The following is a 43,966-nucleotide window of genomic DNA, read 5'->3' as shown; positions in this document are numbered from 1 at the left end:
GAAGTGACTATCTTTGCGAGTGTTGCGTAAGGAGCGGGCAAGACAGCCGTCAAGAGGGTGTGGCAGGGGGGTGCGCCTCCCTGCGCCGACTACGGACAGGGAAAATGAAATGAAGAAGTCGACCAAGGGTTCGATCGCTGCGGCCGCCGCTGCGGTGCTCCTGATGGGTGGGGCCGGTTCGCTGGCCTACTGGAGTGACAGTGCCGACGTCGACGGTGGCAGCGTCACCGCCGGCAGCCTGGACCTCAGCAACATGACGTGTGCCCCCACATGGACCGAGGGTGCTGATACCGACGTCCAGCTCATCGTCCCCGGGGACACCATCACCAAGCAGTGCACCGGCACCATCACCATGACCGGTGACCACATCTCGGCAGATGTGACGCTCGACGACGCTTCGGTGGCCACAGCCGAGGCCGCCTTCAACCTCCCGGCCACGGCCGGTGACGCTGTCGACATCACGGCAGGGCTCACGGGCGGTGGCACGGTCTCGAGCAGCGGCCCGATCTCGGTCACCATCACCGTCGACTGGCCCTACGGGTCGGTCGCGGACAATGACGCGCAGGGTGTCTCCACCAGCGCGCTCGACGACCTCGTCATCAACGCCGTGCAGGCTGACCCGCACCCGTGACCTGAGTTGCATCGAGCCTGATGTCGGTCCGTGGAGTCCTCGGCTGGCTGGGTCAGCTTCTGGCCTGGCTGGCGATCCTGGGCGTCGTGGCGATCCTGCTGGTCGCAGTGCTCGTCCCGAGGCTCGGCGGCGCGACGCCGTACACGATCCTGACGGGTTCGATGAAGCCGGACTACCCACCCGGAACGCTGGTGGTGGTCAAGCCGGTCGACGGAGACGAGATCAAGGTCGGGACGGTGATCACCTACCAACGGGAGTCGGGCAAGTCGACAGTCGTCACGCACCGGGTGGTCGCCACGGGCTTCAACGCCAAGGGCGAAGTCCAGTTGCAGACGCAGGGCGACGCGAACGACACCCCGGACCAGGAGTGGGTCAGACCGGTTCAGGTCAGGGGTGAGACGTGGTACTCGGTGAAGTACCTCGGTTACCTGAACAACGTGCTGAACGGGAGGGAGAGGCAGATGGCGGTCTACGTCGTTGCTGCACTCCTTCTCGGGTACGCCGCATTCATGCTGACCGGATCACTCCGGGAGCGGCGCAAGGAACGGTCGGCATCGTGATCAGGGTGATGCTCGTGGTCTCGGTGTGCCTGCTCTGCCTTGGGCCCTCGTCTGCTCATGCGGCCGACGAGCTCGGGATCAGCCGGGACGGCCGCACGTGGTCGAACCAGCTCGAAAGGTCGTTGTTCGACTCCGGGCTGCGATGGGTGCCGGGCGACGTACGAACCAGCGAGTTCTACGTGCGCAACCAGGCAGCAGTGCTCGGCACGCTGACGATCAGCGTCGAGAGCCGGGACCCGGACCTGCTCCTGCGCAACGGCGAGATGCTGATCGAGACACGCGTGGGGTCACGGAACTGGGTCGCGCTCGAGCACACAGCGAACGCGTACCGCATGAACCAGAGCTCACTCGCCGCGGGCGGCACGCAGAAGTTGCGGGTGAGGGCCAGCTTCGACCGCGACTCCACCAACAGCACGCAACGAGACCACGCGGAGTTCCGGTTCACTGTGACGCTGGCGGACGCAGGCGTGGGGTCCGGTGGCGACGACCCGAACGGCTCCGGCGATCACGGTCTGCCGGACACCGGAGCACCTGCCTGGATCGGCTGGCTGCTCGTGGTGGCCGGTGTCGCCATCGGCTCGGGACTGGCACTGTTGAAACGCGGCAAGCGAGAGGACTCAGGTCATGGCGCGGCACGCTGAGAGCACGGCTCGACGGATATGGTCGGGTGCCAGATCGGACAGGACGCGAGCGCTGCTGAGCCTGGGGCTGCTGGTCGGCTTCGGCTCCATCGGCACCTACGCCTACTGGAGCGACACCGCCGTGGTCACCGGCGGCCCGATCACGTCGGGCGCGATGGACCTGCAGTTCGACACCAACGGTGCGGTCGGCAACGGCGCCGGCTACGCCAAGACCACGATCACCTGGACCGGGCTGGCGCCCGACGAGCGCAAGGCGTTCAACCTCACCGTCAAGAACGTCGGCAACCCGCCGTTCACCTATCTCGCCACCGCGACCCGCGGCGTCTCGCCCACCTGGACCTTCACAGGCTCGCCCATCACCGTGCAGCTGTACGCCGGCACGGCCGTGGCGGACACGACGTACCCCCAGCAGGACAGCTGCACCGGATCCCCATTGGGCACCGCACAGGCCGTCGACACGACCAACAAGCCACTGATCAGCACTGCTCAGGAGATCGCCGCCGGCGGCACCCAGTCGATCTGCATCATCGTCGGCCTCGACCCTGCTGCCGACAACGCCAACCAGTCCAAGACCGGTTCCGTGTCCCTGACCTTCACTGCGAACCAGAAGCCATGACCTCGCGCGCCGCGGTCGTCGGACGACTCAGGGAGGCAGCGCTCTGGCTCGGCGCCTGCCTGGGAGTGCTCTGTCTTCTGCTGGGTGCCCTGGCGCTGGTCTTCGACGTACGCCCGCTGGTCTTCAGGTCAGGGTCGATGTCACCCGAGATCGAGGCCGGGGCGTTGGCGCTGGCCCGCGAGACTCCCGCGAAGGAGATCAACAAGGGCGACATCGTCAGCGTCGTCGACCCCACGGGCACCCGCGTCACGCACCGGGTGGTCTCGGTCGAGCAGACCGATGGCGGTGCGGTGCTGCAGCTCAAGGGAGACGCCAACTCGACTCCGGACAGCGAGACCTACACGGTCGACAAGGCCTACCGAGTCTTCGTCGACGTGCCGTGGGCCGGCCACGTGGTCAACGCGGCCAGCACACCGTGGGGGCTGTTGATCTGCGGTGGGTTCGTCACCCTGCTGCTGGTCTCGGCCTTCGGCGGCCGGCGCAAGGAGGACGACGAACCGGGTCCACCGGCGGATCGCAAGGGCGGCCGGCAGGCGACCCGGGTCATCGCTGGAGCGGCGACGGCAGGCCTTCTCGTGACCACGGCCACCGGGGTGGCTCCGATCAACACGATGGCGATGTTCTCCGACACCTCGCTTGTCACCGGGGGCACCCTGACCGCGCTGACAGTCCCGCCGCCGGTGGTCTCATGTGGAACCTTGAGCGTCGGAACAACTCGGCTCAACTGGACGGCCGTGCCCGGTGCCACCGGCTACACGCTTCACTACGGAACCGGGGGCTCGGTGACCGAGAACGTCGGTCCCGGGGTGACCGACAAGACATTCACGGGCCTGGTCACCAGCGGGACGTTCAGCGTCGAGGCCAAAATCAACTACGGCTCGACGACATGGACATCTGTGGCGTCGAACAAGAAGAGATACACGGTCCTTTTGGTCCTGGTCGGGATCTGTTCAGACGTCTGACTTCCGCCGCGACCCCGTCACATCATCGCGAGTCTCGCAACGACCTCGGGTGCCGTGAGCCGTCCGGGTGCGGCATGTCCGGAGCCGGCCCACAGCGCCATGCCCTGTGGGTCGCCGGCGGCTGCGGCCGCCGTACGGATCGGCCTGGTCAGGTGGTGCACGTTCGGGTACGCCGACGGCGCGCGGCCGTCGTGAGCGCGCACGAAGTCGTTGACCAGTGCCCGGGCGTAGCGGCCGCTGAAGGCGCGGGTCACGGCCGCCGAGGTGAACGAGCCCGAGGTCAACGCGGCCTTGTGAGCGGCCGGCGCCTTGCTCTCGTCACACGCCAGGAACAAGGTGCCGACCGCGGCCGCCGAGGCACCGGCATCCAGCAGAGCGTGCACGTCGGCGGCCGAACCGACGCCGCCCGCGGCGATCACCGGAAGCCCGATACCGGCAATGGCCGCCACCACCTCGCGAGCCGACAGCGTGTTCGGCTGGTCGGAGACGTGCCAGGTGCCGCGATGTCCGCCGGCCTCGCAGCCCTGTGCGACCAGGAAGTCCGCTCCCAGACCGACCGCTTGCAGCGCCTCGTGCTCCGAGGTGACGGTGAAGCCGACGGTCGTGCCGACCTCCTGGAGCCGGAACACCGCCGCCGGTGGCACCGGACCGAAGGTGAAGGAGACGACATCGACGGGGTTCTCCACCAGCCAGTCCACCTTGCCGTCGAACGTGTCGTCGTCGAAGGAGGGGTCACCGGGGGAGACGCCGTACTTCGCGGCGGTCAACGCGACCTCGGTCTGATAGTCGTCGAGCCGCGGGCCGAGCTCGAGCGACCGATCCGTCTGCGGGGTGAACAGGTTGATCGCGACGGTGGCGTCGGTCAGCGCCCTGTACGCCGTCACTTCGTCGGCCATCGAGTCGACCGAGAGATAGCCGGCGGCGAGGAAGCCCAGGCCGCCGGCATTCGAGACCGCCGCGGCGAGCGCCGGTGTGGTGGCACCGGCCATCGGCGCGGCGATGATCGGGTTCGGACGCTCGAGGAAGCTCACTCGGACGAGGCTATCCCGGGGCTCAACCAGGCTGGGACACCTGCGACGTGTCAAGAAGTACGGCAGTTGGGGAACACCGGTGCGCACGCCGGGCTCGACGCGGGGCCGTAACAGGGCGAACTGCCGTACTTCTCGACGCGTGAGCTCGGGGTGACGGGTCCCGATGCTCGTGGGCCGAGCCGCAAGCATGCGGAACTCACCAGGGCAGCTCACCCTGCTGACCGCTGAAGCTTCCCGTCGGCCCGTCCGCGCCGATCGTGGCCATCCGCACCACGGGAGCGGCTCCGACCTCCACCGACTGGACACCGTTGTGCCCGTTGAGATCGGTGGCCGTGTAACCGGGGTCGACGGCGTTGATCTTCAACCAGGGCAGGTCTTTGGCATACATGCTGGTGATCATGTTCAACGCACTCTTGGATGACGGATAGACCAGCCCGTAGAGCGCCGACTCGAGTCGCGACGGGTCGGTGGTGATGCCGAACGAGCCCATGCCGCTCGAGACGTTGACGATGCGTGGGTGAGTCGACTCCCGCAGCAGGGGCAGGAACGCGTGGATCATGCGGACCGGGCCGAGCACGTTCACGCCGTACACCGGAAGGAAGTCCATCGGAACCGTCTCGTCGGGCGAACTGAACGAGCCGGCGATGCCGGCGTTGTTGATCAGCACGTCGACACCGCCTGCCTCGGTGATGGTCGCGACCGCTGCAGCGACCGACTCGTCCGAGGTGACGTCGACGACCAGCAGCCGTACGTCGCCCAGTGCCGCGAGCTCGGCGACGGCCTTCGCGCCGCGTTCTTCGTCTCGGGCGCCGAGCCAGACCTGCCAGCCCAGGCCGAGCAGCTGGCGCGCCGTCTCGAAACCGATTCCCTTGTTGGCGCCGGTGACCAGCGCCCCTGTCGTGTGCCGTGTCATGTGCTGTGTCGTGTTGCGTTCGGTAGTCATGACACCAACCGTGGCCGCGCGAGCGCCAGGCCTCCAGTGCCTGTCGAGCATGGGATCGGCAGTCCTAGGTTGACGGGATGCGGTCCGCGCGACCGTGCGGAAGACTGGTGGCATGAACCGACCCGAGATCGCCCGACTGCTCAAGCAGGCGCGTTCCCGGATCTGTCCCGAGGACGTGGGCATGCCGTCCGGGGAGCGGCGCCGCGTGCCGGGGCTGCGCCGCGAGGAGGTGGCCGCGCTGGCCGGCGTCAGTGTCGACTACGTCGTACGGCTCGAGCAGGCCCGCGGTCCGCACCCGTCACCCGCGGTGCTCTCCGCGCTGGCACGAGCCCTGCGCCTGGGCGACGACGCACGCGCCGAGTTGTTCGAGCTGGCCGACGTGCGGCAACCACGCACCGACACCATCGACCTTCACGTGCGCCCCAGCATCCAGCGGCTGCTCGATCGGCTCAACGACCTGCCGGTGCTGGTGATGAGCGCCAAGGGCGACTTCCTGGCGTGGAACGCCATGGCCTCGGCGCTGCTCGGGGACTGGACCCGGCTCCCGGTGCGGCAGCGCAACATCGTGTGGCAACGGTTCCTGGGGGAGCAGGGGCGGGTGGCGAACACTCCCGAGGAGGCGGCGAAGAGTGCCGCCCAGTCGGTGGGCAGCCTGCGCGCTGCCGCCGCGAAGTATCCCCACGACGCTCCCTTGCAGGAGCTGATCGAGGCGTTGCGGGCCGCCAGCCCCGAGTTCCGGCGACTGTGGACCGAGACCGACGTTGCGCCGTGGCGCAGTCACACCAAGACGATCCGGCACCCCGAGATCGGCGACCTCACCCTCGAGTGCGACTCGATGGTGCTCCCCGACACCGACCAGTCGGTGATCGTCTACTCGGCCGAGCCCGGCTCCGACGCCGCCCAGAAGCTGGACCTCCTGCGGGTGATCGGGATGCAGTTCGCGGACCACTCGCACGGATGAGCCGGCCGGCTCCTACGATGCGGCCATGCCCTCCTCGTTGACCGGCCCCACCATCGGCGTCTTCGCCCTGCAGGGTGACGTGCGCGAGCACCTGCGCATCCTCACCGATCTCGGCGCCACCGCGTTCGGCGTACGCCGTCCCGAGGAGCTGGCACGCTGCGACGGCCTCATCATCCCCGGTGGCGAGTCGACCACGATGTACAAGCTGGCGCGGACCTTCGAGCTCTTCGAGCCGCTGCAGCAGCGCATCGAGCAGGGCATGCCCACCTTCGGCACCTGCGCCGGCATGATCATGCTGGCGGACCGGGTCGAGGGCGGCACCGCCGACCAGGAGACGCTGGGTGGTCTCGACGTCACGGTGCGACGCAACGCGTTCGGCCGCCAGGTCGACTCCTTCGAGGGTGAGCTGGCGTTCGACGGCTTCGAGGAGCCCGTGCACGCGGTGTTCATCCGGGCACCGTGGGTCGAGGAGCTGGGTGAGGGCGTCGACGTGCTCGCGCGGGTGGAGGGCGGACCGGCCGACGGGCGAGTGGTCGGGGTGCGCCAGGGGAGCCTGATGGCGACCTCATTCCACCCCGAGGTCGACTCGGACACCCGGATCCACCGCTACTTCCTCGACCTGGTGGCGCAGGCCTGACCGGACGCGTCGGTGCCGGGCCTACCGCCGGCCGGCCGGGTGGGTGCAGCCGAGCCTGCCCTCCACCGGTCGCCCGCGGCGGGCGGTAGGCTTTCGGCGCACAGTACGTCGAGGGCTGAGCTCGACTTCTCAGTCAGCGGAGCCGCATTCAGAAGAGGGAGCGCATGTCCGGCCACTCCAAATGGGCGACCACGAAGCACAAGAAGGCCGCGATCGATGCCAAGCGCGGCAAGCTCTTCGCCAAGCTGATCAAGAACATCGAGATCGCGGCGAAGATGGGCGGCCCCGACTCCAGCGGCAACCCGACGCTGTTCGACGCCATCCAGAAGGCGAAGAAGCAGTCGGTCCCCAACAAGAACATCGACTCCGCGGTCAAGCGCGGCGGTGGGCTCGAGGGTGGAGCCGTCGACTACGAGACGATCATGTACGAGGTCTACGGGCCCCAGGGCGTGGCGATCCTGGTCGAGTGCCTGACCGACAACCGCAACCGCGCCGCGATGGAGGTCCGCACGGCGGTCACCCGCAACGGCGGCACGCTCGCGGACCCGGGCTCGGTCTCGCGTCTGTTCGACCGCAAGGGTGTGGTCGTGGTGCCCAAGGCCCAGGAGACCCGCGAGATCGGTGAGGACGACGTCCTCGAGGCGACCCTCGACGCCGGCGCGGACGACGTCAACGACCTGGGTGAGTCGCTCCAGATCCTCTCCGAGGCCGGCGACGTGGTCGAGGTACGGACGGCGCTGCAGGGTGCCGCCATCGACTACGACTCGGCCGACGTCGAGTTCGTGGCGAGCATGGACATCCCGGTCGACAAGGACGCCGCGATCAAGGTCTTCAAGCTGGTCGACGCACTCGAGGACCTCGACGACGTGCAGAACGTCTTCTCCAACGTCGACGTGCCCGAGAGCGTGCTCGCCGAGCTCGACGCCGACGAGGAGTGATCACGGTCGGCGAACGACGACACGGCGTGCCGTACGACGAACCGTCGGCGGATCTTGTTAGCGTGAGTCCGAACAGGTGTTCGGACGACGTGAAGGGTTCCAGATGCGCGTGCTCGGGATCGACCCCGGCCTGACCCGCTGCGGCATGGGCGTGGTCGACGGCGAGGTCGGTCGACCACTGACCATGCTCGACGTCAACGTGCTGCGCACCTCGTCGTCCGAGCCGGTGCCGATCCGGCTGGTCACGATCGAGAAGGGCATCGACGCCTGGATCGAGGAGTTCCAGCCCGATGCGGTCGCCGTCGAGCGGGTCTTCGCCCGCTCCGACGTCAGCACCGTGATGGGCACTGCCCAGGCCAGCGGCATCGCGATGGTCTGCGCCGCCCGTCGGGGCATCCCGGTCGCGCTGCACACCCCCAGTGAGGTCAAGGCGGCGGTCTCCGGCAGCGGCCGTGCCGACAAGGCCCAGGTCACCGCGATGGTGACCCGCATCCTCCGGCTGACCGCACCCCCCAAGCCGGCTGACGCTGCCGACGCACTGGCCCTGGCCATCACCCACATCTGGCGCGGCGGAGCCCAGTCGCGCATCGAGGCCGCTCTGCTCAAGGCGCGGCGATGAACCAGCACCCGCTCACGAAAGAGGACCGGCAGTGATCGCATTCGTCCGTGGCACCGTCGCCGGTGTCACCCTCAACAGTGCCGTCGTCGAGGTCGGGGGAGTCGGCCTCGAGCTGATGTGCACGCCCGGAACCCTGGCCACGTTGCGCGACGGCGAGGAGGCGATCCTGCCGACCAGCATGGTCGTCAGGGAGGACTCCCTGACCCTCTTCGGGTTCCTCGACGACGACGAGAAGGCCTGCTTCGAGCTGCTCCAGACCGCCAGTGGGGTCGGTCCGAAGCTGGCCCAGGCGGCGCTCGCGGTGCTGGCCCCCGACGACCTGCGCCAGGCCGTCTCGAGCGAGGACGTCAAGACACTGACCAAGGTGCCCGGCATCGGTCAGAAGGGCGCGCAGCGCATCATCCTCGAGCTCAAGGACCGCATCGGCGCCCCGACCGGCGCGACCCGGAGCACCCGCACCGGCGTGCCCGCGAGCGCTGCCGGGTGGCGCGACCAGGTGCACCAGGGCCTGGTCGGCCTGGGGTGGTCGGCCAAGGAGGCCGACAAGGCCCTCGACGTGATCGAGCCCGACACCGGCGAGACGCCCGACGTCGGCGCCATGCTCCGCGCCGCCCTCCAGACCTTGCGGAAGGCCTGAGCATGGACCAGTTCAGCGACCAGTTCAGCGTCGCCGAGGAAGCCGAGATCGCCCGCCTCACCTCGGCCGACGCCACCGGTGACGAACGCGCGATCGAGGCCGCGCTGCGACCCAAGTCCCTCGACGAGGTCATCGGCCAGCAGCGGGTGCGTGAGCAGCTCGGTCTGGTCCTCGACGCGGCCAAGGCACGCGGCCGGGCACCCGACCACGTGCTGCTCTCCGGGCCGCCCGGGCTCGGCAAGACCACCCTGGCCATGATCATCGCCGCGGAGATGTCGGTGCCCCTGCGGCTGACCAGTGGGCCGGCGATCACCCATGCCGGCGACCTGGCCGCGGTCATCTCCGGTCTCAACGAGGGCGACGTGCTCTTCGTCGACGAGATCCACCGCATGTCCCGCGCCGCCGAAGAGATGCTCTACATGGCGATGGAGGACTTCCGCGTCGACGTGATCATCGGCAAGGGTCCGGGCGCGACCGCGATCCCGCTCGAGATCCCGCCGTTCACGCTGGTCGGAGCCACCACCCGGGCCGGGCTCCTGCCCGGGCCGCTGCGCGACCGGTTCGGCTTCACCGCCCACCTCGAGTTCTACGAGCCCGAGGACCTCGACCTGATCGTGCACCGCAGTGCCGGGCTGCTCGACGTGCACCTCATCGACGAGGGCTCCGCCGAGATCGCCGGCCGATCCCGGGGGACGCCGCGGATCGCCAACCGGCTGCTGCGCCGGGTGCGCGACTACGCCCAGGTCCGCGCCGACGGCACCGTGACGCTCGAGGTCGCGCGGGCGGCCCTCGAGCTCTACGAGGTCGACGAGTCGGGTCTGGACCGGCTCGACCGTGGTGTCCTCGACGTGCTCTGTCGCCGCTTCGGCGGAGGGCCCGTGGGGCTCTCGACACTGGCCGTCGCGGTGGGCGAGGAGCGCGAGACCGTCGAAGAGGTGGCCGAGCCGTTCCTGGTGCGCAACGGTCTCCTGGCCCGCACGCCGCGAGGTCGCATCGCCACACCGGCGGCCTGGCGTCACCTCGGCCTGACGCCTCCCGGCCCCGACGTGACGGACGCGACTCTCTTCGAGGAGTGATCGGCAGTTAGACTGCCGGACGGTCGAGCCACACTGGCACGCCCGAATCGTCGAACGCCTCGAGAGGTCGGATCCCCTTGAAGGACCTGCTGTCCTTGCTGCCCATCATCGCCATCTTCCTGATCTTCTGGTTGCTGGTGATCCGCCCCGCCTCGCGTCGGCAGAAGGACCTTCGTGCCGTCCAGCGCTCACTCGAGGTCGGTGACGAGGTGATCACCAGCAGCGGCATGTTCGGCACCATCCGCTCGATCGTCGACGACAAGGTCGGCCTCGAGATCGCCGAAGGCGTCGTGGTCCAGGTGGCCCGTGCCGCCATCGTCGGCCTCCCGCCCGAGCCCGCGGGATTCGCCGAGGCCGACGAGCTCGAGGGTGAGCCTGAGAGCCGGTCCGAGCTGGACGACCCGACCGAGGCCGAGCCTGTCGAGGAGCACCGCCCCGAGCAGGAGAAGTAGGCCTTGGCGCAACCCACGCCCGACCTGGCCGAGACGCTTCAACGCCTGGTCCGTGACGTCCCCGACTACCCGGAGCCCGGAGTCCTGTTCAAGGACATCACTCCGCTGCTGGCCGATCACGCCGCCTTCACCGCGGTGGTGCAGGCCCTGGCCGATGCGGGTCGTGACGCCGACGGCAACGTCGTGGTCGACAAGGTGGTCGGCATGGAGGCACGGGGATTCATCCTCGCCGCCCCGGTCGCGCTGGCGCTGGGCGTCGGCTTCGTCCCGGTCCGCAAGGCGGGCAAGCTGCCACGTGAGCGGCACGCGATCTCCTACGCCCTGGAGTACGGCGAGGCGACGCTGGAGCTGCACACCGATGCGATCGCGCCCGGCGAGCGGGTCCTGCTGATCGACGACGTGCTCGCCACCGGCGGCACGGTTGCCGCCACCCGCCAGCTGGTCGAGAAGTGCGGGGGCGTGTCGCACGCCGTCGCCGTCCTCCTGGAACTGACTTTCCTGCCCGGACGCGAGACCATCGGTGACCTGCCGCTGGTCGCGCTGGGGCAGGTCTGAACCGCACACCCGAGAAACCGAGGAACCGAGCCGTGACGTCTGACCACTTCGCCACCTGGAAGAGCCGTGAGGCCCTCGCCGAAGCGATGATCCCGATGATCGGGCATCTCTACCGCGAGCGTGACGTGACCGTGCTGGTGCACAGCCGCTCGCTCGTCAACAAGTCGGTGATCAGCATCCTCAAGACGCACCGCTACGTGCGTCAGATCGAGGGTCGCGAGCTCGCGATCGAGGACACCTTCCCGATCCTCCAGGCGCTGGCCGAGCTCGACCTGGGCCCCGCCCGCGTCGACATCGGGCGCCTGGCCGTCTCCTACGCCGAGGACTCCCAAGGTCTCTCCGTCGAGGAGTACACCGCCAAGGCCGTCGAGGGCGCCACCGGGGAGAACAAGATCGTCCAGGAGGGCCCGCGCGACGTGGTGCTCTACGGCTTCGGTCGCATCGGTCGGCTCCTGGCCCGTCTCCTCGTGGAGAAGTCCGGCTCCGGAAACGGTCTGCGGTTGCGTGCGGTCGTCGTACGCAAGGGCGGCGAGGACGACCTGAAGAAGCGCGCCTCGCTCCTGCGCCGTGACTCGATCCACGGCCAGTTCAACGGCTCGATCCACATCGACGCCGACAACAACACGATCTGCGCCAACGGCAACACCATCAAGGTGATCTACGCCAACGACCCCACCGAGATCGACTACACCGACTACGGCATCGACAACGCCGTCCTGATCGACAACACCGGCAAGTGGCGCGACCGTGAGGGTCTCTCCAAGCACCTGCGCCCCGGCGTCTCGAAGGTCGTGCTGACCGCGCCCGGCAAGGGCGACGTGAAGAACATCGTCCACGGCGTCAACCACGAGACCCTGCGCGACGACGACAACATCCTCTCGTGTGCCTCCTGCACCACCAACGCCATCGTGCCGGCCCTCAAGGCGATCAACGACGAGTACGGCGTCGAGCACGGCCACGTCGAGACGGTGCACTCGTTCACCAACGACCAGAACCTGCTCGACAACTACCACAAGGGCAACCGTCGTGGCCGTTCCGCGCCGCTGAACATGGTGCTCACCGAGACCGGTGCCGCCTCCGCCGTCGCGAAGGCACTGCCCGAGCTGACCGGCCACATCTCCGGCTCCTCGATCCGCGTGCCCACCCCGGACGTGTCGATGGCCATCCTCAACCTGACGATGGGCAAGGAGACCACCCGCGAGGAGATGCTCGACTACCTGCGGCACACCTCGCTGCACTCCACGATGAAGCGCCAGATCGACTTCGTCGCCTCGCCCGACTCGGTCTCGACCGACTTCGTGGGTTCTCGTGCAGCGTGCATCATCGACGCCAACGCGCTGATCGTGAACGGCAAGCACGTGGTGCTCTACGCGTGGTACGACAACGAGTTCGGCTACAGCTGCCAGGTGGTGCGCGTCGTCCAGCACATCACCGGCGTCGAGTACCCGCTGTTCCCGCAGGGCTGACCAGTCATCCTCGACCCAGCCCCTAGACTGGACGAATGACTGAGGAGACGCCCGTCGACCCCACCGGGACGACGCGCGCCACGGAGCCGATCGGGTCCCAGACCGGGCGTCGCATGCGCGCTCGGCTGGCCCGGATCGGCTCCCGTCCGCCCGTGGGAAACCCGGTCCTCGAACCGCTGTTCCGCTCGGTGAAGGCGAATCACCCCAAGGCCGACCTGGCCTTGCTCGAGCGCGCCTACCTGGTCGCCGAGAAGCTGCACTCCACGCAGATGCGCAAGAGCGGCGACCCCTACATCACGCACCCGCTCGCGGTCACCACCATCCTGGCCGACATCGGGATGACCGAGCCGACGTTGGTCGCTGCGCTGCTGCACGACACGGTCGAGGACACGCCGTACAGCCTCGATGAGCTGCGCGCCGACTTCGGTGACGAGGTCGCCGTGCTCGTCGACGGGGTGACCAAGCTCGACAAGGTGCAGTACGGCGACTCGGCGCAGGCCGAGACGATCCGCAAGATGATCGTGGCGATGTCACGCGACATCCGGGTGCTGGTGATCAAGCTCGCCGATCGGCTGCACAACATGCGCACGCTGCGCTACGTCAAGCAGGAGACGCAGGAGCGCAAGGCCCGCGAGACCCTCGACATCTATGCCCCCCTGGCCCACCGCCTGGGCATGAACACCATCAAGTGGGAGCTCGAGGACCTCGCCTTCGCCACCCTGCACCCCAAGATCTACGACGAGATCGTGCGCATGGTCGCCGAGCGCGCCCCGTCCCGCGACCAGTTCCTGGCCGAGGTCATCGAGGGCGTCGAGGCCGATCTCAAGGAGTCGAGGCTCTCCGCACGGGTGACCGGGCGACCGAAGCACTACTACTCGATCTACCAGAAGATGATCGTCGGCGGCCGCGACTTCTCCGACATCTACGACCTGGTCGGCATCCGGGTGCTGGTCGACGACGACCGCGACTGCTACACCGCCCTCGGGGTCATCCACTCCCGGTGGAACCCGGTGCTGGGCAGGTTCAAGGACTACGTCGCCATGCCGAAGTTCAACATGTACCAATCGCTGCACACCACGGTGATCGGTCCTCAGGGCAAACCGGTCGAGATCCAGATCCGCACCTTCGCGATGCACCGTCGCGCCGAGTACGGCGTCGCGGCGCACTGGAAGTACAAGGAGGACGGGCGCAACGGGGTCGACACCGACCGGCGTGGTGATGCCGACGACATGACCTGGGTGCGCCAGTTGCTCGACTGGCAGCACGACGTCGAAGACCCGGGCGAGTTCCTGGAGTCCCTGCGCTTCGAGATCAACCGCACCGAGGTCTACGTCTTCACCCCGCGTGGCGACGTGATCGCGTTGCCGGCGGGGGCAACACCGATCGACTTCGCCTACGCGGTCCACACCGAGGTCGGCCACCACACCATCGGTGCCCGTGTGAACGGCCGGCTGGTGCCGCTGGAGTCCACGCTCGACAACGGCGACGTGATCGAGGTGTTCACCTCCAAGGCCCCGAACGCCGGGCCGTCGCGCGACTGGCTCAACTTCGTCCGGTCGCCCCGCGCCCGTTCGAAGATCCGCCACTGGTTCACCAAGGAGCGGCGCGAGGAGGCGATCGAGCACGGCAAGGAGCAGATCGCCAAGCTGATGCGCAAGGAGGGACTGCCGCTCAAGAGGCTGCTCTCCCACGAGTCACTCAGTCTCGTTGCCGGGCAGTTGAAGCTCGCCGACGTCACCGCGCTCTATGCCGCCGTCGGCGAGGGCAACCTGGGCGCACAGACTGTCGTACGCCGCGTCATCGACCTGCACGGTGGTGACCAGGGAGCCGCCGAAGACCTGGCCGAGGGCATCACCATCACCGGCCGACGCGGGCGCAGCCGGCTCACACACGGCACGGACGCGGGCGTCGTGGTCAAGGGTGCCGACGGCCTGTGGGTCAAGCTGGCCAAGTGCTGCACGCCCGTGCCGCCCGACGAGATCCTCGGGTTCGTGACCAAGGGCGGGGGAGTGTCGGTGCACCGCTCCGACTGCACCAACGCCGCCAGCCTCAAGGCTCAGCCCGAGCGGCTCGTCGACGTGGTGTGGGAGCCGACCACGAAGTCGACGTTCCTGGTCAACATCCAGGTGGAGGCACTCGACCGGTCCCGGTTGCTCTCCGACATCACCATGGCGCTCTCCGACGTGCACGTGAACATCCTCAGTGCCTCGCTGACCACCACGCGCGACCGGGTGGCCAAGAGCAGGTTCTCCTTCGAGATGGCCGACGCGATGCACCTCGACTCGGTGCTGAACGCGGTCCGTTCGGTGCCCGGGGTCTTCGACGCCTATCGCATCACGCAGTGACCGCACCGGAGGCGTCGGCGCTGTTGAGCCGACGCTGGGCACTGGCCTGCCTGGTGGGCTTCGTCTTGTTCTGGGCCTTCGACGGGCTCGCAGTCCTGTTCGCCGCCGATGACTACTCGGTGCGCGCCGACATGGTCTCCTCCCTGGCCGGGCGTGGCTCCTCCGTGGGCTGGCTGGGGCAGGCCGCCATCGCCTCGTACGTCGTGGGGCACGTGGCCGCCAGCGTGGTGTTGCTGCGCGAGTGGCGCACGAAGCTCGCCGGAGCCTTCATGGCCCAGGGCTCGCTGATGATGGCCGGCATCCTGTTCTTCCGCGGGCACTGTCCTGCGGGCGAGGCCGGGTGTGGTCGAGGCGCGAACCATGTCGTCGACGTCGGCACGACCATGCACTCGGTGTGCGGCAACGTCTATCTGTGGACGATGCTGCTCGGGCTGGTGGTCGCGGCGTTCTCCGCGATCTGGGAGCGAGGGGCCAACCGGGTCGCGGCGGTCCTTGCCGCGCCGGCCTGGCTCGCCTCGACCTGGTCGGCCAGCATCTGGCTCGACGGGGGAGCCGACGCCGGAGCCTGGGAACGCGTCTGGCTCGGCTCGCACGCCGCGTGGTTCCTGGTGATCGCGGTCGTCGTACTCACTCGTCGGCGTTCGACGCCCGGAGTGTGATCAGCCGGAGAAGTCCTGGGCGGCCTTGCGGGCCATGTCGAGGAACGCCCGGCGCGAGGCGAGGTTCTCCTCGAGCTCCTTGACCTTCTTCTCGCTGCCGGCGGTCTTCGCCTTCTCGAGGTCGGCGGTGATCTCGTCGATCGCCGACTCGAGCTTGCCGATCATGTCGTCGGCCCGTGCAGACTTCTCAGGGTCGGACTTCTTCCACTGCTCGTCCTCGACGCCGCGGATCGCGTTCTCGACCTTGCGGATCCGGGCCTCGAGCGGCTTGATCTTGTCGCGCGGCACCTTGCCGGCCGCGTCCCACTTGTCAGCGATGTCGCGGAACGCGCGCTTGGCGGCCTCGACGTCGGTCACCGGGAGCAGTGCCTCGGCCTCGACGAGCAGGGCCTCCTTGACCTCGGCGTTGGCAGCGAACTCCTGGTCGAGCTCGGCGTTGGCTGCGTCGCGGGCACCGAAGAAGGCGTCCTGGGCACCACGGAACCGCTTCCACAGGGCCTCGTCGGCGTCACGGGGCGCCGGACCGGCCGCCTTCCAGTCACGCATCAGGTCGCGGAACCTGCCTGCGGTCGGACCCCACTCGGTCGAGTCGGCCAGCGACTCGGCCTCGGTGGCGAGCTTCTCCTTGATCACCCGGGCCCCGTCGCGCTTCTCGTGCTGCTCGGAGAAGTGCGCCTTGCGGCGTCGGGTGTACGACGTGCGTGCGGAGGAGAAGCGACGCCAGAGGGCGTCGTCGGTGGACCGGTCGAGGCGGGGGAGTCCCTTCCACTCCTCGAGGAGGTCCCGCAGTCGGTTGGCGCCGTTGCGCCAGTCGTTGGACTCGGCGAGCTTCTCGGCCTCGGTGACGATGCCTTCCTTGCGTTCCTTGGACTCGGCCACCTTCGCGGCACGTTCGACCTTGCGGGCCTCACGTTGCGACGCGATCACCGGGCCGAGGCTGTCCAGACGGGCGGCGAGACCGTCGAGGTCGCCCACCGCGTGCGCGTCCACGACCTGGGCCCGGACGGTCTTCACCGACTCGGCGGCCTCCTCGGGACCGAGCGCCCCACCGCGCACCCGCTTCTCGAGCAGCTCGACCTCGAAGCTCAGCGCATCGAACCGGTCGGTGAAGAACTTGAGGGCCTCCTCCGGTGTGCCCTCGGGGTACTGCCCCACGGACCTTTCACCCTCGGACGTACGGACGAAGACGGTGCCGTCATCGGCTACCCGACCCCATGGGGACTCCTGCTGCGCGCTCATGGTCGCCCATCGTAGTCAAAGCCTGCGCGGACATCGGTAGGCTGACACCCGTATTGCCGCCGGATCGTGATCCGCGAGGCGGCATCCCGTCCCAGCAACGAAGGAATCACCTGTGTTCATTGCCGGCTTTCCCGCTGGCCAGCTGGCTGCGAACTGCTATTTCGTCGGTGCCGAAGCCGGCGGCGAGTGCGTCATCATCGACCCCGGCCAGGACTCGGCCGAAGGCGTCGACCGCCTCGTCGCGGAGCATGCACTCAAGCCGGCGGCCATCCTGGTCACCCACGGTCACTTCGACCACATGTGGCAGGCCCAGGTCGTCGCCGACACGTTCGACGCCCCGTTGTGGATCGGCGCCGCAGACCGGCACCTGCTCAAGGACCCGATGGCCGCGATCTCGAACCAGTCGGCCTCGATGCTGCGCGCTCAGTTCGGGATGAACGACCTGCCCGACTTCCGTGAGCCCGGCAGGGTCAACGAGGCAGTCGAGGGGTCGGTGATCGAGATCGAGGGACTCACCGTCGTCGTCGACCACGCGCCCGGCCACACCCCGGGCACGGTGCTCTACCGCATGGAGTACGCCGGCGACGAGGACGTCTCCCAGCTGATGTTCTCCGGTGACTTCCTCTTCCAGGGGGCGATCGGCCGCACCGACCTGGTCGGCGGGGACCACTCCGAGATGCTCGAGAGCCTGCGCAGCAAGGTGCTGCCGCTGGCCGACGACATCGTGGTCTTCCCCGGTCACGGCGAGCAGACCTCGATCGGTCGCGAGCGCGCCACCAACCCGTTCCTGCTCGAGCTGCAGGACGACGCCGCGGGCGGTGACGCATGAGCCGCAGCACCCCGAAGCCGATGAGCGGCTTCCCCGAGTTCCTGCCGGCTCAGCGTCAGGTGGAACGCGCGGTCATGGACACCCTGACCGAGACGTTCGAGCTCTACGGCTTCGCGAACATCGAGACCCGCGCCGTCGAACCGCTCGACCAGCTGCTGCGCAAGGGAGACACCTCCAAGGAGGTCTACCTGCTGCGTCGCCTGCACGAGGAGTCCGAGGAGGGGCACGCCGGCATCGGCCTGCACTTCGACCTGACCGTCCCCTTCGCGCGCTACGTGCTGGAGAACGCCGGCAAGCTCGAGTTCCCGTTCCGCCGCTACCAGCTGCAGAAGGTCTGGCGCGGGGAGCGCCCCCAGGACGGCCGCTACCGCGAGTTCCTCCAGGCCGACATCGACATCGTCGGTCAGGGCGAGCTGCCCTTCCACCACGACGTCGAGGTCACCAAGGTGATGCTCGCCGCCCTCGGCCGGCTCTCCAATCCGGAGTCGATCGGCCTTCCCGGCTTCACCCTCCAGGTCAACAACCGCAAGCTGATCCAGGGGTTCTACCAGGGGCTGGGTGTGGCCGACGCCGACGAGGCGATGCGGCTGATCGACAAGCTCGACAAGCTGCCGGCCGACAAGGTTCGTGAGCTCCTGGTCGATGAGGCCGGTCTGAGTGCGGAGCAGGCCGACCAGTGCCTGGCCCTGGCCGCGATCAGCACCGACGACGACTCCTTCGTCGACCAGGTGCGCGCACTGGGTGTGACCAACGACCTCCTCGACGAGGGCCTGACCGAGCTCGCCGAGCTGATGCGGGCCTGTGCCGACATCACCGACGACCGGGTGCGCATCCGTGCCGAGCTCAAGATCGCCCGCGGCCTCGACTACTACACCGGCACCGTCTTCGAGACCCGTCTCGACGGCTACGAGTCCCTCGGCTCGATCTGCTCAGGTGGCCGCTATGACTCACTCGCCAGCGACGGGCGTACGACGTACCCGGGGGTCGGCATCTCGCTCGGCGTGAGCCGGGTGCTGGTCCCGTTGGTGGGCAAGGGTCTCGTGGTCGCCGACCGCAGCGTGCCCAGCGCCGTCCTGGTCGCGCTGCCCGACGAGGAGTCCCGCGGAGCCAGCGAGAAGATCGCCGACGCACTGCGCGCCAACGGTGTGCCGTGCGAGGTGGCCGCGAGCGCGCAGAAGTTCGGCAAGCAGATCCGGTACGCCGAACGCCGGGGCATCCCCTTCGTGTGGTTCACCCGCGACGACGGAAGTCACCAGGTCAAGGACATCCGCTCCGGCGACCAGGTCGACGCCGACCCCGCAGCATGGACCCCGCCGGCGAGCGATTTGAAGCCCACGATCATCCGCACCGACAATCAGTGAACTGACGTCCCACCCATCACCGCACCTAGGAGCATCACCCGTGATCCGCACACATGACGCCGGCGCACTGCGCGCCGAGCACGTCGGCCAGACCGTCACCCTCGCTGGCTGGGTGGCCCGACGGCGCGATCACGGCGGCGTGGCGTTCATCGACCTGCGCGAGGCCAGCGGCGTCGTCCAGATCGTGATCCGTGACGAGGCGGTGGCGCACAGTCTGCGCAGCGAGTTCTGCCTCAAGGTCACCGGCGAGGTGGTCACCCGCAAGGAGGGCAACCAGAACCCCAACCTGGCCACCGGCGAGATCGAGGTCGTGGTCAGCGACCTCGAGGTGCTCAGCGCGGCGGCCCCGCTGCCGTTCCCGATCGATGACGCGGGCACCTCCAAGGGCGGCGACGTGGGGGAGGAGGCCCGCCTTCGCCACCGCTACCTCGACCTGCGCCGCAGCGGCCCGAACAACGCGATCCGTTTGCGCAGCAAGGTCAACAAGGCCGCACGCGACGTGCTCGACCGCCACGACTTCGTCGAGATCGAGACCCCGACGCTGACCCGGTCGACGCCCGAGGGCGCGCGCGACTTCCTGGTGCCGGCGCGGCTGCAGCCCGGCAGCTGGTACGCCCTGCCGCAGAGCCCGCAGCTGTTCAAGCAGCTGCTGATGGTGGCCGGCATGGAGCGCTACTTCCAGATCGCGCGCTGCTACCGCGACGAGGACTTCCGCGCCGACCGGCAGCCGGAGTTCACCCAGCTCGACATCGAGATGAGCTTCGTCGAGCAGGACGACGTACTCACCCTGGCCGAGGAGATCCTCGTCGCGCTGTGGAAGCTGATCGGGCACGAGGTGCCGACGCCGCTGCCGCGGATGACGTACGCCGAGGCGATGGCCCGGTTCGGCTCGGACAAGCCCGACCTGCGGATGGGCCAGGAGCTGACCGAGTGCACGGAATTCTTCTCCGAGACGACGTTCCGGGTGTTCCAGGCCGACTACGTCGGTGCCGTGGTGATGCCCGGTGGCGCCAGCCAGCCCCGCAAGAAGCTCGATGCCTGGCAGGAGTGGGCCAAGCAGCGCGGTGCCAAGGGCCTGGCCTACGTGCTGGTCCAGGACGACGGCGAGCTGACCGGTCCGGTGGCCAAGAACCTCTCGGACGCCGAGAAGGCCGGCATCGCCGAGCACGTGGGTGCCCAGCCGGGTGACTGCATCTTCTTTGCCGCGGGTCCGGTCAAGAGCAGCCGTGCCCTGCTGGGTGCCGCACGCCTCGAGATCGGCCGTCGCTGCGAGCTGATCGACGAGAGCGCGTGGGCGTTCCTGTGGGTCGTCGACGCCCCGCTCTTCGAGCCGACCAGCGACGCGACCGCGGCCGGAGACGTCGCCGTCGGTGCGGGTGCCTGGACGGCGGTGCACCACGCGTTCACCTCGCCCAAGGACCTCGACACCTTCACCGACGACCCGGGCAACGCCCTGGCGTGGGCCTACGACATCGTCTGCAACGGCAACGAGATCGGTGGCGGCTCGATCCGGATCCACCGTGAGGACATCCAGAAGCGGGTCTTCGAGATCATGGGGATCACGCCCGAGGAAGCGGACGAGAAGTTCGGCTTCCTGCTCGAGGCGTTCAAGTTCGGCGCCCCGCCGCACGGCGGCATCGCCTTCGGCTGGGACCGCATCGTCGCGCTGCTGGCCGGCACCGAGTCGATCCGCGACGTGATCGCCTTCCCGAAGTCCGGTGGCGGGTTCGACCCGCTCACCGAGGCGCCGGCGCCGATCACCCCGGAGCAGCGCAAGGAAGCCGGTGTGGACGCACGCCCAGAGAAGGATCTCCCGAAGGACGAGTGAAACGGCGGACGCCTGCGCGCAACTGGTCGAGACCAGATCGTTACGCGTAGGTGACCGTTTGTGCGGTCCCCGTCACATAGAGTCACGCCCGTTGAGCGGGCTTGTCCCGATGTGTGCGAGGAGGCGAGATGTCTGGATCGACCGGTCAGAAGCTCGGTGGTGAGACGGCCCAGGCGGTCGTCGACACTGCCGCGCCGAGCACGGAGGTTGCCAGCAAGTCTCCGATGCAGTTGGCCGCCGGCCGGCTGCGCAAGGACAAGCTGACCCTCGTCTCGCTGGTCGTCGTGCTGTTGTTCGTGCTGGCCGCGATCACCGCGCCCCTGGCCGTGCACTTCGGTTGGATCGATCCCCTGAAGTCGGCCCTGAACCTGACCGACGAGTTCGGTCGGCCGAAGGACAAGTGGGGCGGCATGTCCATGGACCACCCGCTCGGCATCGAGCCGGGCACGGGCCGTGACACGATGGCGCGACTGTGGTCCGGGGTGGCCTTCTCGCTGTTCATCGCTCTCTCCGCGACGATGATCGCGATGGTGCTGGGCGTCGTGCTCGGCATCGTCTCCGGTGCCGCCGGCGGTTGGATCGACGCCATCATCGGTCGCGTCATCGACCTGACCCTGGCCTTCCCGCTGACGCTGATGCTGCTGGCGCTGGCCAGCACCGGCCTGATCATGGTCGAGAAGTACCTCCACACGCCGAAGGGCAACCCCACCGCAGCGGTCTATGTGATCGTGGTGCTCGGCCTCTTCGGCTGGACCGGCATCGCCCGTATCGTCCGCGGCCAGGTGCTCTCGCTGCGTGAGCGTGAGTTCGTGCACGCATCCACCATGATGGGTGCCTCGAAGTTCCGGCTCTACTTCCGCGAGATCCTGCCGAACCTGTGGGCGCCGATCCTGGTCACCTTCACGCTGATGATGCCGGCCTTCGTCTCCGCGGAGGCGGCGCTGGCCTACCTCGGCGTCGGTGTCAACGCTCCGACGCCGACCCTGGGCAACATTCTCAACGAGTCGATCAGCTATGCCGACGTGGTGCCCACGTTCTTCTTCATCCCGGGCTTCACGATCGCTGCGATCGTCGTTTCGTTCAACCTGCTGGGTGACGGCATCCGCGACGCCTTGGACCCCAAGGGTCACCAGTGATGTCACCCGCCACACCAGACCTCGGCGACACGGAGTCGTCGAACGTGCCGCACGGAGTGCCGCACACACAAGGAGGATGCAATGGGTAAGAAACTGAAGAGGGCACTCGCAGCAAGTTCTGCGCTTGCGCTCAGTTTGGGACTCGTCGCTTGCGGCGGGGACTCCGGCGGCGGCGGCTCCGCGAACAACGATCCCGGTGTGAAGGGCGGCACTCTCAACTATCTGCAGTCCTTCTTGTACGAGAGCTCGGACCCGCAGCGCATCTACTACGGCGTCCAGCTGGCACAGTGGCGTCGCACCGTCTACCGCGGCCTGGTCGCGTTCCCGATGAGCGAGGACCCGGTCGAGGGCACCACGCCGGTCGCCGACCTCGCCACCGACACCGGCACCGCCAGCGAGGGCGGCAAGGTCTGGAAGTTCACCCTCAAGGACGGCGTGAAGTGGGAGGACGGCACCGACATCACCTGTGAGGACGTCCAGTACGGCACCAGCCGTGTCTTCGCCAACGACGTCATCATCGGTGGCCCGAACTACACGCTCAGCTACATCGACGTGAAGGACTACCCGGGTCCCTACAAGGCGACTCCGGCCCAGCAGGCTGCCTTCGAGAAGGCCGTCAGCTGTGACGGCAAGACGGTCACCTTCCACTTCAACAAGCCGTGGGCAGACTTCAACCAGGCCGCCGCGGGCATGATGATGGTCGACCCCTACAAGAAGTCCTTCGACCAGGGTGACCGCAGCAAGTGGAAGGTCCTCTCCAACGGCCCCTACAAGGTCGAGGGTGGCAACTGGGACAAGAACAAGGGCGCCACGCTGGTTCGCAACGAGAACTACGACCCGGCCACCGACAACCCGGACCAGCTCCGCAAGGCGCTTCCGGACAAGATCAACTGGGTCATCAACGGCTCCGACACCGCCGGTGAGCTCTTCAACGACCGGTTGATCCAGGACGCCGGCGAGGACCAGTACGCCATCACCTCGGCGCGTGTGACCCCGCAGCAGCTGCCCAAGGTCACCCAGGAGCCGGTCAAGTCGCGCTACCTCAACGTGGTCTCGCCCTTCACCGACTACCTGGTGTTCAACCACAAGAAGCTGACCGACCCGAAGATCCGTGAGGCACTCGCGGTCTCGGTCAACACCGAGGGCTACATCAAGGCCAACGGTGGCGACCTGGTCATGGAGCACGCCGACTCGATCGTCAACCCCGGTACCGCCGGCTACAAGGCGAACGACGCGTTCAAGGGTGTCACCGACGGCTCGGGTGACCCCGAGGCCGCCAAGGCGCTCCTCAAGGAGGCCGGTGTCAAGATGCCGTACGCGATCAAGCTCTCCTACCCGAAGACGCCGACCGCTGACAAGTCCATGGCCATCCTCCAGGAGTCGTGGAACAAGGCCGGCTTCAAGGTCACGCTCGACGGTCAGGGTGACACCTACTACGACGTCATCGCCCAGCCCGACAAGGACTCCGACCTGATGTGGGCCGGATGGGGCTCTGACTGGCCGTCGATGATGACGGTGATCCCGCCGCTGTTCGACAGCCGTCCGAACATCTCGAAGACGACCTGTGGCAACGACTACGGCTGCTACGAGAGTGACGAGCTGAACGCGATCATCGACGAGGCCGCCAACGCTGCCAACGTCGAGGACCAGCAGGCCAAGATGCAGGAAGCCGACGCATTCCTCGGTTCGGAATACGCCTACATCCCGCTCGACAACCAGAAGTTCAACTGGCTGCGTGGTTCGAAGGTCACCGGGTTCACCACGACCCCGGCGTCCTCCTCCTACCCGGAGCTCGGCTTGATCGGCGTCTCGCAGAAGTAAGCCTGATCCAGCAACCCTGATTCCTGGGCGCTCGTCGCAAGGCGGGCGCCCAGGAATCGCCGGGTGTGCAGTCTCGTGCACCCCCCCAATCTTTCCTCCGGCCGGGCTCGCGTCCTGCCGAACTCGCGTCCGGCCGGGCGCCCCAGACGACTGAGAAGGTGGACCAACCATGTGGGCCTACGCTGCACGCCGAATCGTGATCGGGGTGATGTTGCTGTTGGCGCTGTCCCTCGTCACGTTTGTACTGTTCTTCGCCAGTCCAGCAGACCAGGCACGCCACGCGTGCGGCAAGCAGTGCACCGACGAGCAGATCGCGGTCACCGAGAAGGCGCTGGGCTATGACAAGCCGGTGCTGGTCCAGTGGGGCACCTTCGTCAAGGGCATGGTCACCGGCCGGGAGTTCCCGGCCGACCCCGAGCTGAAGAAGACGCACCCGGAGTTCATCACCACCTGTGACCGCCCCTGCCTGGGCTACTCCAAGACCAATGGCGTGACAGTCAACTCGTTGATCGGCGAGGCCGCACCGATCTCGATCTCCCTGGCGGTCGTCGCCGTTGTCATCTGGTTGGTCTTCGGGGTGATCCTCGGCATCATCGCCGCGGTCACCAAGGGGACCATCATGGACCGCGGCATCGTCGGCCTGACCCTGATCATCTACGCCTTCCCCACCTTCTTCATCGGCGTCTTCTTCCTGAAGTTCGTGGTGGTCAAATGGGGGTTGCTGTCCTATCCCCAGTACCTCTCGATAGCCGAAGGCGGTGTCGGAGGCTGGCTCACCAACCTGTTCCTCCCCGCCTTCACCCTCGCCCTGGTCTACCTCGCCAGCTACGTCCGCATGACGCGTGCGTTCGTGCTCGAGTCGCTCGGTGAGGACTACATCCGGACCGCACGCTCCAAGGGGCTCAACAGCCGCACGGTGCTGTTCAAGCACGCGCTGCGGGCGGCGCTGACCCCGCTGGTGACCATGACCGGCATCGACTTCGCCGGTTTGCTCGGCGGCGCCATCATCACCGAGCAGGTCTTCGCCTACAACGGCATCGGCAAGCTGACGGTGGACTCCGCCAACGCCTGGGACCTCCCCACCATCATCGGGATCGTGGTGCTCGCCGGGTCGTTCGTGATCCTGGCCAACATCATCGTCGACATCTGCTACGCGCTGATCGACCCGCGCGTCCGCCTGGGCTGAGAGGACCACAGAGCATGGAACACTTCTTGAGCGTTGAAGACCTGCGCGTCCACTTCAAGACAGCCGACGGCATCGTCAAGGCGACCGACGGGCTCTCCTACACCCTCGACCGCGGCCAGACCCTCGGCATCGTGGGCGAGTCCGGCTCCGGCAAGTCGGTCTCGAGCTCGGCGATCATGGGCCTGCACGCCGGCACCACGGCGCAGATCAGCGGCAGCGTGTGGTTCGACGGGGTCGACCTGCTCACCCTGTCGCAGGCCGAGATGCGCAAGCTGCGGGGCAAGGAGATCGCGATGATCTTCCAGGACCCGCTCTCCGCGCTGCACCCCTACTACTCGGTCGGCAAGCAGATCGCCGAGGCCTACCGGGTGCACAACAGCGTCACGAAGAAGCAGGCCCGCACGAAGGTCATCGAGATGCTCGAGCTGGTCGGCATCCCGCAGCCCGACCGTCGCTTCGACGGCTACCCGCACGAGTACTCCGGCGGCATGCGTCAGCGGGCGATGATCGCGATGGCGTTGATCAACGACCCCAGCCTCGTCATCGCCGACGAGCCGACCACGGCCCTCGACGTCACGGTGCAGGCCCAGATTCTCGACCTGCTGCAGAACCTGCAGAAGGAGTTCAACACCGCGATCATCATGATCACCCACGACCTCGGGGTGATCGCTGAGATGGCCGACGACGCCCTGGTGATGTACGCCGGCCGCGCCGTCGAGTACGGCCCCGTCTCCGAGGTGCTCACCCACCCGGAGATGCCCTACACCTGGGGGCTGCTCTCCAGCGTCCCGGACGTCACCGCCGACACCGACGCGCGGATGGTGCCGATTCCCGGCAACCCGCCGAGCCTGCTCAACCAGCCCCCGGGCTGTGCCTTCCACCCGCGCTGCGTGCACTCCTCGAAGGTGCCCGGCGACCTGTGCCGCACCACCCTTCCCGAGCTCCTGGAAGGTCCCCGCGGTGGTGGCCACCTGACCCGGTGTCACCTGGCCGACCCCGAACAGATCTACGAGACCCAAGTGATTCCTGAGATCGCACCGATGCAAGCTGAGGAGCGCTGACATGGCCGAGCCACACGAGAGCCAGACGGAGCCCGCGGCGGACAACACGGTCCCGGCGGGCGATGTTGCCGCCGGGCCGAGCCTCGAAGAGCTGCTCAAGCAGTCGAACAAGCCCGCGAAGTTCGACCCCGACGCCCCCTCGATCCTGACCGTGGACAACCTGGAGATGTACTTCCCGGTCCGCTCCACCGGTGTGATCCGGCGCAAGATCGGCGACGTCAAGGCCGTCGACGGCATCTCGCTCTCCATTCCCCGCGGCGGATCCGTGGGCCTCGTGGGCGAGTCGGGCTGCGGCAAGTCGACGGCCGGGCGCGCCATCACCCGGCTCTACAAGCCGACCGGAGGGTCGGTGAAGTTCGGCGACCGCGACCTCGTCCAGCTGTCGAACCGCGAGCTGAAGCCGCTTCGCCGTGACGTGCAGATGATCTTCCAGGACCCCTACAGCTCGCTGAACCCGCGTCACTCGGTCGGTGCGATCATCGGCGCCCCGCTGCGCATTCACAACATGGTGCCCAAGAACCAGACGCTGAAGCGGGTCCAGGAGCTGCTCGAGGTCGTCGGCCTGAACCCGGAGCACTACAACCGCTACCCGAACGAGTTCTCCGGCGGCCAGCGTCAGCGCATCGGCATCGCACGGTCCCTCGCGCTCCAGCCCAAGCTGATCGTGGCCGACGAGCCGGTCTCCGCGCTCGACGTGTCGATCCAGGCCCAGGTGATCAACCTTCTGCAGGACCTGCAGAAGGAGTTCGACATCGCGTTCCTCTTCATCGCCCACGACCTCGCGGTGGTGCGTCACTTCTGCCCGCAGATCGCCGTGATGTACCTCGGCAAGATCGTGGAGATCGCGGACCGCGAGACCCTGTACTCCCGGCCCAACCACCCCTACACGCAGGCACTGCTCTCGGCCGCGCCCGACGTCAAGCAGGCCGCGATCGGTGGTCGGCGTGAACGCATCCGGCTCACCGGCGAGGTGCCGAGCCCGATCAACCCGCCCTCGGGGTGCCGGTTCCGGACCCGGTGTCCGCTGGCACGCGAGATCTGCGCCAAGGTCGAGCCGCCGCTGATGCAGATCGGGCCGCACCACAAGGTTGCCTGTCACTTCGCCGGCGAGCTGGGCAACCAGCCGCACGACCCCGTGACGGCGCGGATGCTCGGCGTCGACAACTCCGGCAACCCCGACCCGGGTGCCACCCCGACCCAGATCGAGGACTCGCCCGAGTTCTCCGATGTCTGGTTCGACCTCAAGGAGCGCCGGACCGTCAAGCCCTGACCCATGCATGGGGACATAGGGTGGCGCACGTGGATGGTCTCTTCGAGGTGGAGCCTGCGGCCAGTGGCCCGGCACGTGGTGACGGTGGGGCCGCCGGCAAGGGATCGCTGAGCGGCAACACGCACTCCTCGGCCCCCCTGGCGGTGCGGATGCGTCCGCGCACCCTGGACGAGCTGGTCGGGCAGCAGCAGTTGCGGGAGCCCGGGTCTCCGTTGCGCCAGCTGATCGAGGGCGACCAGTCGATGTCCCTGTTGCTGTGGGGTCCGCCGGGCACCGGCAAGACCACGATCGCCTCGATCCTGTCCCAGCAGACCGACCGCAAGTTCGTGGAGGTCTCGGCCGTGGCCGCGGGGGTGAAGGAGGTGCGGGCGGCGATCGACGCGGCACGCTCCGAGCTGGTCCGCACGGGTCACGAGACGGTGCTGTTCGTCGACGAGGTGCACCGGTTCACCAAGGCCCAGCAGGACGCCCTCCTGCCGGGCGTCGAGAACCGCTGGGTCACCCTGGTCGCCGCGACGACTGAGAATCCGTTCTTCTCGGTGATCTCCCCACTGCTCTCACGCTCCCTGCTGCTGCGGTTGGAGTCGCTGACCGACGACGACGTACGACGTGTCCTGGACCAAGCCATCGCCGACGAGCGCGGACTCGACGGCAAGATCGACGTCGACGACGAGGCCCTGGCCCACCTGGTGCGCCTGGCCGGGGGAGACGCCCGGCGCTCGCTGACCTATCTCGAGGCCGCGGCCGGTGCCGCGACGTCGAAGGGCTCCACCACTGTCGACCTGGCCACCGCCGAGACCGCGGTCGATCAGGCGGCGGTGCGCTATGACCGGCAGGGTGACCAGCACTACGACGTCATCTCGGCGTTCATCAAGTCCGTGCGCGGCTCCGACGTGGACGCGGCGCTGCACTACCTGGCACGGATGATCGAGGCCGGCGAGGACCCACGCTTCATCGCCCGTCGTCTGGTCATCTCGGCCAGTGAGGACATCGGGCTGGCCGACCCCACCGCCCTGACCACCGCCGTCGCCGCCGCCCAGGCCGTGCAGCTGATCGGCATGCCCGAGGCGCGACTGAACCTCGCCCAGGCCACCATCGCGTTGACCGTCGCCCCCAAGTCCAACGCCGTGATCAAGGCGATCGACGCGGCCAGTGCCGACGTACGCGCCGGCAAGATCGGTCAGGTGCCGCCGCACCTGCGCGATGCCCACTATGCGGGGGCCAAGAACATCGGTCACGGCAAGAGCTACGTCTACTCCCATGACGAGCCGTTCGGGATCGCCGAGCAGCAGTACGCCCCCGACGCCATCGGCGACGCGGCCTACTACCAACCGACCAACCTGGGCGCCGAGGCGACCATCAAGGAACGCTGGGAACGCGTGCGCAGGCTGATCCGTGGTGCGCGATAGGGTCGGGCACCATGACCAGTGACGACCTCTTCGTGCCTGCGGCGCTGGGCGTTGTCGTGCTTGTCCTGCTGGTGCTCCTGCTGGTGACCGTGGCCGCGCTGAGGCGTGAGAGAGACCGGGCCCGAGCCGAGCTCACCGCGACCCGCGACGAGGCCGCCCAACTGCGTGAGCGGGTCGACGCGTTGGCGCGCCAGGTGCAGGTGCGAGCCACCCCCGACGAGTTCGTGATCACCCACGTCGGCGACGAGCCGGCCGAGCCTGAGGTGGCGACCGCGCCGCAACGCATCGAGGGACGGCTCTTCGCGGACCTCGTGCTGCGCGAGTCCGTGGTCAAGGCTGCCGCGCTGACCCACGGCGTCCGACGTGCCCTGGCCCCGGAGACCCGCAACCGGATCCGGTTCCAGATGAAGCAGGAGCTGAAGCGGTCCCGCAAGGAGCGCAGGATCGAGCTGCGCGACGTACGCCGCGAGATGGCCACCCGCCGATCCCAGGAGGGCGCAGCATGACCACCCCGTTCGAGTGCTCACGTCGTTCCGCTGCGAACAGGGACCCCGGATGAGCCGCGCGCTGTGGTTCGTCGCCGGGGCCGGGGCCAGCGTCTACGCGATGAACAAGGCCAGGCGGTTGCGCGACTCGTTCACCGTCGACGGCCTGCGTGACCGGGCGAGCAGCCTGGCGCTGGGGGCCCGCCTGATCCGCGACGAGGTCGCCCAGGGCAAGGCCGACAAGGAAACCGAGTTGCGTCAACGTCTCGGTCTGGTCCCTGATGGGACTCCTCAGCTCGAGTCCGCGGCCGCCGGCCGGCACCGCCTCGACGCGGGAGCGGCACCACCACGCAGCACCCCCACGCACCACGTGAACACCGATGTCTCGGGCACGAACCAGGAAGGCACCAACTGATGGACACCGCGGAAATCCGACGGAGGTTCCTCGCGCACTTCGAGAACGCCGGGCACACCGCCGTACCCTCGGCGTCCCTGCTCGTCGACGACCCGAACCTGCTGTTCGTCAACGCCGGGATGGTGCCGTTCAAGCCCTACTTCCTCGGTCAGGAGACGCCGCCCTACGACCGGGCCACGAGCGTGCAGAAGTGCGTGCGCACCCCCGACATCGAGGACGTCGGCAAGACCACCCGTCACGGCACCTTCTTCGAGATGTGCGGCAACTTCTCCTTCGGCGACTACTTCAAGGAGCGGGCCATCGAGCTTGCCTGGGAGCTGGTCACCAAACCACAGTCCGAGGGCGGCTGGGGCTTCCCGGAGGACAAGCTCTACCCCAGCGTCTATGTCGACGACCCCGAGGCGGTTGCGCTCTGGAAGAGGATCACCGGACTGCCCGATGACCGGATCGCGCGACTCGGCAAGTCCGAGAACTACTGGTCGATGGGCGTGCCCGGTCCCGGCGGCCCGTGCTCGGAGATCCTGATCGACCGCGGCTCGGCGTACGGCGCCGACGGCGACTTCTCCGCGGAGGACCGTTACCTCGAGTTCTGGAACCTGGTCTTCATGCAGGACGAGCTCAGCGCCGTCCGCAGCAAGGAGGACTTCGACATCTCCGGCTCGCTGCCGAAGAAGAACATCGACACCGGCATGGGTCTCGAGCGGGTCGCGTTCATGACCCAGGGCGTCGAGAACATGTATGAGATCGACGTGATGTTCCCGGTCATCGAGCGAGCGATGGAGCTGACCGGCAAGAAATATGGCGCCAACCACGAGGACGACGTTCGCTTCCGGGTGATCGCCGACCACGTGCGCAGCTCGATGATGCTGATCGGCGACGGCGTGACTCCGGGCAATGAAGCCCGCGGCTACGTGCTGCGCCGACTTCTCCGCCGCGCCGTGCGCTCGGTGCGCCTGCTCGGCTACGAGGACCCGGCGCTGCCCGAGCTGATGCCGATCAGCCGAGACAAGATGGGCGAGACCTACACCGAGCTGCACTCCGACTGGGAGCGCATCTCGCGGGTCGCCTACGCCGAGGAGGACGCGTTCCGCAAGACGCTCCAGTCCGGCACGCAGATCTTCGACCTGGCCGCCACAGACGTGAAGAAGGCCGGTGGCTCGAAGCTGTCCGGCAACCAGGCGTTCGCCCTGCACGACACCTACGGCTTCCCGATCGACCTCACCCTCGAGATGGCCTCGGAGGCCGGCCTGACGGTCGACCACGAGGGCTTCCGCAAGCTGATGACCGAGCAGCGCGAGCGGGCCAAGGCCGATGCCCGCGCCAAGAAGGGCCAGCACGCCGACACCGGCGTCTACCGCGGCATCCTCGACGCGAGCGGGCCCACCGAGTGGCTCGCCTACGAGACCCTCGAGACCGAGTCGTCCGCACTGGCGGTGCTGCGTGAGGGGCAGCAGGTCGCGGCGCTCGGCAACGGCGAGGTCGGCGAGCTCGTGCTCGACCGGACGCCGTTCTACGCCGAGTCCGGTGGCCAGGCGGCCGACGCCGGCATCATCGAGTTCGACGGTGGTCGCCTCGAGGTGCTCGACGTGCAGCGCCCCGTGCGCGGGCTCGTGGTGCACCAGGTGCGGGTGGTCGACGGCGAGTTCCACCCCGGTTCACAGCTGCACGCCCAGGTCGACCCCGAGTGGCGCATCGGTGCCCGCCAGGCGCACTCCGGCACCCATGTGGTGCACGCCGCGCTGCGCGAGGTGCTCGGCCCCACCGCACTGCAGTCCGGCTCCTACAACCGACCCGGCTACCTGCGGCTCGACTTCGGCTGGAGCCAGGGGCTGAGTCCCACCCAGTACGCCGAGATCGAGCAGGTGTCGAACAACGCGTTGCGGGCCGACCTGCCCGTCGCCTGGGACTACATGACCCTGCCCGAGGCCAAGGACTGGGGCGCGATCGCGCTCTTCGGCGAGACGTATGACAACACCAAGGTGCGCGTCGTGGAGATCGGTGGCCCCTGGTCGCGCGAGCTCTGCGGTGGCACGCACGTGGACCACTCCTCCCAGATCGGCACCATCGTGCTGACGGGGGAGTCCTCGGTGGGCTCGGGCAACCGTCGCATCGAGGCGTTCACCGGAGTCGAGGGCTTCGACTACCTCGCCCGCGAACGGGACGTCGTCGCCCAGCTGACCGGCCTGCTCAAGACCCAGCCCGACGACCTCGTCGGTCGGGTCCAGGACATGGTCGAGCGACTCAAGTCCGCCGAGAAGGAGATCGAGAAGGCTCGCGTCGGGCAGCTGTTGGCCGCGGCCGGCCAGCTCGCCGCCGGCGCCAAGGTCGTCGACGGAGTGCAGCTCGTCGCGCACCGCGCCGACGGTGCCGGCGGTGGCGACGTGCGTACCCTGGCCCTCGACATCCGTGGCCGACTTCCGCAGGGTCAGCCCGGTGCCGTGGTGGTGGTCGGTGCCGCCGACGGCAAGGTCTCCGCCGTGGCGGCGGTCAACGACGAGGGGCGCGCTCGCGGGGTCAGCGCCAACGCGCTGATCCGGGCGATCGGCCCGCTGCTCGGCGGCAAGGGGGGCGGCAAGGACGACGTGGCCCAGGGCGGCGGCACCGACACCAGCCGGATCGACGAGGCGCTCGCGTTGGTCGAGGCCACGGTGCACGACGCCGTCGGGCAGGGCTGACCTTGCGCAACGGCGTACGCCTGGGCATCGACCCCGGGGATGCCCGCATCGGCGTCGCCCGCAGCGACCCCAGCGGGTTCTTGGCGACCCCGGTCGAGACCGTGCAGCGGGGCCGCGGGGACCTGGCTCGTCTGGCCCAGATCGTGGAGGAGGAAGGGGCGGTCGAGATCATCGTCGGCCTTCCTCGCTCCCTCTCCGGTCGCGAGGGGCCCGCTGCGGCGAAAGCACGAGAATTCGCAGGGGAGCTGGCGCGTCAGGTTGCCCCGCTCCCGGTGAGGCTGTGTGATGAACGCTTGACGACCGTGACCGCGGAGTCGATGCTTCGGGAACGCGGCAAGAAGGGCGCCAAGAGAAGGGCGGTGGTCGACCAGGCCGCCGCCGTCGTGATCCTCCAGCATGCGCTGGACACGGAGCGTGCTCGGGGGAGCGCACCGGGGGAAGTGGTCACGGCGCCACCGACAGAGGGGTTGGACCAGCCGTGACCGAGCACCAGGACGAGCACGACCCCTCCGACGAGGGGATCTCCCAGCTGGGGCTCAGACACGACGACGAGGACCCGGCGGAGGTTGCGCCCGCGTCCACCCGAAGCGGCTCGCGCCGCCGCCGGCGCAAGCGCGGCCCCATCGGTTGCCTGATCGCGCTGGTCGTGGTCGGGTTGATCGTGGCGGGCATCGCGCTGCTCGGCGTCAAGGGCTTTGAGTGGGTCAAGGACCAGTTCGGTGAGGCGGAGGACTACGCCGGTCCGGGCTCCGGCTCGGTCTCGATCATCGTCCAGCCCGGCGACACCTCCACCGACATCGGCAACACCCTCGAGCAGGCTGGCGTGGTCGCCTCCAGCGAGGCCTTCACCAAGGCGGCGTCCGGGCGCTCCGAGGAGGCCGGTCGGATCCAGCCGGGCACCTACTCGTTGAAGAAGAAGATGAAGGCCGGCGACGCGCTCACGATCCTGGTCGACCCCGCCAACCGGGTCGCCGACCGGGTGACGATCCCCGAGGGGCTGCGCGTGGTCGACATCGTCGGGCTCCTCGCCAAGAACACGGACTTCTCGAAGAAGCAGTTCACCAAGGCGCTCCGGGGCGACATCGGGTTGCCGGACTACGCCGACGGAAACGCGGAGGGGTACCTCTTCCCGGCGACCTACGAGTTCCCGCCCAAGGCCAAGCCCGCCCAGATGCTCCGGGCCATGGTGAGCCGGTGGCGCCAGGCCGCCGACGACGCCGGTCTGGAGGAGAGTGCCGCAGACCTGGGTTACACACCGGCCGAGATCATGACCGTGGCGGCACTCGTCGAGGCCGAGGGGCGCGGCGACGACATGCCCAAGATCGCGCGCGTGATCTACAACCGGCTGGAGAACCCCGGCACCGCCGGAACCATCGGACGGCTCGAGATCGACGCGACGGTCAACTACGCCCTCGGCCGCAACCTCGGTGTCGGGCTGACCACGGCCGACATCGAGTCGGTCGCGGACTCGCCGTACAACACGCGCCGCCAGACCGGACTCCCGCCCGGCCCGATCGAGGCTCCCGGCGACGATGCGATCCGCGCCGCGCTGAACCCGGCCACGGGCAACTGGTACTACTACGTGACCGTCGACCTGAAGACCGGGGAGACCAAGTTCGCGTCGTCCTACGACGAGTTCCTCCAGTACAAGGCCGAGTTCCGGGAGTACTGCACGACCTCCGAGGCCTGTTGATGGCCCCACGGTGCGGGGTGCTCGGTGACCCGATCGCGCACTCGCTCTCACCGGTGCTGCACCGGGCCGGGTACTCCGCCTGCGGGCTGGACGACTGGTCGTACGACGCTCACCGGGTCGACGAGGCCACACTGCCGGAGTTCCTCGACGGACTCGACGACGACTGGCGCGGGCTGTCGTTGACCATGCCGCTCAAACGGGCGGTGCTGCCGATGGCCGATGAGGTCAGCGACCGCGTTCGGGTCTCTCGTGCCGCCAACACACTCGTGTTCCGCGACGGGCGTACGTCGGCGCACAACACCGACATCCCGGGTGCGATCGCGGCCCTCCGCGAGCAGTACGCCGGACCGGTGACCCGCGCGACGATCCTCGGCGGGGGAGCGACGGCCACGTCGCTGGGCATGGCGCTGGTCGAGCTGGGTGCCGCCCGCATCGACGTCCTCGTGCGTTCAGCGGATCGTGCCGTCGAGACGATTGAGGTGCTGAGGTCGTTGCCGTCGGCGCCGCAGGTGGAGGTGGGCGACCTGTTCACCTCCGAGGTCACGGGTGACGTGGTGGCCTCGACGATTCCCGCCACGGCACAGAGCGACGACCTGGTGACCCGGTGCGCGGACGCCGGGGTCATCTTCGAGGCGCTCTACGACCCGTGGCCGACTCCGCTCGCAGTCTCCGCGGCGGGCCGGCCCCTGATCGGCGGCCTCGACCTGCTCGTCCACCAGGCCGCCCTGCAGTTCGAGCTGTTCACCGGGAACTCGGTGCCCGCAGCCGTGATGCGTGAGGCCGGCCGCGCCGTGCTCGCCCGCTCGAGCTCGTGACGCTCAGGTCAGGTCGACCACGACGATCGTGTGGTTGTCCGGCTCCCCGGCCTCGGTGACGGCCCTCGCCACAGCGGCTGCCACGTCCTGCGGAGCAGCGGCCAGCGTGAGCAGGGAGTCGAGGTCGTCCACGTAGGAGTGGACTCCGTCCGTGGTGAGCACGAGTCGGTCGCCCCCGTGCAGCTCGAGCTCGATCTCGTCGGCCACCACCCCCGGTGACAGCGCCCGGTTGAGCAGGCTGCGGTGCTCGTGTGCCCGGGCCTCGTCCGCGGTCAGCTCGCCGGCCTCGATCAGGGCCGCGACGACGGTGTGGTCGTGGGTGACCTGCCTGACCTCTCCGTCGCGCACGAGCCAGACCCGGGCGTCTCCGATGTGTGTGACCTGCGCGGTCCCACCCGCGAGCGCGACGGCGGTGAGTGTCGTGCCGGAGACCGGCTGGTTCGGCAGGGCCGCGCTCACGTCGCCGGCGAGCTCGGCGATCGCCCCGGCCAGCCCGCGTTCCGCAAAGGCCGCCAGGGCGGAAGGGGCCACGTCATCGCGCTCCCCGAAGCCATCGGCGACGGCGATCAGGTCGGCAGTGACGAGAAGCGCATCCTGTTGCGCGTCGCGTCGACCCTGACGGTGGCTGGAGCCGAGCTCGGCGTGAAGAGCTGCACTGGCTGTGGTCATGTCGTGTGCCTCGTTCCTCAACTGATGGATGAGGGTGGTGACGATGCGTCGACGACTCTCTGTGTCGGCCTCGATCTGCCGCCAGTACGTCTCGATGTCCCGTGCCGCCCCAGCGTTCGAGCCGTCGACAACCTGCCTGATCCGCGCCAGCGGCATCCCCAGGATCCGGAGCGTCGCCACCAGGCGGGCCCGTTGGAGCTGCGACGCGGCGTACTTCCGGTAGCCCGAGTGCGGGTCCACCTCAGCTGGACGCAGCAGACCCAGGTCGTCGTACAACCTCAGCGCCTTGGGCGTCAGTCCCGTCTCGCGGGCGAAGTCGCCGATCGTCATGAGAGTCATGGTCACCATCCTCCCGGTGTCGGGCACCGGTGAAACTGAGATTGGTCCTTCCCGCTGGGGCAAGGTCAAGGACCACGTCCGGCGGTCCGACGGGCCGCAAGCGCCGTGCGGTCGAGTTCGTTGCGCACAGGCTCACCGCAAAGCGCACGACGAGCTGGCGCACGCCGTAGGGTGACCAGCCATGGACTGGGCAGCACATCTCGACACGGTGGTCGCCTGTGTCGTCTACGGAGCGGTCACTGGTTGGTTCGTTCCACACGTCGTGGCGAGGCTGCCGGAGCCGCTGCCGTTCGCAGATGAAGAGACCGAGGACGAGGCGCACGACGACGCGGGTGGGGAGACCACGGCCGAGCCCGAGGAGCCCAAGCCGCTGTACGCCGATCTGGCCGCCACCCCGGGCATCGCGTGGTGGACGGCGGGCTGGTCCGCATTGGTCGCCGGACTGTTCGGGGCCACGCTGGGCTGGGCGTGGCCGCTGGTCTACCTGCTGCCCCTGGTGCCGATCGGCGTCGCCCTGGCCTGGGTGGACCTGCGAACCCGTCTGCTGCCCAAGCGGATCGTGGCTCCGACCTACCTGCTGGTGATCGTCTTGCTCCTGGTCTGCGCGCTGGCCACCGGCGACCTCGACGCGCTGAAGCGCGCGGCCTTGGGCTGGCTGATCGCCGGGTTCGTGTTCTGGTTCCTGTGGCGGTTCACCCCGGGCATGGGCTACGGCGACGTCCGGCTCTCCGGCGTGCTCGGCATGGCACTGGGCTACCTCGGATGGGGTGAGTTCGTCGTGGGAACGTACGCCGGCTTCCTGATCGGTGCCCTCGGGTGGATTCCGTTGCGGCTGCTGCGCATCACCAACGACCGCAACTTCCCGTTCGGCCCGTTCATGCTGGTGGGTGCCGTGACCGGGGTTCTGTGGGGCGCCGACCTCGCCGGGTATCTCGCCGGCCGACAGGCGTGAGCCACCTCCGAGCCACGCGTGAAAGACTTGCCCCATGCTGCGTTGGCTCACTGCGGGCGAATCCCACGGCCCGTCCCTTGTCGCGATCCTCGAAGGTCTGCCTGCTCATGTGGAGGTGACCTCCGACGACGTCGCCGACTCCCTGGCCCGGCGCCGGCTCGGCTACGGCCGCGGCGCACGGATGAAGTTCGAGAAGGACCAGGTCACGCTGGTGGGCGGGGTCCGCCACGGCAAGACCCAGGGCGGACCGGTCGCGATCCAGGTCGGCAACACCGAGTGGCCGAAGTGGGAGCAGGTGATGTCGGCCGACCCGGTCGACCCCGAGATCCTGGACAGTCTCGCCCGCAACGCCCCGCTGACCCGGCCGCGTCCCGGCCACGCCGACCTGGCCGGCATGCAGAAGTACGCCTTCGACGAGGCGCGACCGATCCTGGAGCGCGCCTCCGCCCGTGAGACCGCGGCCCGGGTCGCCCTCGGCCGGGTGGCCAGCAACTTCATCGAGCAGGCCGTCGGCGCGCGCATCGTCTCCCACGTGGTCGAGCTGGGCGGCGTGGCCGCGCCCTACGGCAGCGTCCCCGGGCCCGACGACGTCGAGCGCCTCGACGCCGACGAGGTGCGGTGCCTCGACCCCGATGCGAGCAAGCAGATGGTGGCCGCGATCGACCAGGCGCACAAGGACGGCGACACGCTCGGTGGTGTCGTCGAGGTCGTCGTCCACGGGCTGCCGCCGGGCCTCGGCTCGCACGTGCACTGGGACCGTCGCCTCGACTCCCGTCTGGCCGGAGCCCTGATGGGCATCCAGGCGATCAAGGGCGTCGAGGTCGGCGACGGCTTCGGCCTGGCCGCGATCCCCGGATCGCAGGCCCACGACGAGATCGTCCCGACCCCCGAGGGCATCCGCCGTGCCTCGGGTCGCTCCGGCGGCACCGAGGGTGGCATGACGACTGGCGAGATCCTGCGGGTCCGGGCCGCGATGAAGCCGATCGCCACCGTGCCACGGGCGCTGAAGACGATCGACGTCACCACCGGCGAGGAGGCGGTGGCCCACCACCAGCGCTCCGACGTCTGCGCAGTGCCGGCCGCCGGCATCGTCGCCGAGGCGATGGTCGCCCTCGTGGTCGCCGACGCGATCGTGGAGAAGTTCGGCGGCGACTCCGTGGCCGAGACCGCCCGCAACTGCGCGTCCTACCTCGACGCCATCGCGTTCAAGTGAATCTCGACAAGCGCGATCACCGACCGCGCGTCGTCCTGGTCGGCCCGATGGGCGCGGGCAAGACCACCGTCGCCGGGCTCTTGGCCGCCCGCTGGGGCACCGGCGTCCGCGACACCGACCACGACGTCGAGGCGTTCGAGGGCCGGAGCATCTCCGACCTCTTCGTCGACGAGGGTGAGCGCTACTTCCGTGACCGGGAGCGCCAAGCCGTGGCCGCTGCGCTGCGTGAGCACGACGGTGTCCTTGCCCTCGGTGGCGGCGCCGTCCTCGACGCGGACACCCGCACCGCCCTGGCCGACCATGTCGTGGTCTACCTGAAGGTGGGCCTTTCTGACGCCGTCAAGCGGGTGGGCCTGGGCATCTCACGGCCTCTGCTCCTGGGCAACGTCCGCAGCCGGATCAAGGCGCTGCTCGACGAACGCGCCCCGATCTACGAATCCGTGGCCAGCATCGTGGTCGACACCGACGGTCGCCCCGTCGAGGACGTCGCCGACGAGATCGTCACCCGCATCGAGGAGCTGTCATGAGCGCACCCACCATCCTGCATGTCGGCGGCGCGTCGCCGTACGACGTCGTCATCGGCCACGACCTGCTCGACCGGCTGCCGGAGCTCATCGGGGCCGGCGTCGAGCGGATCGCCCTGCTCTTCCCCGGCGAGCTCGGTGAGCTGGCCCAACCAGTGCTGGATCGCCTGGTCGAGCAGTACGACGTCCTCGCGCTCGGCCTGCCCGACGGGGAGAGCGCGAAGACCGCCTCGGTGGCCAACGACTGCTGGGAGGCGTTGGGGGAGCGGGGCTTCACCCGCTCTGACGCCGTCGTGACCGTGGGGGGCGGAGCCACCACCGACCTGGGCGGCTTCGTCGCGGCCAGCTGGCTGCGTGGCGTGAAGGTGGTGCACGTGCCGACCACCCTGCTCGGCATGGTCGACGCGGCCGTCGGTGGCAAGACCGGCATCAACACCGGCGCCGGCAAGAACCTGGTCGGTGCGTTCCACGAGCCGGCCGGAGTCCTCTGCGACCTGTCCCTGTTGACGACCCTTCCGGCCCAGGAGCTGCGGGCCGGGCTCGGCGAGGTCATCAAGTGCGGCTTCATCGCCGACCCCGAGATCCTGCGCCTGGTCGAGGACGACCCGGTCGCCGCCCAGGACCCCGCGTCACCCGTTCTGCGCGAGCTGGTCGAACGCGCGATCCGGGTCAAGGTCGACGTCGTCGTGGCCGATCTCAAGGAGACCGGCGGCGTCGCTGGTCACCCTGGTCGGGAGGCCCTCAACTACGGCCACACGATGGCCCACGCGATCGAGCGGGCGACTGACTACGACATCCGTCACGGTGAGGCCGTCGCGATCGGGTGCGTCTACGTCGCCGAGCTGGCCCGCCGCGCCGGAGTGCTCTCCGACGAGCTCGCCGCCCGCCACGCCGCGACCTTCGCACTCGTGGGTCTCCCCACGTCGTGGTCCGGCGCCGGGTTCGACGAGCTGCACGACGCGATGAAGGTCGACAAGAAGTCGCGCGGCAGCCAGCTGCGCTTCGTGGTGCTGCACGGCCTGGCCACGCCGCGGGTGCTGGCCGGACCCTCCGAGGGTGACCTCAGGGCGGCGTACGACGTGATGGCCGGCGCCGCGTCATGACCGGCGTGCTCGTTCTGAACGGCCCGAACCTGGGCCGGCTGGGCAAGCGACAGCCCGAGATCTACGGCCACACGACGTACGACGAACTCGTCGAACTGTGTGTGCGGTGGGGGAGTGAGCTGGGGCTCGAGGTCACCGTGCACCAGACGAACCACGAGGGCGAGCTGCTGGACTGGCTCAACGAGGCCGCCGACGAGGCGACCCCGGTGGTGCTCAACGCAGCGGCCTGGACCCACTACTCGTGGGCGCTCTACGACGCGTGCGCCCAGCTGAGCGCACCTCTGGTCGAGGTGCACATCTCCGACCCGTCGCAGCGGCCGGAGGAGTTCCGGCACACCTCGGTGGTGACTCCGCACGCCGTTGCCGTGATAGCGGGCCGAGGGATCGACGGCTATCGCGAGGCGTTGCAGGCGCTCGCGTCACTCTGAGGGAACCGTCCCGACCCTCCGCCCGTCCCATCCTCGGCCGAACGGCCGCAGAGGATGAGGAGAGCACGATGGACAAGTCGGTGACGATCAGCGTCAAGGGCGTACTTCTCGCGGGGGCGGTGCTGGTGGCCATGCTCGCGGCGTACCTGGTGGGCGGTGCCGGCAGCGGTCCCGGCGGCACCGCGCGAGCCGATGACGGCGACGGCGGGTCGGACGCGCGTCGGATGACCATGGTCGGCACCGGAACCGCGACCGCGGTGCCGGACCAGATCTCGTTCACCGTGTCCGTCAGCGTGCTGGACCCGGAGCTGGAGACGGCACTCGGCGAGGCCAGCGAGACGATGAAGCAGGTCCTGGCCCGGCTCAAGGACCATGGGGTGACCGCCAAGGACATGCAGACCACCGGGCTGTCGATGAACCCGGAGTACGACTACCCGAACTACGGCGCACCGGTGCTCAAGGGCTACCGGGTCAAGCAGTCGGCTCGGGTCCTGGTGCCCGAGCTCAAGCAGGGCGGCAAGGCGATCACCGCGGCCGTGGACGCCGGCGGCAACCGGGTCCGGGTCAGCAACATCAGTCTCGGCATCGCCGACCGTGAGTCCGTGCTGGCGCAGGCCCGCACGTCCGCGGTCGAGGAGGCCACCACCAAGGCCGAGGAGTACGCCGAGGCCTCCGGCCAGGACCTGGGCGACGTGGTCACCCTCAAGGAGGTGTCGACCAGCATCCCGAGGGTGGAGGAACTCGACTTCCAGGGCTATTCGGAGCGGGCCGCGCTGTCGGCGGCCAAGACGGTGCCGATCCGCGCCGGTGAGGACGAGTTGAAGGTCCGCATCCAGGTGGTGTGGGAACTGGGCTGAGCGCCGGGACCAACCGGTCGGGAAGAGCACGTTTCGCCCTCGGTCAGCGGCGGTTATAGACTGTGCCGCCGCGGGCCGTCGGCCGGCCGCATCCCTGATCACCCACAGCAAAGAGGGCTTACACGCGCATGGCAACCACGAACGACCTGAAGAACGGCATGGTCCTCAACCTCGAGGGCCAGCTCTGGACCGTCGTCGAGTTCCAGCACGTCAAGCCCGGCAAGGGCCCGGCGTTCGTGCGCACCAAGCTCAAGAACGTCGAGTCGGGCAAGAACGTCGACAAGACCTTCAACGCCGGCACCAAGGTCGAGACGGCCAACGTCGACAAGCGCACCATGCAGTACCTCTACAACGACGGCACCTCCTACGTCTTCATGGACACCTCGACCTACGACCAGCTCGAGGTCGCCCCCGAGATCGTCGGCGACGCGTCGAACTTCATGCTGGAGAACCAGGAGGCCATCGTGGCCACCAACGAGGGTCGGGTGCTCTTCGTGGAGCTGCCGGCCTCGGTCGAGCTGCTGATCAGCCAGACCGACCCCGGCCTGCAGGGCGACCGCTCCACCGGCGGCACCAAGCCGGCCACTCTCGAGACCGGTCACGAGATCCAGGTCCCGCTGTTCATCAGCTCCGGCGAGAAGGTCAAGGTCGACACCCGCGACTCGTCATACCTCGGTCGCGTCAAGTCTTGAGCGCCCGCACCAAGGCCCGCAAGCGGGCCCTCGACGTGCTCTTCGCCAGCGAGCTGCGCAGCGAAGGTCCCGTCGTCGCCCTCGACCGGTCCATCGCCGACGGTGAGGGGCCGACCAACGACTACACCGCGACCCTGGTGCGCGGCGTGGTGGAGCACCAGGTCGAGATCGACGCTCTCCTCTCCGACGCGGCCGAGGGCTGGACCCTCGACCGGATGCCCGCGGTGGACCGCAACGTGCTGCGCATCGGCGCCTGGGAGCTGCTCTACGCCGACGACGTGCCCGACGCGGTGGCGGTCTCCGAGGCGGTCAACCTGGTCCGTGACCTCTCCACCGACGAGTCACCCGGCTTCGTGAACGGCCTGCTCGGCACACTCCAGCGCAACAAGGGCTGAGCTCAACCCGAGCCGGAACCACTGCGGCGCCGTGCACCTGGGCGGCCCCGGCATGCCGGACGTGTCCGCCAGGTCCGCTCGATCGACGACATGCTGCGCAACGCCGCCGCCGTCGACGAGGAGGTCGCCGCTCCGCGCTCTCATGTGAGAGCTCTCATCCGCACTTCACCTGGGACTCATCGGCGGCCACGAGCCTGAACTCCTCACTACTCGGAGGAGAACACTTCATGAAGACCGTGCTGATCGTGGCTTTCGACATCGTGGCCATCGCCGTCCTTGCCCACGCCATCTACTTCCGGAGGCACCGCCGCAGGGACATGCTGATCGCCTACACCGCCCTGAATGTCGGCGTGATGGCGGTGGCCATGGTGCTGGCCACCTCGACCGTGGCGGCCGGTCTCGGTCTCGGCCTGTTCGGCGTGCTCTCGATCATCCGGCTACGCTCCTCGGCGTTGACCCAGGAGGAGGTCGGCTACTACTTCGCCTCGTTGGCCCTGGGCCTGATCTGCGGGCTGCGGCCCGATCCTGTCTGGATTGCGCCACTGGTAGGCGCCCTGTTGGTCGCGGTGATGTACGTCGCCGACCACCCGCGCATGCACGTGCACAACCGGCAGCAGGAGCTGACGCTGGACCGGGCGATCACCGACGAGCGGATCCTGAAGGCGAGACTCGGCGACCTGCTGGGGGCCGACATCCAGCGGTTCATCGTCACCGAGACCGATCTGGTCCGTGACGTCACCGTCGTCGACGTCCGCTACCGCGTGCACCCGCAGCGCCGACCGCTCGACGCCGGGCCGGACGACCAGCCCGAGCACGACCGCCTGGAGCCCGAGTCGGCGCCGTACCCGGTGGCGGCCCTGCGCGACCAGCGCCCGGTCGTGCGATGAACCGGGGCTCGGCGGCCGAGTCCCAGCGGGCCGAGATCGGCGCGTTCGACCCGATCTCCTTGGCCGAGGTGGTCGAGGCGGCCGCGCTGCAGACCCGGGTCGACCGGAAGTACCTGATCGCTCCGGACGCTTTCGCGGACCTGATGCAGGGGTTGGCCGGAACGTGCCGTGTGCTCGACATCGACGGGCTGCGCGACTTTCGCTACGAGTCGGTCTACTTCGACACCGCCGGGCTGGACTCCTACCGCCGTGCGGCCACCGGCCGCCGCCGCAAGTTCAAGGTGCGCACCCGCAGCTACCTCGACTCGGGAGGCACCGTGCTCGAGGTGAAGACCGAGGGCGGCCGCGAGGAGACCGTCAAGGATCGCCTGCCCACCACCGCGCGGCAACGCGACAGCATCGACCCGGCGGGTCTCGCGTTCGTGGACGCACGCATCGACGTCCCTGCGCACGAGCTGCGGCCGGTGCTCACGACCACCTACCACCGGGCCACCCTGGTTGACGCGGACGCCGGCTTCCGGATGACCTGCGACGCCGGCCTCCGCCTGAGCGACCGGGCCGGCACCGTGGTCGAGATGACTGACCACGTGCTGGTCGAGACCAAGTCCCTGCGTGGGGCAGGGCCGGCCGACCGGTTGCTGTGGCGGCTCGGGCACCGACCGGTGCCGATCAGCAAGTACTGCGTCGGGATGGCCGCCGTCGACCCGGGGCTTCCGGCCAACCGCTGGAACCGCACGCTGCGGCGCTACTTCGGATGGCGTCCGGCGTGACCTGGGACACACCGGCTCGTTGAGCGGCTCGTGGAGATCTCCCGACGTGACCTGCTGAGATCCGGACTGGCCGTGGGTGCGGTCGCCTCCTTGGGCGGCACCGGCCTCGTCGTCGACCCCGCACGTGCGGCCCCGGGCGTGCCGGTCGCGGCGGCCGGCACGACCCTCGAGCGCACCCTGCTGCG

46 protein-coding genes are annotated in these 43,966 nt (G+C 68.7%); 42 read left to right on the top strand and 4 right to left on the bottom strand.

Annotation, left to right across the window (positions count from 1 at the left end; translation table 11 throughout):
- The first annotated feature begins 109 nt into the window (after positions 1-109).
- The 5 genes from NJ4_RS06680 to NJ4_RS06660 are packed head-to-tail and all read left to right on the top strand — an operon-like array spanning position 110 to position 3,410.
- On the top strand, positions 110-631 hold the full coding sequence (locus NJ4_RS06680; protein ID WP_067432023.1) for an alternate-type signal peptide domain-containing protein: 522 nt from the start codon (positions 110-112) through the stop codon (positions 629-631).
- A gap of 20 nt (positions 632-651) precedes the next feature.
- A complete protein-coding gene (locus NJ4_RS06675) occupies positions 652-1,191 on the top strand; it encodes a signal peptidase I (RefSeq protein ID WP_067432021.1) in 540 nt (179 codons plus the stop codon).
- Entirely contained in the window at positions 1,188-1,832 is a 645-nt protein-coding gene (locus NJ4_RS06670) for a hypothetical protein (RefSeq protein WP_067432011.1), read from the top strand. Before NJ4_RS06675 ends, NJ4_RS06670 begins: the two co-directional genes overlap by 4 nt.
- A complete protein-coding gene (locus NJ4_RS06665; RefSeq protein ID WP_067432008.1) occupies positions 1,816-2,448 on the top strand; it encodes a SipW-dependent-type signal peptide-containing protein in 633 nt (210 codons plus the stop codon). Before NJ4_RS06670 ends, NJ4_RS06665 begins: the two co-directional genes overlap by 17 nt.
- Complete coding sequence (locus tag NJ4_RS06660; RefSeq protein WP_067432005.1) at positions 2,445-3,410, top strand: signal peptidase I; 966 nt, start codon at positions 2,445-2,447, stop codon at positions 3,408-3,410. Before NJ4_RS06665 ends, NJ4_RS06660 begins: the two co-directional genes overlap by 4 nt.
- A 17-nt stretch (positions 3,411-3,427) precedes the next feature.
- Here NJ4_RS06660 and NJ4_RS06655 read toward each other — a convergent pair whose 3' ends face one another.
- Entirely contained in the window at positions 3,428-4,441 is a 1,014-nt protein-coding gene (locus NJ4_RS06655; protein ID WP_217996789.1) for a nitronate monooxygenase, read from the bottom strand.
- 196 nt (positions 4,442-4,637) lie between these two features.
- Entirely contained in the window at positions 4,638-5,384 is a 747-nt protein-coding gene (locus NJ4_RS06650; protein ID WP_245644487.1) for an SDR family NAD(P)-dependent oxidoreductase, read from the bottom strand.
- Between the two features lie 112 nt (positions 5,385-5,496).
- On the opposite strand from NJ4_RS06650, the gene NJ4_RS06645 reads away from it, so the two are divergent.
- The 11 genes from NJ4_RS06645 to NJ4_RS06595 all read left to right on the top strand — a co-directional run bounded on the left by NJ4_RS06645 (position 5,497) and on the right by NJ4_RS06595 (position 15,729).
- Entirely contained in the window at positions 5,497-6,345 is an 849-nt protein-coding gene (locus tag NJ4_RS06645) for a helix-turn-helix transcriptional regulator (protein ID WP_067431999.1), read from the top strand.
- 25 nt (positions 6,346-6,370) lie between these two features.
- The gene (gene pdxT, locus NJ4_RS06640; RefSeq protein WP_067431997.1) at positions 6,371-6,982 is read left to right on the top strand and encodes a pyridoxal 5'-phosphate synthase glutaminase subunit PdxT; all 612 of its coding nucleotides are present in this window, start codon (positions 6,371-6,373) and stop codon (positions 6,980-6,982) included.
- Between the two features lie 164 nt (positions 6,983-7,146).
- On the top strand, positions 7,147-7,920 hold the full coding sequence (locus NJ4_RS06635) for a YebC/PmpR family DNA-binding transcriptional regulator (RefSeq protein ID WP_067431995.1): 774 nt from the start codon (positions 7,147-7,149) through the stop codon (positions 7,918-7,920).
- A gap of 103 nt (positions 7,921-8,023) precedes the next feature.
- Complete coding sequence (ruvC, locus tag NJ4_RS06630; protein ID WP_067431992.1) at positions 8,024-8,539, top strand: crossover junction endodeoxyribonuclease RuvC; 516 nt, start codon at positions 8,024-8,026, stop codon at positions 8,537-8,539.
- 31 nt (positions 8,540-8,570) lie between these two features.
- Positions 8,571-9,176, top strand: a complete 606-nt coding sequence (gene ruvA / locus NJ4_RS06625; protein ID WP_067431989.1) for a Holliday junction branch migration protein RuvA — start codon at positions 8,571-8,573, stop codon at positions 9,174-9,176.
- Between the two features lie 2 nt (positions 9,177-9,178).
- Entirely contained in the window at positions 9,179-10,252 is a 1,074-nt protein-coding gene (gene ruvB / locus NJ4_RS06620; RefSeq protein WP_067431987.1) for a Holliday junction branch migration DNA helicase RuvB, read from the top strand.
- Positions 10,253-10,329: 77 nt separating this feature from the next.
- Positions 10,330-10,704 (top strand): preprotein translocase subunit YajC, encoded by a 375-nt coding sequence (gene yajC, locus NJ4_RS06615; RefSeq protein ID WP_169799221.1) that lies wholly within the window; start codon positions 10,330-10,332, stop codon positions 10,702-10,704.
- Positions 10,705-10,707: 3 nt separating this feature from the next.
- On the top strand, positions 10,708-11,259 hold the full coding sequence (locus NJ4_RS06610; RefSeq protein ID WP_067431980.1) for an adenine phosphoribosyltransferase: 552 nt from the start codon (positions 10,708-10,710) through the stop codon (positions 11,257-11,259).
- Between the two features lie 32 nt (positions 11,260-11,291).
- Positions 11,292-12,725, top strand: coding sequence for a glyceraldehyde-3-phosphate dehydrogenase (locus tag NJ4_RS06605; protein WP_082748249.1), 1,434 nt, complete (start codon positions 11,292-11,294; stop codon positions 12,723-12,725).
- Between the two features lie 35 nt (positions 12,726-12,760).
- Positions 12,761-15,070: a RelA/SpoT family protein gene (locus tag NJ4_RS06600; protein ID WP_082748248.1), complete on the top strand. Its 2,310-nt coding sequence runs from the start codon at positions 12,761-12,763 to the stop codon at positions 15,068-15,070.
- Positions 15,067-15,729, top strand: a complete 663-nt coding sequence (locus NJ4_RS06595; protein WP_067431978.1) for a DUF998 domain-containing protein — start codon at positions 15,067-15,069, stop codon at positions 15,727-15,729. The genes NJ4_RS06600 and NJ4_RS06595 overlap by 4 nt, the downstream gene beginning before the upstream one ends.
- On the opposite strand, the gene NJ4_RS06590 is transcribed toward NJ4_RS06595, so the two are convergent.
- Entirely contained in the window at positions 15,730-16,968 is a 1,239-nt protein-coding gene (locus NJ4_RS06590; RefSeq protein ID WP_067431976.1) for a DUF349 domain-containing protein, read from the bottom strand.
- Positions 16,969-17,080: 112 nt separating this feature from the next.
- On the opposite strand from NJ4_RS06590, the gene NJ4_RS06585 reads away from it, so the two are divergent.
- The 15 genes from NJ4_RS06585 to NJ4_RS06515 all read left to right on the top strand — a co-directional run bounded on the left by NJ4_RS06585 (position 17,081) and on the right by NJ4_RS06515 (position 34,952).
- Positions 17,081-17,797, top strand: coding sequence for an MBL fold metallo-hydrolase (locus NJ4_RS06585; RefSeq protein ID WP_067431974.1), 717 nt, complete (start codon positions 17,081-17,083; stop codon positions 17,795-17,797).
- Positions 17,794-19,158, top strand: a complete 1,365-nt coding sequence (gene hisS / locus NJ4_RS06580; RefSeq protein WP_067431972.1) for a histidine--tRNA ligase — start codon at positions 17,794-17,796, stop codon at positions 19,156-19,158. Before NJ4_RS06585 ends, hisS begins: the two co-directional genes overlap by 4 nt.
- A gap of 40 nt (positions 19,159-19,198) precedes the next feature.
- Positions 19,199-20,986 carry an aspartate--tRNA ligase gene (gene aspS, locus NJ4_RS06575; protein ID WP_067431970.1) on the top strand — a complete coding sequence of 596 codons (1,788 nt, stop codon included), beginning with the start codon at positions 19,199-19,201 and terminating at the stop codon, positions 20,984-20,986.
- Between the two features lie 128 nt (positions 20,987-21,114).
- Positions 21,115-22,122 (top strand): ABC transporter permease, encoded by a 1,008-nt coding sequence (locus NJ4_RS06570; RefSeq protein WP_067431967.1) that lies wholly within the window; start codon positions 21,115-21,117, stop codon positions 22,120-22,122.
- 81 nt (positions 22,123-22,203) lie between these two features.
- The gene (locus NJ4_RS06565; RefSeq protein WP_067431964.1) at positions 22,204-23,943 is read left to right on the top strand and encodes an ABC transporter substrate-binding protein; all 1,740 of its coding nucleotides are present in this window, start codon (positions 22,204-22,206) and stop codon (positions 23,941-23,943) included.
- 169 nt (positions 23,944-24,112) lie between these two features.
- Complete coding sequence (locus NJ4_RS06560) at positions 24,113-25,129, top strand: ABC transporter permease (protein ID WP_067431961.1); 1,017 nt, start codon at positions 24,113-24,115, stop codon at positions 25,127-25,129.
- A 14-nt stretch (positions 25,130-25,143) separates the two neighbouring features.
- Positions 25,144-26,190, top strand: coding sequence for an ABC transporter ATP-binding protein (locus NJ4_RS06555; protein ID WP_067431956.1), 1,047 nt, complete (start codon positions 25,144-25,146; stop codon positions 26,188-26,190).
- Position 26,191: 1 nt separating this feature from the next.
- Positions 26,192-27,460 carry an ABC transporter ATP-binding protein gene (locus NJ4_RS06550; RefSeq protein ID WP_082748247.1) on the top strand — a complete coding sequence of 423 codons (1,269 nt, stop codon included), beginning with the start codon at positions 26,192-26,194 and terminating at the stop codon, positions 27,458-27,460.
- A gap of 29 nt (positions 27,461-27,489) precedes the next feature.
- Positions 27,490-28,869 (top strand): replication-associated recombination protein A, encoded by a 1,380-nt coding sequence (locus NJ4_RS06545; protein ID WP_067431954.1) that lies wholly within the window; start codon positions 27,490-27,492, stop codon positions 28,867-28,869.
- An 11-nt stretch (positions 28,870-28,880) separates the two neighbouring features.
- On the top strand, positions 28,881-29,375 hold the full coding sequence (locus tag NJ4_RS06540; RefSeq protein ID WP_067431951.1) for a hypothetical protein: 495 nt from the start codon (positions 28,881-28,883) through the stop codon (positions 29,373-29,375).
- A gap of 49 nt (positions 29,376-29,424) precedes the next feature.
- Positions 29,425-29,769, top strand: a complete 345-nt coding sequence (locus tag NJ4_RS06535) for a DUF6167 family protein (protein ID WP_067431948.1) — start codon at positions 29,425-29,427, stop codon at positions 29,767-29,769.
- Positions 29,769-32,444 carry an alanine--tRNA ligase gene (gene alaS / locus NJ4_RS06530; RefSeq protein WP_067431945.1) on the top strand — a complete coding sequence of 892 codons (2,676 nt, stop codon included), beginning with the start codon at positions 29,769-29,771 and terminating at the stop codon, positions 32,442-32,444. The genes NJ4_RS06535 and alaS overlap by 1 nt, the downstream gene beginning before the upstream one ends.
- 2 nt (positions 32,445-32,446) lie before the next feature.
- Positions 32,447-32,926 carry a Holliday junction resolvase RuvX gene (gene ruvX / locus NJ4_RS06525; protein ID WP_067431942.1) on the top strand — a complete coding sequence of 160 codons (480 nt, stop codon included), beginning with the start codon at positions 32,447-32,449 and terminating at the stop codon, positions 32,924-32,926.
- A complete protein-coding gene (mltG, locus tag NJ4_RS06520) occupies positions 32,923-34,137 on the top strand; it encodes an endolytic transglycosylase MltG (RefSeq protein WP_067431939.1) in 1,215 nt (404 codons plus the stop codon). The genes ruvX and mltG overlap by 4 nt, the downstream gene beginning before the upstream one ends.
- Complete coding sequence (locus NJ4_RS06515) at positions 34,137-34,952, top strand: shikimate dehydrogenase (RefSeq protein ID WP_067431936.1); 816 nt, start codon at positions 34,137-34,139, stop codon at positions 34,950-34,952. Before mltG ends, NJ4_RS06515 begins: the two co-directional genes overlap by 1 nt.
- Before the next feature lie 3 nt (positions 34,953-34,955).
- Here the strand turns inward: NJ4_RS06515 and NJ4_RS06510 are convergent, their stop codons facing one another.
- Entirely contained in the window at positions 34,956-35,960 is a 1,005-nt protein-coding gene (locus NJ4_RS06510) for a MerR family transcriptional regulator (RefSeq protein WP_067432028.1), read from the bottom strand.
- A gap of 181 nt (positions 35,961-36,141) precedes the next feature.
- Here NJ4_RS06510 and NJ4_RS06505 point away from each other — a divergent pair, with 181 nt between their 5' ends.
- From NJ4_RS06505 to NJ4_RS27145, 11 genes are all read left to right on the top strand, one after another.
- Positions 36,142-36,912, top strand: a complete 771-nt coding sequence (locus tag NJ4_RS06505; protein ID WP_067431933.1) for a prepilin peptidase — start codon at positions 36,142-36,144, stop codon at positions 36,910-36,912.
- A 34-nt stretch (positions 36,913-36,946) separates the two neighbouring features.
- Positions 36,947-38,125 carry a chorismate synthase gene (gene aroC / locus NJ4_RS06500; RefSeq protein ID WP_067431930.1) on the top strand — a complete coding sequence of 393 codons (1,179 nt, stop codon included), beginning with the start codon at positions 36,947-36,949 and terminating at the stop codon, positions 38,123-38,125.
- Positions 38,122-38,652 carry a shikimate kinase gene (locus NJ4_RS06495; RefSeq protein ID WP_456093715.1) on the top strand — a complete coding sequence of 177 codons (531 nt, stop codon included), beginning with the start codon at positions 38,122-38,124 and terminating at the stop codon, positions 38,650-38,652. Before aroC ends, NJ4_RS06495 begins: the two co-directional genes overlap by 4 nt.
- A complete protein-coding gene (gene aroB / locus NJ4_RS06490; protein ID WP_067431927.1) occupies positions 38,649-39,752 on the top strand; it encodes a 3-dehydroquinate synthase in 1,104 nt (367 codons plus the stop codon). Before NJ4_RS06495 ends, aroB begins: the two co-directional genes overlap by 4 nt.
- The gene (locus NJ4_RS06485; protein ID WP_067431924.1) at positions 39,749-40,180 is read left to right on the top strand and encodes a type II 3-dehydroquinate dehydratase; all 432 of its coding nucleotides are present in this window, start codon (positions 39,749-39,751) and stop codon (positions 40,178-40,180) included. Before aroB ends, NJ4_RS06485 begins: the two co-directional genes overlap by 4 nt.
- A 68-nt stretch (positions 40,181-40,248) precedes the next feature.
- The gene (locus tag NJ4_RS06480; RefSeq protein WP_067431921.1) at positions 40,249-41,037 is read left to right on the top strand and encodes an SIMPL domain-containing protein; all 789 of its coding nucleotides are present in this window, start codon (positions 40,249-40,251) and stop codon (positions 41,035-41,037) included.
- Between the two features lie 128 nt (positions 41,038-41,165).
- Entirely contained in the window at positions 41,166-41,729 is a 564-nt protein-coding gene (gene efp / locus NJ4_RS06475; protein WP_067431918.1) for an elongation factor P, read from the top strand.
- Positions 41,726-42,124, top strand: coding sequence for a transcription antitermination factor NusB (gene nusB / locus NJ4_RS06470; protein WP_067431917.1), 399 nt, complete (start codon positions 41,726-41,728; stop codon positions 42,122-42,124). The genes efp and nusB overlap by 4 nt, the downstream gene beginning before the upstream one ends.
- Before the next feature lie 227 nt (positions 42,125-42,351).
- On the top strand, positions 42,352-43,011 hold the full coding sequence (locus NJ4_RS06465) for a DUF4956 domain-containing protein (RefSeq protein WP_082748245.1): 660 nt from the start codon (positions 42,352-42,354) through the stop codon (positions 43,009-43,011).
- Complete coding sequence (locus NJ4_RS06460; protein WP_067431916.1) at positions 43,008-43,781, top strand: polyphosphate polymerase domain-containing protein; 774 nt, start codon at positions 43,008-43,010, stop codon at positions 43,779-43,781. Before NJ4_RS06465 ends, NJ4_RS06460 begins: the two co-directional genes overlap by 4 nt.
- Positions 43,782-43,811: 30 nt before the next feature.
- Positions 43,812-43,966, top strand: a 155-nt coding sequence (locus tag NJ4_RS27145) for a twin-arginine translocation signal domain-containing protein (RefSeq protein ID WP_157550831.1), incomplete at its 3' end; no start/stop codon positions are given.

The organism is Nocardioides jensenii JCM 1364 = NBRC 14755 (assembly GCF_001552535.1).
Classification (GTDB): Bacteria; Actinomycetota; Actinomycetes; order Propionibacteriales; family Nocardioidaceae; genus Nocardioides; species Nocardioides jensenii.
The sequence above is the reverse complement of the archived record's forward strand: the minus strand, read 5'-3'. Positions and strand labels throughout refer to the sequence as shown.

Excerpts from the sequence above, each read along its gene's own strand:
- NJ4_RS06680 (WP_067432023.1), top strand. The coding sequence starts at position 110 with ATGAAGAAGTCGACCAAGGGTTCGATCGCTGCGGCCGCCGCTGCGGTG.
- NJ4_RS06675 (WP_067432021.1), top strand. The coding sequence starts at position 652 with ATGTCGGTCCGTGGAGTCCTCGGCTGGCTGGGTCAGCTTCTGGCCTGG.
- NJ4_RS06665 (WP_067432008.1), top strand. The coding sequence starts at position 1,816 with ATGGCGCGGCACGCTGAGAGCACGGCTCGACGGATATGGTCGGGTGCC.
- NJ4_RS06660 (WP_067432005.1), top strand. The coding sequence starts at position 2,445 with ATGACCTCGCGCGCCGCGGTCGTCGGACGACTCAGGGAGGCAGCGCTC.
- NJ4_RS06650 (WP_245644487.1), bottom strand. The coding sequence starts at position 5,384 with ATGACTACCGAACGCAACACGACACAGCACATGACACGGCACACGACA.
- NJ4_RS06645 (WP_067431999.1), top strand. The coding sequence starts at position 5,497 with ATGAACCGACCCGAGATCGCCCGACTGCTCAAGCAGGCGCGTTCCCGG.
- pdxT (WP_067431997.1), top strand. The coding sequence starts at position 6,371 with ATGCCCTCCTCGTTGACCGGCCCCACCATCGGCGTCTTCGCCCTGCAG.
- NJ4_RS06635 (WP_067431995.1), top strand. The coding sequence starts at position 7,147 with ATGTCCGGCCACTCCAAATGGGCGACCACGAAGCACAAGAAGGCCGCG.
- ruvC (WP_067431992.1), top strand. The coding sequence starts at position 8,024 with ATGCGCGTGCTCGGGATCGACCCCGGCCTGACCCGCTGCGGCATGGGC.
- ruvB (WP_067431987.1), top strand. The coding sequence starts at position 9,179 with ATGGACCAGTTCAGCGACCAGTTCAGCGTCGCCGAGGAAGCCGAGATC.
- NJ4_RS06600 (WP_082748248.1), top strand. The coding sequence starts at position 12,761 with ATGACTGAGGAGACGCCCGTCGACCCCACCGGGACGACGCGCGCCACG.
- NJ4_RS06590 (WP_067431976.1), bottom strand. The coding sequence starts at position 16,968 with ATGAGCGCGCAGCAGGAGTCCCCATGGGGTCGGGTAGCCGATGACGGC.
- hisS (WP_067431972.1), top strand. The coding sequence starts at position 17,794 with ATGAGCCGCAGCACCCCGAAGCCGATGAGCGGCTTCCCCGAGTTCCTG.
- NJ4_RS06570 (WP_067431967.1), top strand. The coding sequence starts at position 21,115 with ATGTCTGGATCGACCGGTCAGAAGCTCGGTGGTGAGACGGCCCAGGCG.
- NJ4_RS06565 (WP_067431964.1), top strand. The coding sequence starts at position 22,204 with ATGGGTAAGAAACTGAAGAGGGCACTCGCAGCAAGTTCTGCGCTTGCG.
- NJ4_RS06560 (WP_067431961.1), top strand. The coding sequence starts at position 24,113 with ATGTGGGCCTACGCTGCACGCCGAATCGTGATCGGGGTGATGTTGCTG.
- NJ4_RS06555 (WP_067431956.1), top strand. The coding sequence starts at position 25,144 with ATGGAACACTTCTTGAGCGTTGAAGACCTGCGCGTCCACTTCAAGACA.
- NJ4_RS06550 (WP_082748247.1), top strand. The coding sequence starts at position 26,192 with ATGGCCGAGCCACACGAGAGCCAGACGGAGCCCGCGGCGGACAACACG.
- NJ4_RS06540 (WP_067431951.1), top strand. The coding sequence starts at position 28,881 with ATGACCAGTGACGACCTCTTCGTGCCTGCGGCGCTGGGCGTTGTCGTG.
- NJ4_RS06535 (WP_067431948.1), top strand. The coding sequence starts at position 29,425 with ATGAGCCGCGCGCTGTGGTTCGTCGCCGGGGCCGGGGCCAGCGTCTAC.
- alaS (WP_067431945.1), top strand. The coding sequence starts at position 29,769 with ATGGACACCGCGGAAATCCGACGGAGGTTCCTCGCGCACTTCGAGAAC.
- NJ4_RS06515 (WP_067431936.1), top strand. The coding sequence starts at position 34,137 with ATGGCCCCACGGTGCGGGGTGCTCGGTGACCCGATCGCGCACTCGCTC.
- NJ4_RS06510 (WP_067432028.1), bottom strand. The coding sequence starts at position 35,960 with ATGACTCTCATGACGATCGGCGACTTCGCCCGCGAGACGGGACTGACG.
- NJ4_RS06505 (WP_067431933.1), top strand. The coding sequence starts at position 36,142 with ATGGACTGGGCAGCACATCTCGACACGGTGGTCGCCTGTGTCGTCTAC.
- aroC (WP_067431930.1), top strand. The coding sequence starts at position 36,947 with ATGCTGCGTTGGCTCACTGCGGGCGAATCCCACGGCCCGTCCCTTGTC.
- aroB (WP_067431927.1), top strand. The coding sequence starts at position 38,649 with ATGAGCGCACCCACCATCCTGCATGTCGGCGGCGCGTCGCCGTACGAC.
- NJ4_RS06485 (WP_067431924.1), top strand. The coding sequence starts at position 39,749 with ATGACCGGCGTGCTCGTTCTGAACGGCCCGAACCTGGGCCGGCTGGGC.
- NJ4_RS06480 (WP_067431921.1), top strand. The coding sequence starts at position 40,249 with ATGGACAAGTCGGTGACGATCAGCGTCAAGGGCGTACTTCTCGCGGGG.
- efp (WP_067431918.1), top strand. The coding sequence starts at position 41,166 with ATGGCAACCACGAACGACCTGAAGAACGGCATGGTCCTCAACCTCGAG.
- NJ4_RS06465 (WP_082748245.1), top strand. The coding sequence starts at position 42,352 with ATGAAGACCGTGCTGATCGTGGCTTTCGACATCGTGGCCATCGCCGTC.
- NJ4_RS06460 (WP_067431916.1), top strand. The coding sequence starts at position 43,008 with ATGAACCGGGGCTCGGCGGCCGAGTCCCAGCGGGCCGAGATCGGCGCG.